Annotated in this window: 46 protein-coding genes and 3 pseudogenes (1 of these 49 running past the window's edge); 9 read left to right on the top strand and 40 right to left on the bottom strand. The window is 43.6% G+C overall.

The genetic code is table 11. The features are described 5' to 3' along the window. Positions 1-600 precede the first annotated feature (600 nt). From I4V84_RS10240 to pcrA, 6 genes are all read right to left on the bottom strand, one after another. Entirely contained in the window at positions 601-1,644 is a 1,044-nt protein-coding gene (locus tag I4V84_RS10240) for a virulence RhuM family protein (protein ID WP_148461150.1), read from the bottom strand. Positions 1,645-1,670: 26 nt separating this feature from the next. Further along, on the bottom strand, positions 1,671-3,464 hold the full coding sequence (locus I4V84_RS10235; protein ID WP_173774264.1) for a DUF262 domain-containing protein: 1,794 nt from the start codon (positions 3,462-3,464) through the stop codon (positions 1,671-1,673). A 14-nt stretch (positions 3,465-3,478) separates the two neighbouring features. Next, positions 3,479-4,249 (bottom strand): hypothetical protein, encoded by a 771-nt coding sequence (locus I4V84_RS10230; protein ID WP_148461148.1) that lies wholly within the window; start codon positions 4,247-4,249, stop codon positions 3,479-3,481. A 256-nt stretch (positions 4,250-4,505) separates the two neighbouring features. After that, positions 4,506-5,870, bottom strand: a complete 1,365-nt coding sequence (gene rlmD, locus I4V84_RS10225) for a 23S rRNA (uracil(1939)-C(5))-methyltransferase RlmD (protein ID WP_195991858.1) — start codon at positions 5,868-5,870, stop codon at positions 4,506-4,508. A 390-nt stretch (positions 5,871-6,260) separates the two neighbouring features. Further along, positions 6,261-6,491, bottom strand: a complete 231-nt coding sequence (locus I4V84_RS10220; protein ID WP_173716615.1) for a hypothetical protein — start codon at positions 6,489-6,491, stop codon at positions 6,261-6,263. 115 nt (positions 6,492-6,606) lie between these two features. Then, on the bottom strand, positions 6,607-8,838 hold the full coding sequence (gene pcrA / locus I4V84_RS10215; protein ID WP_195982570.1) for a DNA helicase PcrA: 2,232 nt from the start codon (positions 8,836-8,838) through the stop codon (positions 6,607-6,609). Between the two features lie 30 nt (positions 8,839-8,868). On the opposite strand from pcrA, the gene I4V84_RS20545 reads away from it, so the two are divergent. Together I4V84_RS20545 and I4V84_RS10210 are read left to right on the top strand one after the other, a co-directional pair. After that, a complete protein-coding gene (locus I4V84_RS20545) occupies positions 8,869-8,955 on the top strand; it encodes a DUF6783 domain-containing protein (protein ID WP_334286057.1) in 87 nt (28 codons plus the stop codon). A 276-nt stretch (positions 8,956-9,231) separates the two neighbouring features. Beyond that, on the top strand, positions 9,232-9,858 hold the full coding sequence (locus I4V84_RS10210; protein WP_118578215.1) for a DUF1836 domain-containing protein: 627 nt from the start codon (positions 9,232-9,234) through the stop codon (positions 9,856-9,858). 92 nt (positions 9,859-9,950) lie between these two features. Here I4V84_RS10210 and I4V84_RS10205 read toward each other — a convergent pair whose 3' ends face one another. After that, the gene (locus I4V84_RS10205) at positions 9,951-10,277 is read right to left on the bottom strand and encodes a YerC/YecD family TrpR-related protein (protein ID WP_118578214.1); all 327 of its coding nucleotides are present in this window, start codon (positions 10,275-10,277) and stop codon (positions 9,951-9,953) included. 245 nt (positions 10,278-10,522) lie between these two features. Here I4V84_RS10205 and I4V84_RS10200 point away from each other — a divergent pair, with 245 nt between their 5' ends. Together I4V84_RS10200 and I4V84_RS10195 are read left to right on the top strand one after the other, a co-directional pair. Continuing rightward, positions 10,523-11,200 carry a YesL family protein gene (locus I4V84_RS10200; protein WP_243284070.1) on the top strand — a complete coding sequence of 226 codons (678 nt, stop codon included), beginning with the start codon at positions 10,523-10,525 and terminating at the stop codon, positions 11,198-11,200. Then, positions 11,197-12,129: a TIGR01212 family radical SAM protein gene (locus I4V84_RS10195; RefSeq protein WP_207742919.1), complete on the top strand. Its 933-nt coding sequence runs from the start codon at positions 11,197-11,199 to the stop codon at positions 12,127-12,129. The genes I4V84_RS10200 and I4V84_RS10195 overlap by 4 nt, the downstream gene beginning before the upstream one ends. Here the strand turns inward: I4V84_RS10195 and I4V84_RS20540 are convergent. After that, positions 12,102-12,209 (bottom strand): annotated as a pseudogene (locus I4V84_RS20540) (DUF6783 domain-containing protein); the annotation flags it as partial. The gene I4V84_RS10195 and the pseudogene I4V84_RS20540 sit on opposite strands and share 28 nt — an antisense overlap. Between I4V84_RS20540 and I4V84_RS20535 the strand changes: the two are divergent. Together I4V84_RS20535 and I4V84_RS10190 are read left to right on the top strand one after the other, a co-directional pair. Continuing rightward, positions 12,159-12,368, top strand: a pseudogene (locus tag I4V84_RS20535) (DUF6783 domain-containing protein). The pseudogenes I4V84_RS20540 and I4V84_RS20535 sit on opposite strands and share 51 nt — an antisense overlap. 37 nt (positions 12,369-12,405) lie before the next feature. Then, positions 12,406-12,918, top strand: a complete 513-nt coding sequence (locus I4V84_RS10190) for a DUF4364 family protein (RefSeq protein WP_195991856.1) — start codon at positions 12,406-12,408, stop codon at positions 12,916-12,918. A gap of 127 nt (positions 12,919-13,045) precedes the next feature. Here I4V84_RS10190 and I4V84_RS10185 read toward each other — a convergent pair whose 3' ends face one another. The 12 genes from I4V84_RS10185 to infC form a co-directional block, all read right to left on the bottom strand. After that, positions 13,046-14,368 (bottom strand): replication-associated recombination protein A, encoded by a 1,323-nt coding sequence (locus tag I4V84_RS10185; protein WP_148461143.1) that lies wholly within the window; start codon positions 14,366-14,368, stop codon positions 13,046-13,048. Between the two features lie 148 nt (positions 14,369-14,516). Continuing rightward, positions 14,517-15,329 carry a polysaccharide deacetylase family protein gene (locus tag I4V84_RS10180; RefSeq protein ID WP_226815908.1) on the bottom strand — a complete coding sequence of 271 codons (813 nt, stop codon included), beginning with the start codon at positions 15,327-15,329 and terminating at the stop codon, positions 14,517-14,519. Positions 15,330-15,604: 275 nt separating this feature from the next. Continuing rightward, positions 15,605-16,222: a cytidylate kinase-like family protein gene (locus I4V84_RS10175; protein WP_148461142.1), complete on the bottom strand. Its 618-nt coding sequence runs from the start codon at positions 16,220-16,222 to the stop codon at positions 15,605-15,607. Positions 16,223-16,440: 218 nt separating this feature from the next. Further along, entirely contained in the window at positions 16,441-17,151 is a 711-nt protein-coding gene (locus I4V84_RS10170) for an ABC transporter ATP-binding protein (protein WP_118578210.1), read from the bottom strand. A 13-nt stretch (positions 17,152-17,164) separates the two neighbouring features. Further along, entirely contained in the window at positions 17,165-17,923 is a 759-nt protein-coding gene (locus I4V84_RS10165; protein ID WP_148461141.1) for an ABC transporter ATP-binding protein, read from the bottom strand. Positions 17,924-17,925: 2 nt separating this feature from the next. Further along, positions 17,926-18,999, bottom strand: a complete 1,074-nt coding sequence (locus I4V84_RS10160) for a branched-chain amino acid ABC transporter permease (RefSeq protein ID WP_118578244.1) — start codon at positions 18,997-18,999, stop codon at positions 17,926-17,928. Positions 19,000-19,009: 10 nt separating this feature from the next. After that, complete coding sequence (locus I4V84_RS10155) at positions 19,010-19,894, bottom strand: branched-chain amino acid ABC transporter permease (RefSeq protein ID WP_118578208.1); 885 nt, start codon at positions 19,892-19,894, stop codon at positions 19,010-19,012. 391 nt (positions 19,895-20,285) lie between these two features. Next, positions 20,286-21,446: an ABC transporter substrate-binding protein gene (locus tag I4V84_RS10150; RefSeq protein ID WP_118578207.1), complete on the bottom strand. Its 1,161-nt coding sequence runs from the start codon at positions 21,444-21,446 to the stop codon at positions 20,286-20,288. Between the two features lie 48 nt (positions 21,447-21,494). Next, positions 21,495-21,623, bottom strand: a complete 129-nt coding sequence (locus I4V84_RS20145; RefSeq protein ID WP_255610517.1) for a hypothetical protein — start codon at positions 21,621-21,623, stop codon at positions 21,495-21,497. Between the two features lie 351 nt (positions 21,624-21,974). Next, positions 21,975-22,331, bottom strand: coding sequence for a 50S ribosomal protein L20 (gene rplT, locus I4V84_RS10145; RefSeq protein WP_117850812.1), 357 nt, complete (start codon positions 22,329-22,331; stop codon positions 21,975-21,977). A 40-nt stretch (positions 22,332-22,371) separates the two neighbouring features. Then, the gene (gene rpmI / locus I4V84_RS10140) at positions 22,372-22,569 is read right to left on the bottom strand and encodes a 50S ribosomal protein L35 (protein ID WP_117850817.1); all 198 of its coding nucleotides are present in this window, start codon (positions 22,567-22,569) and stop codon (positions 22,372-22,374) included. An 88-nt stretch (positions 22,570-22,657) separates the two neighbouring features. Beyond that, positions 22,658-23,152: a translation initiation factor IF-3 gene (gene infC, locus I4V84_RS10135; RefSeq protein ID WP_118578206.1), complete on the bottom strand. Its 495-nt coding sequence runs from the start codon at positions 23,150-23,152 to the stop codon at positions 22,658-22,660. Positions 23,153-23,626: 474 nt separating this feature from the next. Between infC and I4V84_RS10130 the strand changes: the two genes are divergently transcribed. Further along, a complete protein-coding gene (locus I4V84_RS10130) occupies positions 23,627-23,947 on the top strand; it encodes a DUF1540 domain-containing protein (protein ID WP_173718142.1) in 321 nt (106 codons plus the stop codon). 137 nt (positions 23,948-24,084) lie between these two features. Here the strand turns inward: I4V84_RS10130 and ftsZ are convergent, their stop codons facing one another. The 4 genes from ftsZ to I4V84_RS10110 form a co-directional block, all read right to left on the bottom strand. Further along, positions 24,085-25,248: a cell division protein FtsZ gene (gene ftsZ / locus I4V84_RS10125; protein ID WP_330382736.1), complete on the bottom strand. Its 1,164-nt coding sequence runs from the start codon at positions 25,246-25,248 to the stop codon at positions 24,085-24,087. Between the two features lie 229 nt (positions 25,249-25,477). Further along, positions 25,478-26,584: a cell division protein FtsQ/DivIB gene (locus I4V84_RS10120; protein ID WP_243243585.1), complete on the bottom strand. Its 1,107-nt coding sequence runs from the start codon at positions 26,582-26,584 to the stop codon at positions 25,478-25,480. Positions 26,585-26,590: 6 nt separating this feature from the next. Then, a complete protein-coding gene (gene murA / locus I4V84_RS10115; protein WP_195991854.1) occupies positions 26,591-27,859 on the bottom strand; it encodes a UDP-N-acetylglucosamine 1-carboxyvinyltransferase in 1,269 nt (422 codons plus the stop codon). Positions 27,860-27,917: 58 nt separating this feature from the next. After that, complete coding sequence (locus I4V84_RS10110; RefSeq protein ID WP_195991852.1) at positions 27,918-29,000, bottom strand: putative peptidoglycan glycosyltransferase FtsW; 1,083 nt, start codon at positions 28,998-29,000, stop codon at positions 27,918-27,920. Between the two features lie 38 nt (positions 29,001-29,038). On the opposite strand from I4V84_RS10110, the gene I4V84_RS20530 reads away from it, so the two are divergent. After that, a complete protein-coding gene (locus I4V84_RS20530) occupies positions 29,039-29,329 on the top strand; it encodes a DUF6783 domain-containing protein (RefSeq protein ID WP_313719216.1) in 291 nt (96 codons plus the stop codon). Here the strand turns inward: I4V84_RS20530 and murD are convergent. The 3 genes and pseudogenes from murD to I4V84_RS20525 form a co-directional block, all read right to left on the bottom strand. Then, a complete protein-coding gene (gene murD / locus I4V84_RS10105) occupies positions 29,243-30,598 on the bottom strand; it encodes a UDP-N-acetylmuramoyl-L-alanine--D-glutamate ligase (RefSeq protein WP_195991850.1) in 1,356 nt (451 codons plus the stop codon). The two genes, I4V84_RS20530 and murD, sit on opposite strands and share 87 nt — an antisense overlap. A 63-nt stretch (positions 30,599-30,661) precedes the next feature. Further along, on the bottom strand, positions 30,662-31,618 hold the full coding sequence (gene mraY / locus I4V84_RS10100; protein WP_148461137.1) for a phospho-N-acetylmuramoyl-pentapeptide-transferase: 957 nt from the start codon (positions 31,616-31,618) through the stop codon (positions 30,662-30,664). 208 nt (positions 31,619-31,826) lie between these two features. Then, a pseudogene (locus I4V84_RS20525) lies at positions 31,827-32,006 on the bottom strand (DUF6783 domain-containing protein); the annotation flags it as partial. Here I4V84_RS20525 and I4V84_RS20520 point away from each other — a divergent pair. Further along, positions 31,944-32,129, top strand: coding sequence for a DUF6783 domain-containing protein (locus tag I4V84_RS20520; RefSeq protein WP_306467719.1), 186 nt, complete (start codon positions 31,944-31,946; stop codon positions 32,127-32,129). The pseudogene I4V84_RS20525 and the gene I4V84_RS20520 sit on opposite strands and share 63 nt — an antisense overlap. On the opposite strand, the gene I4V84_RS10095 is transcribed toward I4V84_RS20520, so the two are convergent. From I4V84_RS10095 to rlmN, 13 genes are all read right to left on the bottom strand, one after another. Then, positions 32,063-33,775, bottom strand: a complete 1,713-nt coding sequence (locus I4V84_RS10095) for a penicillin-binding transpeptidase domain-containing protein (protein ID WP_195991848.1) — start codon at positions 33,773-33,775, stop codon at positions 32,063-32,065. The genes I4V84_RS20520 and I4V84_RS10095 overlap by 67 nt on opposite strands. Before the next feature lie 129 nt (positions 33,776-33,904). Continuing rightward, a complete protein-coding gene (locus I4V84_RS10090) occupies positions 33,905-36,061 on the bottom strand; it encodes a penicillin-binding transpeptidase domain-containing protein (RefSeq protein WP_243284069.1) in 2,157 nt (718 codons plus the stop codon). 116 nt (positions 36,062-36,177) lie between these two features. After that, entirely contained in the window at positions 36,178-36,738 is a 561-nt protein-coding gene (locus tag I4V84_RS10085) for a septum formation initiator family protein (protein WP_118578198.1), read from the bottom strand. A gap of 14 nt (positions 36,739-36,752) precedes the next feature. Beyond that, a complete protein-coding gene (rsmH, locus tag I4V84_RS10080) occupies positions 36,753-37,688 on the bottom strand; it encodes a 16S rRNA (cytosine(1402)-N(4))-methyltransferase RsmH (protein ID WP_148461134.1) in 936 nt (311 codons plus the stop codon). A gap of 36 nt (positions 37,689-37,724) precedes the next feature. After that, entirely contained in the window at positions 37,725-38,156 is a 432-nt protein-coding gene (gene mraZ / locus I4V84_RS10075) for a division/cell wall cluster transcriptional repressor MraZ (protein WP_118578197.1), read from the bottom strand. A gap of 392 nt (positions 38,157-38,548) precedes the next feature. Then, positions 38,549-39,907 carry a prolipoprotein diacylglyceryl transferase gene (gene lgt / locus I4V84_RS10070; protein WP_195991845.1) on the bottom strand — a complete coding sequence of 453 codons (1,359 nt, stop codon included), beginning with the start codon at positions 39,905-39,907 and terminating at the stop codon, positions 38,549-38,551. A gap of 29 nt (positions 39,908-39,936) precedes the next feature. Then, the gene (gene ychF / locus I4V84_RS10065) at positions 39,937-41,034 is read right to left on the bottom strand and encodes a redox-regulated ATPase YchF (protein WP_021926448.1); all 1,098 of its coding nucleotides are present in this window, start codon (positions 41,032-41,034) and stop codon (positions 39,937-39,939) included. A gap of 247 nt (positions 41,035-41,281) precedes the next feature. After that, the gene (locus I4V84_RS10060) at positions 41,282-41,959 is read right to left on the bottom strand and encodes a thiamine diphosphokinase (RefSeq protein ID WP_118578195.1); all 678 of its coding nucleotides are present in this window, start codon (positions 41,957-41,959) and stop codon (positions 41,282-41,284) included. Positions 41,960-41,967: 8 nt separating this feature from the next. Then, on the bottom strand, positions 41,968-42,639 hold the full coding sequence (gene rpe / locus I4V84_RS10055) for a ribulose-phosphate 3-epimerase (RefSeq protein ID WP_118578194.1): 672 nt from the start codon (positions 42,637-42,639) through the stop codon (positions 41,968-41,970). 4 nt (positions 42,640-42,643) lie between these two features. Beyond that, positions 42,644-43,522: a ribosome small subunit-dependent GTPase A gene (gene rsgA, locus I4V84_RS10050; protein WP_118578193.1), complete on the bottom strand. Its 879-nt coding sequence runs from the start codon at positions 43,520-43,522 to the stop codon at positions 42,644-42,646. 3 nt (positions 43,523-43,525) lie between these two features. After that, on the bottom strand, positions 43,526-45,766 hold the full coding sequence (gene pknB / locus I4V84_RS10045; RefSeq protein ID WP_195991844.1) for a Stk1 family PASTA domain-containing Ser/Thr kinase: 2,241 nt from the start codon (positions 45,764-45,766) through the stop codon (positions 43,526-43,528). Then, complete coding sequence (locus I4V84_RS10040; protein ID WP_118578191.1) at positions 45,760-46,506, bottom strand: Stp1/IreP family PP2C-type Ser/Thr phosphatase; 747 nt, start codon at positions 46,504-46,506, stop codon at positions 45,760-45,762. The genes pknB and I4V84_RS10040 overlap by 7 nt, the downstream gene beginning before the upstream one ends. A gap of 61 nt (positions 46,507-46,567) precedes the next feature. Next, positions 46,568-46,642: the 3' portion of a 23S rRNA (adenine(2503)-C(2))-methyltransferase RlmN gene (rlmN, locus tag I4V84_RS10035; protein WP_187565060.1), read on the bottom strand. It continues 966 nt past the right edge of the window; 75 of the gene's 1,041 nt are visible here — the last part of the coding sequence; its start codon lies beyond the right edge, outside the window; the stop codon is at positions 46,568-46,570.

The following is a 46,642-nucleotide window of genomic DNA, read 5'->3' as shown; positions in this document are numbered from 1 at the left end:
AACGAAAGGGCAGTTAATGAAAAGTCTCAATACTGCTTTTTCGTTTGCACCACCTTCGATTCTTTCCTTAACGATTTAAACAATTCTCCACATATCTAATCCACTGTCTCAAATCGTGACATCTAATCCGGGGTTACAACCTGACACACATTTTGCAGCGGATATGTTTCCATATAAGAAAACCGAGCTTTTTCAAAAGTCTGGCTTCAAATCCAAACCTCCGAAAAAGCTCGGAATCTATGTTTTTTAATTTGTCTACGCCACGCCGGATGCGCTACGGAAGCAAAGCTTCCTACGCTTATCCGCGGCATTCGCCGCATACAGCCCATCGCATAATGGTGCCTTTGTGAGCAAGCTCCCACAGCACCTTATGCTCGGTCTTAACCATTGAAGTCTATGGGAACAAGTCGGTATAAGGCCTTTTCTACCTATACAATGCAAGGCAAGTTTACACTGCTGCCACCTGCCACTGTCTCGACCGTTGAGACAGTGAAGGCCGCTTAACTTCTACACAATCCATCCGTTCAAACCACGGATTTGCCATACACTCGCAGGGAGTTGAGTTGCCTGATTTCACCGTCTCGACCTGGTATCTGATCCTTATTTCTTTGCGCTTTCTTCCAACTCCAGCATATACCTATCAAAGTCGGACATGAATAAACTGTCCTGGATCACGCGATATTTTTCAAATTCTGTCTCAGCATGAAGCTTTGCAATTTCTGCGGACACCTTACCCGCATCCTGTAAAATGCCATAATCAAACATTTCAATGAAGCTGTTGAGCCTCTTTTCCCAGTCCTGCATCGTAAGCGGAATATGTCGTAAGGTCATGTTTTCCGCAAAATCCAGGTATGCCGTCACCATACGATTCAGCTGCTTCATTTCATCCTGACTCAGATAATTTTTAGCAACCGTGACATCGCTTTTCTTAATCTTTCCGTCAGGAGCATCTGCCCAGGTGGTTAATCCCATGTGCTCTTTTGTGTGATCCGCTCTTTCCACGATCATCTCCGCCGCCGTATGTCCATGAACGGCATAATGCATTTTATTCTGAACAGTCGCATAGAATCTTCTCGTTGTTGCAGCGTTTTTATCATAGTCAATGGCTGTCGCATACAGGTCAGTGATCTTCTGATAGAATTTTCTTTCGCTGGCACGGATCTCTCGGATGCGCTCTAGCTGCTCATCGAAATACTTTTCTGTCAGATACGTTCCGCGCTTCAGCCGCTCATCATCCATGACCCAGCCTTTGATGGTGTAGTCCTTTGCGATCTGGTTTACCCATTTTCGGAACTGTACCGCACGCTCGGAATTGACCTTGAAGCCTACGGCAATGATCATTTGAAGGCTATAGTGCTTGGTATCGCGTGTGACCTGGCGAGAACCTTCGGTTTGAACTATTCGGAAATTCCGAATAGTTGCGGCCTCTTCCAATTCACTATCCGCATATATTTTTTTAATATGTTCATTTATCGTTGGTGAACCAACATCATACAATGTGGCCATCATCTTCTGTGTCAGCCATATATTCTCATCCTCATAGCGCATCTCTATGCTGTCCTGTTGATCACCTACAGAGGCAACATAGGTCAGGTACTCTGCTGCGCTGGAACGGATGGTTATTTCATCTTTTTTCTTTGCCAAATAGAATGCCTCCCTTCTACATATCACTAGATCCAGCCATTCTTTTTAAATTTCTCAATTTGAGCTAATTCTTCCTCAGATGGTTCGCCCGCCTTACCCTCGCTGACCGGAGTGTTTAAATATTCGTTATTCCATCTGTTCATGATTTTGACAACCTCATCAGATACACGAATATCACGTTTCGTGATGGATTCCAGGTTCCAATCCATTACATCAGAGGTTCCCATTGCCTTAGTAATTACAATTTTGGAAGCTATGTACTCTTTTTTCTTCTTGCCAAAATATCCATTACCAGCGACAATGTTCAGCTTCTTTTCGAATGGGAGCTTATTGCCTATATGCTCAATTTTCTCTTTGATGGTTGCGTCTGGCTCATCCGGAAAATAATTCGTCTGCCACTTCTGTGGAAAGATATGCTCTATCTCCCACTTAGCCGGAAGCAAATCATCCTGATGTTCATACGCAAGCGTCTTCAGAAGCATACGCACTACATTACGATTCGGATTCTGGATATATGGCTCCAGCTGTGTCATATCGATAGTCTTAAATTCAAACGTAGGTATATCCGATGCTACAATTGCAGAATTCAGCTTCAGAATATCCGGCTTTACAGCATTGATTGTCGGTATCATCAAGTATTTTGTCATCAGCTCCATGAGCAGCTTATTCAAGAACCGAGCAAATCGTGTTTCAAAATTTTCTTCATTCCTGTAGCAAACATAGTAAATAACAACCGGGTATTTCCAGTACTCGTTCGGATATGAAGTCAGAATATCCAGTGTCTGCCTAATTTTAATATTCTTGGACCAGGCTTCATCTTCAAGTTCCTCTCCTTTGTTTACAACCTTCCACAGATTCAGGATAACAAAAAGAGTATCCAACAATTCAGGCTTATACAAGCGTTCAAACTTATTAGCCGCATAATACTTCCTGACACCAGGAGTAGTCGTCTTCGTATCCTTATCCAGTGCTCGATAATAAAACATATTGTAGTAGAACAGCTGCTGGATGCTTTCATTAGCATCTGTAGACTGCTCATCTAAATCTTTCCAGCGGTCGATAAATGCCTTCTTATCATCCGGCGCAAGCTGGTTGTAAATCTTTGCCTTAAAAATATCTGCGTCCGACAGAGGAAGACCTCTATCATTTAACGTTGAGAAAATAGTCAACGCAGTATCCTGGGTGTCTGCTGTGATAGGAAGCAGAATAGCCTGGTTCAAGAGCGCATAGATAAACTGATATACCATCAATGGATTCTCTGTGGAATGCTTATCAAACAACTCTTGAAAATGGCGATAATTCTTTGAATAGTTATCTTTCGCATCCTCATCCGCTTTTCCGGTTTCCAAGATTGATCGCAGAATTTCATTTCCTTCGTTATTCACAACACGTGAGGTCAAAAGGATATTTTTGAAATCCACCGTTCCAGTAAGTTTATTGGTTCTCCAGATAGTAGGCTCAATCTTTCCAATAAAGTTATTGGCCTCTGCCGTTCTCTCTGATGCAGGCGTAGCAACAAGCTTCGTATAAATTGCACGTAGCAGCAGAAACAAAGACGTAATACGCTGCTGTCCATCAATTATTTCCTGCTCACCATCTTCATTTTCGTAGGAAACCACACTTCCGAGGAAGTAGGAACTCTCTCTTTCTGTACCGCCACTTGTAGCAGTAAAATCCCATAAATCCTCAAAAAGTGTTTCTACCTGTTCATCCGTCCAAGCATATGGTCGCTGGTACTCAGGAATGACAAACGGTTTTGATTTTCCGCTACCCAGGAGCGCTTCCACGCTTTGTTTATTTACTTCTATCGTTGTTGGCATGTTTACGCCCTCCTCTAATTATCAAAGAAAGTATGTAAATCAATTATTTCGTAATCTTTTGAAAGCCGCACGGGATAACTCTTTCCAGCCTCTATAGTCTCATTTGGGAGAACTATTCTATACTCCTGTTCTTGCTCAAAAAATACATCTTTGCAGAATAAAACTCTAAATGCATAATCCGCATAAAAAGTATATCTTATTCCTCCGTCTACTTTTTCTGGAGATGCATCTTGCATCAAATATTTCATATACTCCATGTCCATAGCTATTTCACCATCGGTGGTTTCGTAACCTTTATCTATATGAAAATAATTGACTTTTTCAGCCTTAATCTCAGTACCGATACTTCTTTTAACATCTTCAATAAATTCCTCAGGATTCGGAATTACTGCAACAGCATCAGCATTAGGGAAGTGTTCCCTAATAGTCTGTTTTTTATCATCTGAAAGATTGATGATTGAAGCTCCAGTAATATCGACTTTGCAATCGTCTTCATAAACAGCAAACATACAAAAAACTGGCATTTTCTCTGCTGGTTCTATTCTCACCAAGCCATTTGCTTTTCCACATTTTGCAATTACCTCTTTGGTATCTGGATGCTGCATTATCATTTTTTGAGCAAACATTCTAGTACCAGCTTCAAGAATATCTCCTTGTCCTTTGATTTTCAGTTTATCTTCAATCCCCCAGAAAGTAATTGCATTTGAACAATATATATTTCCACTTACTAGACTTTCCAAATGTTCTCTCTTTCCAAATTTCAACAGGTATTTAATATCTGCCACTCATTCATTCCTCCTTGCCATCTAATCCACTGCCTACAAACACCCCAAATGGTCGAATTGCCGGATTGGTTGTCATCCGTTTTCATTTTCCCAAAATCATCCCCAAATGCCTGACATCTAATCCGAGGTTACAACCTGACACAGATTTCGCGGTAGATATGTTTCCATATAAAACAACCGAGCTTTTTCAGGAGTTAGGCTTCTATTCCCAACTTCCGAAAAAGCCCGGAAATACGCCGCTTTCTGGCACTTGATTTTATTTTCTTGACATCAAGACTACCGTCTCCACGTGCACCGTCTCGCAAAACTGATCCACGCTACAGCTGCGCTGAACCTCATAACCAGCTGCCAGAAATGCTGGTAAATCTCTTGCAAGACTTGTTGGTTTGCAGGAGATATAGACGATGTTTTCTACTCCATATGCCAGGATCTTCGGCAGCGCTTTGGGGTGGATTCCATCGCGAGGGGGATCCAGAATGATCATATCTGGTTTTTCAGTAAGATCGTCCAGGACTTTCAGGACGTCACCTGCGATGAAACGGCAATTGGTGAGACCATTTAAGGCGGCATTTACTTTTGCGGCTTCCACAGCTTCCTCAACAATTTCCACGCCGATAACCTCTTTCGCAACAGAAGCAAGAAGCTGGGCAATAGTTCCAGTACCGCTGTAGAGGTCAAATACTTCTTTGTCCTTGGTGTCACCAATGTAATCACGCACAATGGAGTACAATACTTCGGCTGCCAGTGAGTTTGGCTGGAAGAAGGAAAATGTACTAATCTTAAATCGCAGACCCAGCAACGTTTCATAGAAGTAATCCTGTCCATAAAGCAATCTGGTTTCATCGCTCTGCACCACATCAGACAGAGAATCATTGATAATGTGCATAATTCCCACGATTTTTCCCTCCAGCGGAAGAACCAGAAGCCTTGATATCAGCGGCGCATAGTCGTACTCTGCCTGGCTTGTGGTGATCACATGTACCAGAATTTCACCAGAGGTCACACCGCGGCGCAGAAGCAAGTGGCGCAGATAACCGGTATGCTGCATTTTCTTATAATGCACAGCCCCAAGCTCTGTAAAAAAATCCAGCACACAGGAAAGGATCGCCGTCATATCCGGATGCACCAGCTTGCAGTCAGAAGCCGTCAGTACGTCGTAAGTGCTGCCTTTCTTGTGCAAACCAAGAGAAAGAGGACCATCTTTATATTCATCTCCAAAGGAAAATTCCATCTTATTACGGTAACCAAATTCAATAGGACTTCCGTGGATTCCTTCCCAGTGAAGGTCTGTATCAATACCTACTGCCTCCTGGAGAAGTCCTTTCACCTGAGTTTCCTTCATTTTTAACTGTTCTTCGTAGGACATTGTCTGGTACATGCAGCCACCGCATGCTGGAAAAATCTTACATACAGGCTCTCTTACCTCAAGGGGAGAATTCTCCAGAATCTCCAAAAGCCTGCCTTCTGCCCTACCCGAACGCTTCTTATTGATTATAAAGCGAACCTTCTGACCTGGAATTCCATTTTTTACAATTACTTTTTCTCCATCTATATTCACATATCCCTTGTTGGGGAAATCAACTTTCTCGATAATTCCTTCGTAAATCTCTCCTTTTTTCATAAATCCTCCATAAAATAATTGTATATAGATCGTAACTATTCCGCAGCTGTCTTTTATATATAATACTGTCGCCAATAGATTACTGTTCACTGGTAACGTTCCGCGAGGTGTTTTTTTGTGAACAAAGTTCACAGAAAACCCGAAAATTGCGGCGCGAAATCATGTAAATGCATGATTTCTATGCATCGCGAAGCGTATTACTATAAAGATACAAAACAGTTACCTTAAATCAAAAATAAGGTATACGGGGGAGCATAACTGCTATATGCCCGTATACCTTTTCATTTAATATGCACTCACTTATAAAAAATCCCCGAAATTATCCACATCCAAACCAGATTTGTATTCCAAAAATTGTGGACGACCGTGGATATCCGCTAAACGCCTTACTTATTTCTCCTCATCCTCGAAATAATCGTCATAATCATCATCAAAGTCTTCCTCGAAGTCTTCAAGATAATCCGGTGCGAAGAAGCGATATACTGCAAATGCAATTCCTGCAACAGCAGCTACAGCGCCAATGATAGCCAGTACCCAGAGGACTGTATTCTTCTGCTTCTCATCTTCTTTTTTCTTAAGTAATGATAATAATTCCTCGAGCTTATCCATTTTAATGTTCATGTGATACCATCCTCTCTTTCAAAGTACTCATTAGGTTTATTTATTATACCACTTTTGCAATTATTTTACCATAGTTAATATATTAATTTTAAATTTTTCCAAACCCAATTTCCAATCAAATTTTCTTCAGCTTGGCAAAGCTTGCGAACATCTTCTTCACACCAACCTTATCAAACTCCACTGTAACCTCATAATCACGACCGCCTTCCACGATTTCTTTCACAATTCCAACGCCAAATTTAATATGGCGAACCGTATCTCCCACCTCATAATCCAGCGAATTGGCTTTTGTTACTTTAAATTCTCTTGGCTTGTAATTTCTGCCCTGGAGAATTTCTTTCATCTTGGAGTATTTCGCCGGTGTTGGGATTAGTTCCTCCACTTTCGGCTTCTTCTCCTGAATAGTGTGTCCCAGATCTACCAGTTCTCTTGGAATCTCTCTCACAAACCTGGAAACCCTGTTATACTGAGTCTCTCCACGGATCATCCTCTGCTGGGCGCAAGTCAAAGTAAGGTCTTTCATTGCACGGGTAATTCCCACGTAACAAAGTCTTCTCTCTTCTTCCATCTCCCCGTCATCGCCATAGCTGATGGTCATATGACTAGGGAAAATGCCGTCTTCCATTCCTACCATAAACACCTTCGGAAACTCCAGACCCTTGGCACTATGTAAAGTCATAAGGAGCACATAATCCTGATCCGGATCTACAGTATCAATATCTGCTACCAGAGCCACCTCTTCCAGAAAGCCAGAAAGCGTAGCCGGCTGATTCTGCTCCTCCATAGCCTCCTGATAAGCCACAGTCTTGGAAATCAACTCATCAATATTCTCAATTCTTGCTCTCGATTCTTCTGTATCCTCAGCTTCCAGCTCTGCCACATAACCTGTGGAATCAATTACCTCCTGCAGGATTTCCTCCACAGTCATCACATCTGCCTTGCTCTTCAGCATCTGTATAAAAGTTACAAAGCCATCGATCTTTGACAAGCTTCTTCCAATAGAAGGAACCTCTTCAGCCACGCGCAATGCCTCATACAGACTGATTCCCATATTGTCCGCATAATCCTGAACACGTCCAAGTGTCGTTGCACCGATTCCACGCTTCGGCACATTGATGATTCGCTGCACAGCAAGATCATCTCTGGCATTATTAATCGTTTTCAGATAACAGAGAAGATCCTTGATTTCCTTACGCGCATAGAAGTTAACGCCTCCTACCAGTTTATATGGAATATTGGCTGCAATAAATTTCTCCTCAAAAATACGGGACTGGGCATTGGTACGATAAAGAATGGCACAATCACGGTAGTTCCCAAGACCGTTTCTTTTTAACTTACCGATTTCTCCTGCCACATACTCTGCCTCCTCATAGGCATTCAAAAACTGGCGAAAATGCACCTTGCTGCCTTCTTCGTTCTCTGTCCACAGGGTTTTTGCCTTACGCTCAGTATTATTCGCGATCACCTGGTTCGCTGCATTCAGGATATTCTTGGTAGAGCGGTAGTTCTGCTCCAGACGGATTACCCTGGCATCTGGAAAAACATGCTCAAATCCAAGAATATTTCCAATATTAGCCCCACGGAATTTATAAATGGACTGGTCATCATCACCTACCACACAAAGATTCTGATACCGCTGGGCCAGAAGACTGATAAACTTAAACTGTGCAGTATTGGTATCCTGATACTCATCCACCATAATGTATTTAAACCGCTCCTGATAGTACTCCAGCACTGCACCGCATTTTTCAAAAAGCTCCACCGTCTTTACGATCAGATCATCAAAGTCCAGTGCATTATTCTTGCGAAGAGCAGCCTGGTATTCACGGTAAACAGAAGCCACTTTCTTCATATTGTAATCTCCGGCAGCTTTCATCTCCATATCATCTGGTGTAAGCAACTCATCCTTGGCATGGGAAATCTGGGCAAGAAGGGAACGCTCTTTATAAATCTTGGTGTCAATGTTCATCTTCCTGCACACATCTTTCATAAGAGACTTCTGGTCATCTGTATCATAGATTGTAAAATTCGTGTCATATCCCAGATTATCAATATGTCTCCGAAGGATTCTTACGCAGGCTGAGTGGAAAGTAGACACCCAGATACTCTCAGAACCAAAGCCCACCAGCTTATCCACACGCTCTCTCATCTCCTGAGCAGCCTTATTGGTAAAAGTAATAGCCAGAATATTCCACGGATTTACTCCCTTTTCATCCATCAGATAGGCAATCCTGTGTGTCAGCACTCTTGTCTTGCCGGAACCAGCTCCCGCCAGGATCAGGACTGGTCCCTCTGTCTGTGCTACCGCCTCGCGCTGAGGGGGATTTAATGTATCATATATGCTCATTTATGTTCTCCTTTTTTCGCTAAAGCATGTTTGAAAAAAGCTTTCTGCAGGATGTGCGCCACAATTTGTAGGAGTTTCCGCCCTGATGAGGGCGTCACAGCGGACTGCGACAACTGAATTCGGACGAAATATACCGTCAAATGGGGCATGCAGATTGCGGGAATGATTTTTCAAATAGTTAAATCTCATTATACATGAAATCCTTATCTCCCACAACCCCGAACGTGCAGAAAATCCAAACATAGATTCGGGTTTTTACTGTTTACCAGTAACATTCCGCGAGGTGTTTTTTGTAAACAAAGTTCTGGTTTTTTTCTGTTTTTCACAAGATCTGAAAAAAACAGTTTACAAGTAGTTTTAAAAACTATATAATAAGGAGCAGAGGTGATAAAAATGACAGCTGATGATAAATCCATATTAAAGAGCATTCTGGAGCACATTTCCGGAATGGATTATATAAAACCAGAAGATCTTCCAAACATCGACCTGTACATGGATCAGGTCACCACGTTTATGGAGGATCAGCTTGCGTCCACAAAGCGTCACGATGATGACAAGATCCTGACAAAGACCATGATCAATAACTACGCCAAGAATAACCTGCTCCCTTCCCCTGAGAAGAAGCGCTATTCCAAAGATCATCTGCTCATGCTGATCTTCATTTATTATTTTAAGAATATTCTGTCCATCACAGACATCCAGAAGCTTCTCGGTCCCATCACAGCGAAATACTTTAAAGGTGAGCCAGGCAAGGACATGACCTATGTATATAATGAAGTTTTTGGAATGGAGAACCGCAAGATTGACCAGTTGATCAAGAATCTTCTGAAGGATTACCGTTTCTCCAGCGCCACTTTCCAGGATGCAGATGAGGAAGATCAGGAATTTCTGAAGCGATTCAGTTTTATCTGTCTCATGAGCTTTGATGTCTACATTAAGAAGATGATCATTGAGAAAATGATCGATGACATTTCCCCATCTGAGCCCAGGGACAAACATAAGAAGAATAAAGACAAATAACAGTACAAAACCCGCGAAATTATCTCATAGCACAATTTCGCGGGTTTTCTTTCGTATATTTTATTCTATTTCGGATTCAGATCCTCTGACGCTTATTCGTCCTTCTGATCCAGAGAACGGTTCTGCTCTTTTTTCTCTTCCATTCTTTTAAATACCATATCATAACCGTCATTGCCATAATTCAGAGAACGGTTTACACGGCTGATCGTGGCTGTGGAAGCACCGGTCTTCTCAGAAATGTCAAGGTAAGTTCTCTTATCCATCAGCATTTTGGCCACTTCAAATCTCTGAGATAAAGAAAGAAGTTCGTTAATGGTACACACATCCTCAAAGAAAGTGTAGCACTCTTCCTTATCCTTCAGACAAAGTATGGCCTCAAAAAGATGGTCAACTGCCTCAGTTCTGATATTTTTACTCATTTCGCTACTCCTTTTTCTATATTTAATGTTTATTATTCTCTTTTCAATGATTACTATTTTAACACTCTGACGTGTGATAAGCAAGGACTTTCTATAAATATTTTTGTGAAGATTATATAGTTTTTATGTTCTTTTTTATTTTCAAATTGCTTTTTTTTCACAGATTCGTTATACTATGTGATAAGCTCATTAATGCTATATACAAAATAGAAAAGAGGAATTTTTGAATGGATCGTTTTTTCAACATGGATAACAAATTTTTCACCTTCATGAGCAGGGTGGCAGATCTTATCATTCTGAATCTGCTTTGCATTGTCTGCTGCATTCCGGTGGTGACCATTGGACCTTCCATTGCCGCCATGTTCTACGTCACTTTGAAAATGGTTCGTAATGAAGAGTCTTATATCGTCCGCGGATTTTTTAAATCCTTTAAACAGAATCTGAAACAGGGTATTGTGATCAATCTGATCATGCTTGCGGCTGCCCTTTTGCTGTACTTTGACATTAGCATCTGCCGCAGCACACCTGGCACCATCGGTAAGGTTCTTATGGTATTATTTATGATGATCCTGGTCGTTTACCTGATGATCTTCCTGTACATCTACCCGGTTCTTGCGAAATTTTACAATACCATCAAGAATACTTTTACCAACGCATTTTTGATGTCCATCCGCCATCTTCCATATACAGCACTTATGATCCTTGTCACTGCTGCCCCGGTTCTTGTATTTTTTATTCCAAGTGCCCAGGTACAGTCCATGGTCATCCTGCTGCTGGTGCTCATTGGATTTTCCGGAATTGCATACATCAATTCCCATTTCTTTGTGAAAATTTTTGACAAATATATTCCGGAAGAAACCTCTGAGCCGAATCCTGACAGTGTAGTAGACCACAGTCTTGATTCCGACAATAAGAATTTATGATCACCAGCTGGAATGGAAAGCCCTATCACTCCCTTGACTATATGCTAAAGGAGCGCTTCGGGGAAAAGGTTTATAAAGTCACCTTAAACGGCGGCATGAGCTGTCCCAACCGCGATGGTACAATAGGACACGGCGGCTGCATCTTCTGCAGCGAAGGTGGCAGCGGTGATTTTGCCGCCAGTGCAGCCCTCTCTATCCATGAACAGATAGACAGTCAGATTGCCATGCTTTCCGCCAAAAGACCTATTCACAAATACATCGCCTATTTTCAGGCTTACACCAATACTTATGCTCCTGTGCCTTATCTGGAAAAAATTTTTCAGGAAGCTATTTCCCATCCGGGAATTGTGGCACTTTCTATTGGTACAAGGCCGGATTGCCTGGAGGACGATGTAGTAGAACTTCTTTCCCGGCTAAACATGGTTAAACCAGTCTGGGTAGAACTGGGACTTCAAACCATTCATGAATCTACCGCAGCTTATATCCGGCGAGGTTACCCTCTGTCCTGCTTTGAAGACTCCCTTAAGAGACTCCGCGCAGCTGGTCTGGAAGTAGTAGTTCATACCATTCTCGGGCTTCCCGGCGAATCCAGGGAAGATATACTGGCTACTATGGATTATTTAAATACCCGGGATATTCAGGGAATCAAGCTTCAGCTGCTCCACGTTCTGAAAGGCACTGACCTTGCATATGATTATCTTGCCGGGAAATTTAAAGTGCTGGAACGCGCCGAATATATTGACCTTGTAGCAGACTGCCTGGAACATCTGGATCCATCCATTGTGATCCACCGGGTTACCGGCGATGGGCCGAAAGATCTGCTGATCGCCCCTCTATGGGCCAGCAGAAAAAGAGAAGTGCTGAATCTGCTCCACCACCGTTTGAAAGAGCGTCAGAGTTTTCAGGGCAAAGCATTAGAGCGTGTTTGAAAAAGGCTTTCTGCAAGATGTGCGTCACAATTTGTGGGAGATTTTGTCCGATTGAGGGAGGCGTAGCGGGCTACGCCGACTGAAAGAGGGCAAAATCTCCCGCAAAGTGGGGCGTGCAGATTGCGGGAATGATTTTTCAAACACGCTCCAGAGTCTGTTTGAAATATTATTCCCGCAATCTCCCGCAAAGTGTAATACGCATCTTGCAGAAAGCCTTTTTCAAACACGCTCGAATTTAGAACTTACGCAATATTTCACCAGAAGGGAGGCTGGAAAATGGCTACACCATTTACTGTTTACAAACTGATCATCCTATACATGCTTCGGAATTCTTCATCCCCCATCACTAATTCAGAAATTTCAGAATTTATTCTGGACCGTGAGTACACGAATTATTTCCATTTGCAACAGGCCCTTTCCGAGCTTGAGGAAACAGAACTGATTGAGAAGCGTACCATTTCCAATACTTCCTACTATTATCTTACTGAAGATGGAAAAAACACACTCACCTATTTCGAGAATGATATTTCCCAGGACATCCGTACTGAAGTGCTCCAGTACCTGGCAGCCAGAGGTGCCTCCACAAAGAATCAGGTGAAAGCTCCAGCCGATTATTACATTAATAATCAGGGAGAATATGTGGTTCACCTTCAGCTTTTGCAGAAGGGTGCTTCTGTGATTGATCTTTCGCTTGCAGCGCCATCTCTTTCCGCTGCCAAGGCCATTTGCAGGCAGTGGCCCAAGAAATATGAAGAAATTTATGCAAAAATAATGGAGGGGCTTTTATAAAGCTCCTCCACTTTTTATTTCAGATTTTGTAATTGTTCAGTACCTTCACAGCTGCACGCTTGGCAAAATAGCACTTGCTGATAATTACTCAATATTTATTCCAACGCGTGTTTGAAAAATCATTCCTTCAATCTGCATGCTCTTTTATAAACTTCATGTGTTCCTTCAGTTTCTTCTCATATCCCATATCTGACAGCTCATAGAATTTCTCTCCCTGGATCTCATCTGGCAGATACTGCTGCTTTACATAATGATTTGGATAATCGTGGGCATACTTATAGCCGATTCCATGTCCCAGCTTCTCATGCCCTCCATAATGGGCATCCTGAAGATGAGCCGGAACAGTCGTCCTGGTACGCTTCACACTGTCCATTGCTGCAAAAATAGCATTCACCGCTGCATTACTCTTAGGTGCACATGCCATATATGCGGCAGCCTGGGAAAGAATGATCTGGGATTCCGGCATTCCCACCCGCTCAACTGCCTGGGCTGCTGCGGTTGCCACTACCAGGGCCTGGGGATCTGCATTTCCAATATCTTCAGAAGCAAGGATCATCATACGTCTTGCAATAAATTTCACATCTTCACCTGCATACAGCATCTTCGCCAGATAATAAACTGCAGCATCCGGATCGGAGCCGCGCATACTCTTGATAAATGCAGAAATAATATCATAATGGTTATCTCCATCCTTATCATAGCGCACCACACGCTTCTGGATACACTCAGAAGCCACATCCAGAGTAATATGAATCTTGCCGTCTGAAGCTCTTGGCGTAGTAAGAATGCCAAGCTCTATGGCATTCAGAGCGCTTCTGGCATCTCCTCCTGCCATATCTGCCAGAAACTCCAGGGCATCTTCATCCAGAACCGCATTATAGCTTCCCATGCCCTTTTCCTTATCGTTCACTGCCCGCAGGAGCAGTTCTTTAATCTCCGGAATCTCCAGTGCCTTCAACTCAAACACAATAGAACGTGAAAGGAGAGCACCGTTTACCTCAAAATAGGGATTCTCTGTGGTGGCTCCAATAAGGATGATGGTTCCGTCCTCCACAAAAGGCAAAAGATAATCCTGCTGTCCTTTATTAAAGCGATGAATCTCATCAATAAATAAAATCGTCTTTCGCCCATACATTCCAAGGGCATTCTGAGCCTGTTTTACCACTTCTTCCATATCTTTCTTGCCTGCTACGGTGGCATTGATCTGGGTAAAGTCTGCGCTTGTAGTATTGGCAATGACTTTAGCCAAGGTGGTCTTTCCGGTTCCTGGAGGACCGTAAAAAATAACGGAAGTCAGCTTATCTGCCTTGATGGCTCTGTAAAGTAATTTATCTTTTCCCACAATGTGCTGCTGTCCCACTACTTCCTCCAGTTTCGTAGGGCGAAGACGGGAGGCCAGTGGGGATTCATTCTCCATTGTCCTGGATTTCGCATATTCAAATAAATCCATGTATTTCTCTCCAATTCAAAAGTAATTTTCCGTACATTTGTTCTAATTATAATCTATATTTCTCATTTAGGCAAGTTTATAAAGCTATTTTTTAACTGTTCGCGGAACGTTAGCGTTACCGTTACCAGTGAACATCTTTAACGATCTTTTACGGCAATATCAGCTCCTCTACAGTCACGAATTCATATTCTTCTGCCATCAGAAGATCCACAATCTGAAGCGCTGCATCTACTGAGCTTTGGTAAGCATCATGCATCAAGATCACTGCCCCGTCTGACACTTCCGACCGCACAATTTTCATAATCGAATCTACATTTTTACTCTTCCAGTCCAAAGTATCCACATCCCAGAGTACAGGAAACATCTCCACATAAAAATCCAGATTTTTTCGCCACTCCCCATAGGGCGGTCTTAACCATGCCGGGTACACACCTGTGATTTCAAAGATTTTCTGGTTGGTTGTCTCAATTTCTTCTTTTGCTGCCTCCTTTGAAATCTTATCCAGCTGTACATGATTGTATGTATGATTCCCGATCAGATGACCTTCCTCCTGTATTTGCTTCACCAAGGCCTCTTTTCCCTCAATATTCTTCCCCATGAGAAAAAAAGTAGCATGAACCCCTCTCTCCTTCAGCCCTTTCAGAAGCAGCGGCGTATATTTACTGTTAGGACCGTCATCAAAAGTCAGAGCTGCTTTTTTCTTTTCCGTCACATTCTTTTCCAAAGTATCTTCCAGCTTCTTTTCTGACCTTCTATTCCTAGCCCCTATCACTTTGTCACTGACAGTTTTTTCCTCTCTTTTTCCGTTCCCCTTCTGCGCACCTTCCTGTTCCCGCCCGGCACAGGTATATTCCTGCACTTCTTTTGCATTCTCCCGGATTCTCACAGTTTCCAGCCTTGCCAGCAGCACCGCCAACGCTATAACTTCTACCCACATCACCAGATGTCTTTTTTCCTTCATATCCCGCCGCCTGACATCTGTCTTTCCTGATAATATATGTTTATGAAATGTAAAAAAGAATCCTGCTTGCAGGATTCTCCGCCTGCGGCGGGTCGCCTCGAGCGACAACTACCTTTCCGCCGCAGTGCGATCCTGCCCGGTAGGGCTTTTAATGTAACAGGAAATCCAAACGGAATTTCCTGTTACATTAAAAAGCACTGGCAATCTCTTTCAAAATCACCAGTGCTCTTCCTTTTGTTTTCACATCATATGCTGCTATGTGACACAGCCTGTTATTATTTCAGCAGCTTCAGCTGATTTTCAATTTCTTCGATGCATTTCTCATATCCAAGCTTGCTGCTATCCAGACACAGGTCATACTGAGTGGCATCCTTCCATTCCTCACCTGTGAATCTGCGGTAATACTCATCCTTACGTTTGTCATCCTTCTGAAGGAATTTTTCGATCTCTTTCTGGCTCATGCTCAGCTTCTCAGCAGCCTTTTCCATTCGGAAATTCCAATCAGCGTGAATAAATACACGAAGCACATTTGGATAATCCTTCAAAATATAGTTGGAGCATCTTCCGATGATCACGCAGGACTCCTTCCCTGCCAGTTCACGGATGATCTTTGCCTGATAATTAAACAGGTTCTCATCAGAGGTGAAGTCCTTACTCTGAGGCGAGATCAGCTCACCGCTGTAAATTCCATTCTTCCCGAAAAGCGGTTTTTTTGCGCTGGAATACTCATCTACTCTTCCAAAAAGAGTTTCGTGAATTCCGCTGTCCTCAGATGCCATGCGGATAATATCCTTGTCGTAATATCCAATCCCTAATTTCTTCGCAAGCATTTCACCAACGGTACGTCCACCGCTTCCGTACTGTCTTGCAATTGTAATTACGAAATTGTCCATTTCTCTCCTCCTTATTACACTGGCCAGCTTCCTGAAGCGTTGTTTTTTCCATTCTTTCCGACAACAATAAAAATCACCTGACCAGATTATTTTCCCAAAGACCTTACTGTTCACGACCTGTCCAGTAACCGCTTCGTGATGCACCAGATTCCCGAAAGTTCTGTGAACTTTGTTCACAAAACGGACATGTCGCCTATCAGCTGTCAGATCTACAAATTTTATTCACCCAGGTAAGCCTTCTGTACCGCTTCATCGTTCAGCAGGTCGCTTGCATTTCCACTCATTGTGATCTTACCAGTCTCAAGAACGTATGCACGATCTGCGATAGAGAGGGCTTTCTTCGCATTCTGCTCTACAAGAAGTACCGTGGTACCACTTTCACTTACCACACGGATAATATCGAAGATCTCATTTACAAAGATTGGGGAAAGTCCCATGGATGGCTCATCCATTACGATCAGTCTGGGTTTACTCATAAGGGCACGCCCCATGGCAAGCATCTGCTGCTCACCACCAGAAAGTGTGCCGGCACGCTGTCCTTTACGCTCTTCCAGTCGCGGAAACCTTTTATAGACTCCTGCAAGGCTTTCCTGGATCTCAGCTTTATCTTTTCTCGTATAAGCACCCATGATCAGGTTCTCATATACACTTAAATCTGAAAAAACACGACGTCCCTCCGGAACATGCGCAATTCCCATTTCAACAATCTTATGGGCCGGAACCCTGGTAATATCTTTTCCTTCAAAAACAACGGAACCTTCTTTTGCTGAAAGAAGACCTGTAAGTGTCTGCAGTGTAGTGGTTTTTCCTGCACCATTGGCACCGATCAAAGCAATGACCTCGCCCTGGTTTACCTCAAAGGAGATTCCTTTTAATGCCTGGATTACACCATAATATACGTGTAAATCTTTTACTTCCAACATTGCCATTTCTTTTTCCTCCTTATTCGCCCAGATATGCAGTAACAACAGCAGGATCTTTCAGAACCTTTGCTGTCTCACCCTGACAGAGAACCTGTCCGAAGTTTAATACAGTCAGTTCCTCACAGATACCGCCAACCAGCTTCATATCGTGCTCAATCAGAAGGATCGTCATATTAAAATGATCTCTTACAAACCGAATGGTATCCATCAGCTCCTGTGTCTCATTTGGGTTCATACCGGCGGCCGGCTCATCCAGAAGGAGAAGCTTGGGATCTGTGGCAAGCGCTCTGGCAATTTCCAGCTTACGCTGTTTACCATAAGGAAGGTTTCCCGCAAGAAGACCAGCCTCCTGATCCAGATTAAACACCTTCAGGATCTCCATAGCACGCTCGTTCATCTCTTTTTCTACTTTAAAATACTTGGGAAGTCTTAAGATTCCGGTTAAAGTAGAATATTTATAATGATTATGCAGACCAGCCTTTACATTGTCCAGTACGGTCATATCTTTAAAGAGTCGAATATTCTGGAATGTTCGTGCGATTCCTGCTTTATTAATATCGATAATACTTTTTCCGGTGATATCCTGACCATCCAGCTTGATAATTCCCTCTGTTGGCTTATAAACACCTGTAAGAAGATTAAATACGGTTGTTTTTCCGGCACCGTTTGGTCCGATCAGGCCGTAAAGCTCGCCTTTTTCGATTTTCAGTTGAAAATTATCTACAGCATGAAGGCCGCCAAACTGTATGGAAAGATTATTTACCTCTAACATTGCCATAATTAAGCTGCCTCCTTTTCTTTCACGTGACCTTTGATTTTTTCAATAATACGGCTTCTGAAATCTCTAGCTGCAGGAGCCCAGTTGAAAAGCATCATTGTGATCATTACGATTGCATAAATCAGCATACGGTAGGTGGAGAATCCACGAAGCAGCTCGGGAAGTGCATAAAGCACAATCGTTGCCAGAATACTTCCGCGAAGATTTCCCATACCACCAAGAATTACATATACCAGAATGGTGATGGACATGTTGTAGTCAAAAATAGAAACCTTCAGCATGGAAAGGTTGTGGGCATAAAGTACACCTGCTACACCGGCAATTGCAGCGGAAATAGTAAATGCAAGCAGCTTATTCTTTGTTACGTTGATACCGATGGACTCAGCTGCAATACGGTTATCACGGGTAGATGTAATGGCACGTCCGCTTCTGGAGTTTACCAGATTCTGGATAATAAACAGAACGACCAGAACCAGAATCACACCGATCAGGAAGAAATAATCCTTAATATCTTTATATAAGGTTGCAGTACCGGAAACACCGAGAGCACCCTTGATGATCTGTTTTCCGCCTGGATCCAGCTTCAGGTTGGCTGCGCTTGTTGCAACGTGAAGCCCTTTATCATCCACACCAACATACAGAATATTGATCAGGTTCTTAATAATCTCACCAAATGCCAGGGTTACGATTGCCAGATAGTCTCCCCGAAGTCTCAGTACCGGGATACCGATCAGTACACCGAAGACAGCAGCCACGGCAGCACCTACCAGCAATGCAAGAATCAATCTTGGAACAGACGGAAGCACATCACTGGTAACATGGGAAAACAGAGCACTGGAATAGGCTCCAACGCACATAAATCCTGCGTGTCCAAGACTCAGCTCTCCGGAATAACCGACTACCAGATTCAGGGAAAGAGATGCGATAATGTACACACAGATGGGTACCAGAAGGCCGGTAAGCAGTCTGGACAGGTTTCCTGTGGAGGAAAGAATCTGTACCACAACGAAGATTGCGATTACCATGCCATATGTAATAAAGTTGTTTTTTGTTGTTTTGTTCATATTTTTTTTCATATCGGCCACCTCATACTTTCTCCTGGATGTTCTTGCCGAACAGACCAGATGGTTTTACAAGCAGCACGATGATCAAAACTGCAAATACAATTGCATCTGCAACCTGAGAGGAAATATAGGCCTTACTGAAAATCTCAATAACACCAAGGAGAATTCCTCCAACCATTGCTCCTGGGATAGAACCGATTCCACCGAATACTGCCGCTACGAAAGCCTTGATACCAGGCATTGCGCCTGTATAAGGAGTCAGTGTAGGATATGCGGAGCAAAGGAGAAGTCCTGCAATTGCAGCAAGTCCGGAACCGATTGCAAAGGTAAGGGAAATGGTTGCATTTACGTTGACACCCATCAGCTGTGCGGCGTCACGGTCCTCGGAAACAGCCTGCATGGCACGCCCCGGTTTTGTTTTCTTTACAAAAAGCTGAAGACCAACCATGATCACAATACAGGCAAGGATTGTTACGATCGTAACACCTTTAATCGTAAGCTGTCCGCCAAACAGCTCCAGAGACGGAACATTGATAACCGGAACAAAGCTCTTTGCATCTGCGCCAAAAATTAAAAGCGCCAGGTTCTGAAGCAGATAGCTGACACCGATTGCAGTGATCAGAACTGCCAGATTCGATGAAGCCTTACGAAGAGGTCTGTATGCAACTGCCTCAATGACAACACCGGCAACAGTACAGATCACAACAGAAAGAATGATTGCCAGGATTGGTGACATACTGGCTTTGGTAACTGCGGTAAGAATTACAAATGCTCCAACCATGATAACATCACCATGTGCAAAGTTCAGCATTTTTGCAATACCATATACCATTGTATAGCCGAGAGCGATGATCGCATAGATACTGCCCAGGCTGATACCATCTTTTAAATAGGATATAAAACTCATAATGCACCTCTTAACTGGATTTATTACTGTAGATAGTAACTGATTTTTCTTTTTCACGAGCGTGTTTGAAAATTCATTCCCGGCTTTTCCCACTGTAAAGCTTCCTGTCACTTTCTGACACGAAAAAGCGGAAGTAAATTTTCAGACACGCTCCAGTTATTTACTATGAATGTCCCGGACGGCAGCTGACTTTCCTATATCATGATGTCGCCGACAGGCCACCTGTCCGTTTGTTGTATCAGACTGAAACAACAATCATTTCTGTAATTGCAAAGAAGGAGACGGACCCACAGGTAACCGTCTCCCCCTTGCTAACGGCCATCCCCTGCGCAATCAGGGAAATGGTTAAAGCCTCTGCCGTATGACCGGCACAATGGCTCTATTCTTATAATTACTCCATAGAAGCGTAAACGCCATCTTTGATCACATAAGCCTTAGGTGCTTTATCGCACTCACCGTCTTCTGTCCATTTAGCTTCTCCTGTAAGACCATCAAGAGTAATATTCAGCATTGAAGCAGACATTGCTGCACTGATGTCTTCATTTGACATATCTGGTGTGATGCCAGCATCATTTGCTGCTGCCTGCATAGCGTAAAGTACATCATATGTATCTGCAGCAAACTGATTTGGTGTCTCACCATTGTTTGCATCGCCATATGCTTTAACAAATTTTACAGTTGCCTCATCATCGCCTGTAGCAGAGAATGGTGTCAGAAGCATAACGCCTTCTGCAAGAGATTTATCAAAGTTCTCAACATTCAGGATTCCATCCATACCATCAACACCAAAAATCTTCATGTCAAGACCAAGGTCATGAGCCTGCTGAAGGATCAGAGCGTTGTCAGAATAGTAGTTCGGAAGGAACAGGAGCTCAGCGCCACTGTCTTTGATCTTTCCAAGCTGTACGGAAAAGTCTGTGTTGTTATCTGTTGTGTATGCTTCATCAGCTACAACCTCAAGGCCGTAATCAGCGCAGGCTGCAACGAATGCATCATGTACACCTGAGTTGTAATCAGCCATGGAATCGTAGAGGGTAGCTACCTTCGTAGCAAGACCTTTCTCAGAAATATACTCAGCAGATTTCGTTCCCTGCATTGGGTCTGTAAAGCACATACGGAACTCATTGTCACCAGCGGTAATGCTGTCTACTGCTGTAGCAGACGGTGTGAAGAGGAATGTACTATCAGCTGCCTCTGCACCTACTGCGATACAAGCACCGGAGGTAACAGTACCGCAAAGCATCTGCATTCCTTTGTCAAGAAGGTCATTGTAAGCGTTAACTGCTTTCTCCGGATCTCCCTGATCGTCACCAGCGTCAAGGATTTCTACCTGATATCCATTGAATCCGCCGTTTGCATTGATCTCATCTGCTGCGATCTTAGCTGCATTATATACACCATTACCATACTGTGCATAATCTCCTGTCATAGGTCCGATGACACCAATCTTGAAGGTTTCCTCGCTCTCTGCAAATACAGATACAGGTGTTACTGTGGATACTGCCATTGCTGCGGCTGCAGTAATGCTGAGTACTTTTTTCAGATTTCTCATAATAAATCTCCTCCTTAATTTATGTAAGAGCGTCTGTCATCTCGCCTCTCATGGTGCCCAAGGCATATCCGAAAAACATGGCATGCAGATTGCAGGAATGATTTTGGGAACAGGTTCTGCAACACTGAGATAGTATAAAAGCCCACTGGTGGTTTCCCAGCCGGCTTTGGCTTCCATAACTTCTTCTCTTTACTACTTTAATGTTATGATTATAGCATTCTGTTTTTTTGATTGCAATAGAAAATTTTATAGTTTTTTTAGAATTGCAAAAGAAATTTCCGTTACAATGACCAATTTTTTCTGTTTATGTTGTTTCTGTGACGTACAAACGTACGTTGTAGGACATACTTTCATGCTGATTTCATATTTTGTATTATGCTCGTATTGGAATGTGTTTAAAAAATCAATTCGGACAAAATTAACCACAAGGTGAGACCTTCAGATTGCAGGAATGATTTTTTTGCAGACTCCGGGATAAAAAAAGGAGATGGTCACCCATCTCCCATTCAAATATCCTATTTATTTCAATTAAGCAATTGCTTTCTTAGCAATCTCAGCAAGTGCTGCGAATCCCTGAGCATCATTTACAGCCATCTCAGCAAGCATCTTTCTGTTAATGTCGATGTTTGCAACTTTAAGGCCGTGCATCATTTTGCTGTAGGATAATCCGTTCATTCTTGCAGCAGCGTTGATACGTGCGATCCAGAGCTGTCTGAACTGACGTTTCTTCTGCTTTCTTCCAGCGTAGGAGCTGGTAAGTGCACGCATAACAGACTGTTTTGCTACTCTATACTGTTTGGAACGAGCTCCTCTGTAGCCCTTTGCCAGTTTTAATACACGATTATGTTTCTTCTTTGCGTTTAATCCGCCTTTAATTCTTGCCATTTCTTATTTTCCTCCTGTTCGTCTTCTTCTATGCTATATCTTATAAATACGGTAATGCTTTCTTCATGCTCTTAACATTAGTAGAATCAACAACAGTAGCTTTTCTGAGATTTCTCTTTCTCTTCTGAGATTTCTTTGTTAAGATATGGCTCTTGTAAGCTTTATTTCTTACTAATTTTCCTGTTCCTGTTTTTTTGAAGCGCTTTGCTGCTGCTCTACAAGTTTTAATTTTTGGCATTGTAATTTCCTCCTTAATATCGTATCTATTTAATGTCCCTCATCCAGCCTGACACCCTCAGGGTGTCTCTCCAAATGAATGCAACATCCTAGTGTTTCTGTGCTAAAAACATTGTCATGCTTCTGCCTTCTACCTTAGGTGCCTTCTCAACTACAGCAATGTCCTTCAGCATATCGGCAAAATCATCCAGAACGTGCTTGCTGCTTGACATGTGTGCCATCTCTCTTCCGCGGAAACGAAGAGTAACCTTCACTCTGTCGCCCTTGGTAAGGAATTTGCGCGCTGCCCCAGCCTTTGTATTCAGGTCATTGGTATCAATATTTGGTGAAAGACGCACTTCTTTGACATCGATGGTCTTCTGCTTTTTCTTGGCTTCTTTCTCTTTTCTGGCAAGTTCGTAGCGATATTTACCATAATCAATGATCTTACATACCGGCGGCTTTGCCTGTGGGGCAATCTTTACTAAATCAAGCTCTGCCTCCTGAGCTTTGGCCATTGCTTCTCTTGCGGACATAATTCCAAGCTGCTCTCCGTCCGGTCCGATTAAGCGTACCTCTTTGTCTCTGATTTGTTCGTTAATCATTAAATTGCTAATTGTCGTGCACCTCCATACCTGATAGATGATCTGTTCTGATCCAGTTTTTAACTTCTGGACTCTCATTCCCCTTCGCAGGAAGAAATTCCTGCCTGATACCTGACACCGCAAATATAAAAAAAGTGCGGACAGAATCCACACTTCTCCTATTACACCCGCGAACTAAGTCACGCGCTGCTGTGCAATATGAACCCGAGCCGCATCTAAGTATGCGCTGAGGTGAGAGTGAACTCTGCTTTCTTTTCATCACGTACTGTCGTATGATATCATGCCTTATTGTGAAAGTCAAGATGTTTTTTTATTTTTTCTAATAATTTTTTTCTTATAAATTTGTGCATATTTTTTGCAGGCACAGGAAAAACTAAGACTGCTGCAGCGGTTTAGTGCCCTCATGAAATACGGTCTGCTGAACAACTGCAAATGTTTGCAAAATCAAGCATACAAAATCAGGAGGTAAAAAACATGACAATTTTAAAATGTTCCGCAACAACCTGTGCTTACAATGAAGATATGCTTTGTTCCAGAGGGGAAATCAACGTCATGGGTGACAGTGCAAAAAGTTCTGAAGAAACATCCTGCGGAAGCTTCCGGGAAAAGAGCCAGGGTGCCATGAACAGTGCCAAAAACAGCTGTGGATGTGAGACCATCCAGATTGACTGCAAAGCCCACAACTGTACCTATAACGAAAACTGTAAATGTACTGCAGCTGCTATTGATGTAGCCGGAAGCGGTGCAAAAGTATGTTCCGAAACAAAATGCGATACCTTTGAATGCCAGTGCTAGAGCGTGTTTGGAACAGGCTCTAGAACGTGTCTGAAAAAGGCTTTCTGCAAAAATTTTTCAAACAGATTCCAGAAAATAACCGCAAATTTAAAAACAGCCCCCGCACAAATGTGCGAGGGCCTTTTAATTTCCATTCATTATCTGTTTCTTAAGAAATCCGGGATCTGGATATCTTTCTTCTGAACCGTGCTGGATGGTGTCTTCGCTGTGAATGGTGTAGCATTCATAGTCGGCATGCTGAAAGACGGCATGTTCAGATTCACACCAGCAGACGCTGTAGTGGAAGCAGGTCTCTTATTGGCAAATACAGAGTTGCTTGCCTTATTTCCAAATGGATTGGATGCCTGTGCATTATCAGAAAGGCCTGTAGCAATAACAGTGATTCTCGCATAATCAGCAACAGAGTCATCATACATAGCACCAAAGATGATATTTGCATCTTCACCTGTAAGCTCCTGTACATAGCTTGCAGCATCATTTGCGTCCATAAGGGAAATATCACCGGAAATGTTGATGATAACGTGTGTAGCACCCTTGATGGTAGTCTCAAGAAGCGGAGAGGATACAGCCTGCTGTACAGCCTCCATAGCCTTGTCATCGCCTCTTGCCTCACCGATACCAATGTGTGCAATACCTTTATCTGTCATAACAGTCTGAACATCAGCAAAGTCAAGGTTGATAAGAGCCGGCAGATTAATCAGATCTGTGATGCCCTGAACTGCCTGCTGCAGAACCTCGTCTGCTTTACGAAGTGCTTCCGGCATAGTTGTGCGGCGATCTACAATCTCCAGTAATTTGTCATTCGGAATTACAATTAATGTATCAACAGCTTTCTTCAGGTTCTCAATACCTGCAAGTGCGTTGTTCATACGTGTCTTAGCTTCAAAACGGAAAGGTTTGGTCACAACACCTACAGTGAGGATCCCCATTTCCTTAGCTGCTGCTGCGATAACCGGTGCAGCACCTGTACCAGTTCCACCGCCCATACCGCAGGTAACAAATACCATGTCAGCACCTTCGATGATCTGTTTTACTTCCTCAATGCTCTCTTCTGCTGCTTTCTGTCCAACCTCAGGCTGTGCTCCTGCACCAAGACCTTTGGTAATTTTCTCACCGATTTGAAGTACAGTTGGAGCTTTACACAGAGTCAGAGCCTGCTTATCTGTATTCACTCCTACAAACTCTACCCCGCCGATGGCTTCTTCAACCATTCTGTTAACTGCGTTATTTCCGGCGCCGCCTACTCCGATTACAATAATCTTAGCAGAGGATTCCGCCTCATTTGACATTATCTCTAACAATGTACTTCCTCCTTTATTTCTACCTTATATCCTTTATCTTTAATTTCAGCAAATATATATACCAAGCTGCATATAGCTATATCATATATTTTTTTTGTGAATTTATCAACCACTAATTTTGTTTTTTTATACTTTTTTCGCGAAATACGCGATATTTTCCTCAGAGTGTGTTTGAAAAAGACTTTCTGCAAAATGTGCATCACCTTTACAGGAGATTTTCAGACACTCTCTAATATTCTTCATCGTACCCGTCATAACCGCTGTCATTATAGTCTTCGCTGTAGTCCTCACTGTAATCTTCAAGCTCCTCTTCGCTTCCATCTTCACTGGTTTCATTGGGATTGGGGCCTACGTAATTTCCATCTTTATCCAGCTGTCCATAACCAGTATAGCTTCCATCTTCCATATATCCGCCAAGCCAGCTGCCATTTGCAGCAATGCTCTCCTCAGTAGGTCTGGAGCCTACATAGTTTCCGTTCTGGTCATATTCCCCTTCACCGGTATAGTCACCCTCCAGGTCATATCCTCCATGCCAGTTAGCCACTGCATTCTCGTAAGCAGCCGCAGTATCCACATCCTCAATCACGCCATCCTCGCCCAGATCCTGCTCGAAGGTAATCGTCTTGGAATTGTCATTTACATTTTCCAGATGAAGGATTCCCTTTTTGCCGGAAAGCTTGGGCAAAATTGCGCTGACACGTGTCATCTTGTCCTCAAGATACTCGTCCTTTCCCAGCATCACCCGGATATCTCCATAAGTCAAGGTAATCTGATAACTAGTGTCAAATTCAATATGATCCGGTATGGCATCGTTCTTCTGGAAAATAGTTGACAGCGCCACCGCAGTGGTAAGCACCGAGCTTCCCTTAATTGGAAGCTTCTCCCCTTCGATCACATGACTTACTTCAATGCCGTCAAAAAAAGGCACCAGTTCATCCCTTGTATGGGAACTTTCAATAAAAATACCGTTTCTGTCAAAATAAATATAGCTGTCCAGATAAGGAATGCAGCCTACCGCCTTCTTTTCCCGGACACTGATGCAGATACTGTTATGAGAAAGCCTGGTAATATAAAAGCCTTCCACAAAAGGCACACCCTCTACGTCCACCCTGGAATGGAGCAAAACTGCAAGAACGGAATTATCCGTAAAAGCCCCCTGCAAAGCCATCTCCTTCACCTGTTCATCCGTGTAACGGGAGGTTCCCATTACCTCCACCTTTGTCACATGAAAATAGGAAAAGAAAAAGACAAGTCCTGCCAGCAGAACTGCCCCCAGGGTACCCAGAATCGCTTTCTTATGTTTTCTATAGATCAACTTCATTTTCAGTGATTTCATATATTGTTATTCCTGTATCCTTTTTACTGCTGCTCCCAGCGCATTAAGATCCTGGCAAATATGCTCATACCCCCGCTGTACAAAAGAATATCCTTCCAGTACGGTAACTCCCTTAGCCCCAAGTGCTGCCAGGATCAGGGACGCACCGCCTCTTAATTCCTGCGCCTGCACAGCTGCTCCATGTAAAGTCTTTACACCGCAGATTACAGCCTCATTTCCCTGTACGCGGATCCTGGCTCCCATTTTCCGCAACTGGTCAGCTGCTTTATAACGGTCTTCAAAAACCATTTCACGAATGCAGCTTTCCCCCTCTATGGTGGAAAGAACTGCCATTACGGGAGACTGCAGATCTGTTGGAAATCCTGGATAAACACTCGTTTCCAGCAGTTTAACAGGGCTTTGAACATTTTTTCCATTGACTAATAGTTTACCACTGTTACCTTTATATTGTCCACCCATTTTCCTATATACTTCCAGAAAGGCCTTCAGTTCTCCTTCCGGAGGGTTTTCAAGAACGATCTGGCTTCTTGTTATAGCTGCCGCACAGATATAGGTTCCTGACACAATGCGGTCTGGCGGCACCTGAATGCACCCGGCACTCAGGCTTTTAACTCCCTGGATTCTTATTTCAGAAGTTCCATCCCCCTGTATTTTTGCTCCCATGGAACGCATATACCTGCAAAGCCACTGTATTTCCGGCTCACAGGCACAATTTTCCAATACAGTCTCTCCCTCTGCAAGCACGGCTCCTAAAATGCCTTGCTGGGTAGCTCCCACACTTCTTTTTGAAAAAGAGACCAATGCCCCTTGCAGATGAGGTGCTTCTGCCATCAAAACTCCCTGTTCCTCTGTGACCACTGCGCCAAGCTTCCGAAGCACGAAAAGATGCATATCAATAGGTCTTTTCCCGATCACGCATCCACCTGGATAACCAAGGCTTCCTTTCCCATTTCTTGCGAGAAGCGCTCCAAGAAGAATCACGGAAGACCTCATCCTCCCTGTAAATTCAAAAGGGACTGACCATTTACCGGCATTTTCGCAGTCCATATACAGATCATGGTCTTCCCACCAGGTCACTGCCCCAAGCTTCTGAAGAATTTCCTCCATACAAAAAACATCCGCGATCCGCGGACAGCCTTTGAGCACACTGACTCCCCGATGTAAAAGAGACGCCGCCATCATAGGAAGCGCTGCATTTTTTGAGCCCTGTATCCGAATACTTCCCTTCAGCTGGTGTCCTCCCTCAATGTAAATCCGGTCATTCAAGCCATTCACTCCTAAAGGGCCTCTTACCTTTTATTGTATGCGAATATTTCTGACTGGTGATAAAATTTCATTTTCTGCTTACGCTCAAAGCCAGCCCCATCTCGCCCAGAAGAAACACCACTGAGGTTCCGCCATAGCTGATAAAGGGAAGCGTGATTCCTGTATTTGGAATGGTGTTTGTCACCACCGCAATATTCAGGATCACCTGAATGGCCATATGGCTCATAATGCCAACGCATAAAAGTGTTCCCTGCAGTTCCCGGCAGTGAAGGGCAATCACCATCAGTCTCCACATAAGAAGCCCAAATATGCCAATGAGAAAAAAAGCTCCGGTCAGTCCCAGTTCTTCGCAGATAATGGAAAAGATCATATCATTCTGGGCTTCCGGCACAAATCCCAGTTTCTGCAGGCTGCTGCCAAATCCTCTTCCGAAAAGCCCGCCGCTTCCAATAGCATAAAGTCCCTGAATGGTCTGAAAACCCTTTTCATACTTCTCCGGATTCCGCCATATGGCAAGCCTTTCCAGACGGTAGCTCTCTGCTGCCAGAAACACTGCGATCACTGCTGCACCAGTCACTCCCATTCCAATAAATCTGGCATATCCCGGATCTGATATAAAAATCAGGATTACACCGATTCCAAGGATTATGATTGCCGTACTTAGGTTATTGGAGCCTACCAGTCCTACAATTGGAAGAAGTGTCAGCATTGTCCTGCACATAAACCAGAAGCCAGCTGTAGTCCTTTTGCTTCCCTGGATCTGCCAGGTGAGAAAAAGGATCACTGCTGCTTTTGCAAATTCCGAAGGCTGAAAAGACAACGGTCCAAAATTCAGCCACCTTCTGGAGCCATTGATTTCCTGTCCTACAAATAAAACTGCTGTAGAAAGTCCCATAGATAAGAGATAAGCAGCCGGTGCCAGCCGAACAAAGAATCTGTAATCTGTCTCTGCTACTATGTACATGGTCATAAGGCCCAGAGCTGTTGCAAAAAGCTGCTTTTTAAAATAATAGGCAGAGTCGCCGAAACGTACTCTGCCATTATATTCACTGATGGAAAACAGCATGACCAGTCCGAATACTGCCAGAAGCAGCACAAGGATCAGTAAGACCGTGTCTGTTTTCGTTTCTTTCTTTCGCTCCCGGATCATAGAGATCTGCTCCTGACGTCCCATGCCTTGGTTAAAGCATATGCCAGATCCGGGTATTCTATGAAATAAATCATAAGTTTCTGTACCTGCCGCCAATCACATTCTATGGCTACGACAACCGAGTTCGAGTGAAATATACTGCAAAACGGAACGTGCAGATTACAGGAATGATTTTTCAAACAAGCTCCAGAGCATGCCTCCAAAAGGCTTTCTTCAAGATGTACGCTGCAATTTGCGGTATATTACAGTGCTCTCACATACTCCTTAAACATCTGGCCTCTCTGCTCATAATTGTCAAACTGACCCCAGCTTGCGCATGCAGGAGATAAAAGGACCGCGTCCCCGGCGTTTGCCTTATCCGCACACACCTGCACAGCTTCTTTCAGATCCTCACAGAGAATAACATCATGAAAGCCATTCTTCTCAGCCGCAGCCTTAATTTTCTCTTTCGTCTGACCAATAAGTACCAGATACCTTACTTTGCCGTCAAATGCCTGGATCCACTCATCATAGCTGGATTCCTTATCATATCCGCCGCCGATCAGAAGAGTCGGACGGTTCATTGCCTGGATTCCCTTAATAGCCGCATCCGGGTTGGTTCCCTTTGAATCGTTATAATATGCCACACCGTTTTTCTCAGTTACATACTCAATTCTGTGCTCCACGGCTGTAAACTCACAGATACTCCTACGGATGCTATCCATATCAACACCTGCGTAGTAAGCCATGGCCACTGCTGCCATTACATTCTCAAAATTGTGTGTACCAAGAAGCTTCAGCTCTCCTGTTCTCACAACCGGAATCGCCTCTTTCTCTGTACGAAGAATAATCTGGTCTCCTCTCAGGAAAATACCCTGTTCAAGTTCTCTTGCACTGGAAAAATATACAGCCTTTGGCACAATGCTTTTGCCAAATTCACGAAGGATTTCATCCTCATAATTCAGCACACATACATCCTCCGGACCCTGGTTGCTTGTGATCAGCTCTTTCACGCGGATATACTCAGCCATTGTATGATGACGGTTCAGATGATCCTCTGTGATATTCAAAATGGCGCTTACCCTTGGAGCAAATTTCCAGATAGTCTCAAGCTGGAAGCTGCTGATCTCTGCAACTGTGACCGTCTCATCTGTCATCTCCAGTGACTTGGAAGTATACGGAGTTCCAATATTTCCAACAACAAATACAGATGGGCGTGCATCTGACATGATTTTCCCAAGAAGGGCTGTTGTTGTAGTTTTTCCGTTTGTTCCGGTAATTGCAAGAACTTCACCCTTTCCAGTCTGATAAGCCAGTTCAACCTCGCCCCACACAGGAAGTCCCTGATCATAAAAACCTTTTACAATTGGAAGATCTGTGGGAACTCCAGGACTTAATACCACAAGATCCAGGCTTTCCTGAACTTCCTTCGGCAGCTCTCCTGCATAGATGGGAAGTTCATAATTTCCACTGATTTTATGTAATACGCTTTCTTTATCCAGATCTGCTTTTCCATCGTAGAGAACCGGGCAGGCACCAACTGCATTCAGAAGATCAGCTGCGCCGATACCGCTTTTTCCGGCTCCGAAAACCAGAACTTTTTTTCCTTTTAATTCCATGATTTATTTCCTCCTTAATGCCTTGCAATGGATGCCCCGGAATTCTCCCTTTTCAGGCAGCTCTTACAGGGCTAAAAGTCCGATCAGGCACATAATTGCAGTCACAATAGTAAACACTGCAACTACTCTGGCTTCTGACCATCCGCAAAGCTCAAAATGATGATGGATAGGCGCCATTTTGAAAATACGTTTGCCATGTGTTGCTTTGAAATAGGTTACCTGGATCATAACGGACAATACCTCAACCAGATAGATCAGTCCCACGATCAGTATAAACAGAGGCATCTGCAGCATATAAGCCACACCTGCCACAAATCCACCAAGCGCCAGAGATCCTGTATCTCCCATGAACACACTTGCCGGGTATACATTGTAAAGTAAAAATCCCATCAGTCCGCCGATAACAGCACAGGTGACAGGCTCGATACCTGACTGGGTTCCAATGGATACAACCGTGAAAAATACGGCTACGATCAGGGTAACGCTGGTAGCAAGACCATCTACACCGTCAGTAAAGTTTACGCCATTTACCGTTCCGATCACTGCAAAGAACAGCACCGGTACAGCCAGCCAGCCAAGATTCAGATAATGTCCCCCCCAGAATGGAATACGCATGGTCAGAGACACATCTGTATACCGCAGCAGGTAGAAAGTAAAAATACCTGTTACCACTACCTGAAGCAGAAATTTCTGCCATGGAAGAAGTCCGTCAGATCTTCTAAGGACTACCTTCAGATAATCATCCAGAAAACCGATCAGTCCGAATCCCAGAGTCAGGAACAGAACCGGGATAATCTTGGGATAATCTTTTACATAAAACAATGAAGTAATAATCGTGGATATCAGAAAGATCACGCCGCCCATAGTCGGGGTTCCGGCCTTTTTCAGATGCGACTGTACGCCCTCTGTTCTCTCTGTCTGTCCCATTTTCAGCTTACGCAGAAAAGGAATAATAACAGGTCCTAATACTGCACTGATTGCGAAGGAAATCAGTACCGGGATCACAATATGAAATTCCATCCTCACACCTCTTTAATTCTTTCGTTTTTTTCGTTCCAGAGTCTGTTTAAAAAAGCATTCCGCAATCTTCCTCAAATTGTGACACACATCTTGCAGAAACCATTTTCAAACACGCTCTAAACTTTTTAAAGCATCTTATAGTATAAAGCTTTTCCCCTTATTTATCAACCCATAGCTTGGTTTTTGCAAGATAATATCCCCACATTGTTTACTGCTTACTTCGTGACCGGTAACATACTTCTCCTTGCTCACAGCCTGACCGATCACCGAAGCTTATCTTTCTTTTTTCTGATTTAGAGCGTGTTTGAAAAAGGCTTTCTGCAAGATGTGCGTCACAATTTGTGGGAGATTTTGCCCGGATGAGGGCGCCGTAGCGGGCTACGGCAACCGAATTCGGGTGAAATCTCCCGCAAAGTGGGGCGTGCAGATTGCGGGAATGATTTTTCAAACACGCTCTAGCACCGCCTCAAAAATATTCTTTATCACAGGTGCCGCAATGGTTCCTCCGTAATACACGCCCTGCGGGTCATGTATAATGCAAAGCCCCAGGATCTGTGGATCTTCCGCAGGCATAAAACCAAGAAAGGAAGAAATATACCGGTTGGCACTTCTTGGCAAAGTCTGGGAAGTAGCCGTCTTGCCCCCCACTGTGCATCCCTCGATCCGGGCATTTCTTCCGGAACCTTCTGACACTACTTTCTCCAGAATTCCTCTTACTGTCTCTGATGTTTTTTCCGAAATAATCCCCGTTTCCACCGGATATTCCAGCTTTCTTCCGCTGGTGCCATCTGAGCTCAGAACGGATACCCCAAAATGAGGTGTGATCCGCCTCCCCCCATTGATCAGAGAACTGACTGTGGTCGCCAGCTGAATTGGCGTAATCTGAAAAGACTGGCCAAAAGCAACTGTTGCCAGCTCCACATTCCCCATATTTTCCATTTTATGCATGATCGTTCCAGCCTCTCCCGGCAGATCTACACCTGTCTTCTTCAAAAGTCCAAACTCCTTGAAATAATGATAATAGTTTTCCACCCCAAGTCTCAGACCCACTTCAATAAAAACCGGATTGCAGGAATTCTGGGCACCTTCCACAAAGCTCTGGGAACCGTGTCCTGTTCTCCTTGCACAGTGAATCCGCCTGTCATCCACCAGCTTATACCCCGGACAGAAAAATCTGTCATTTACGGAAACCACGCCAGCCTCCAGACCTGCAGACATGGTAATGATCTTAAAGGTAGAACCGGGCTCATATGTATCGTTCAGGCAGGGATTTCTCCACATCTGGTTCAGAAGATCCTGTTTTTCCTGTTCATTCAGTCCTGAAGTGTCCACGTCCGTATTCAATATAAAAGGATCGTTCAGATCAAATTCCGGCACATTAACACATACATAAATTTCTCCGTTCTGCGGATTCATAAGAAGTATGGAAACACGCGCAGCCTGTTTTTCTTCCATTACTTTCAGGGCCGCCTGCTGAGCATACTGCTGCAGATCCACATCCAGACTGATTTTCAGGTTTTCCCCTGCCACCGGATCTTCCCTGCTTTCTCCGATCTGGTCGATTTCCACGCCTCTGGCATCTGTTGTGGTCAGGATTTTTCCCGCCTGTCCCTTTAAAATTTCCTCATATTTCACTTCCAGGCCAATTATCCCCTGATTGTCACCGCCTGTAAATCCCAGAACCTTGGAAGCCAGAGATCCGTAAGGATAATACCGCTTATAATCCTCATCCACTTTCACACCATCCAGTTCATACCCACGTATCACATCTCCCACAGATTTTTCCACATTTGTCTTAATTCGTTCAATTGAAGATATTTTTTCAACTTTTTTACGCACTGTGTCAGTATCTATTTCCAACTCTTTTGACAAGACCTCAATAACCTTCTGTGGGTCCTTAATCTGACTGTGAATAACGGAAATAGTACATACAGTTTTATTATCTGCCAGAATCCTCCCTTTTGCATCCAGTATCTGTCCTCTTGCAGCCTTAATGACTCGTTCTCTTTCATGAAGTTCTTCTGCTTTCTGGTAATAGTAATCCGACCGAATCCCCATCAGGTAAACAAGCCTTCCCACAAGTCCCAGAAGCATAAGTGCACATACAAGAAAAACCATCCATATTTTTTTCCTGTGAAAGGTCATAGTTTTTTTCATAAAAAAATCCCCATCTGAAATCATCATAACTAATATATGATAATTTCAGATGGAGGTATGTGTTGTATTATGGTGAACAGTCTGTTTTTTTATTTCCTGCCAATACTATGCCACCTATGGACAGTATTTCTAATCCAGTCCGGCTTCCTCGTTAGTCAGGCCTTCACTCTCCATATTGTTATCCTCAATGGGATCCGTGTTATCTTCCGGAGGTCCCGGAACATTGGTATCAGAAACAGCCTCCGGCAGAGTTTCCCTGGCTGAACCAGTGTAGGAATCGCTGATTCCATCAAGGTTAGCAGATTTTATATACTCTCCGTTTGCATTGATCTGATAACTTCCGTCACTATTCAGCAGGTAACCATTTTCGTCAATCCGATTGCCATCCCAGTCAATGAGGTTGCCCTCTTCATCCACCAGATTTCCATTTTCATCAATCTGACTGTCAGATATAGTATTTACATGACCATTAAATTTCTCCCAAAGCTCTGTCTCCGGAACAGTTCCGTCTGTAGACTGATCGGGCTGAATATTCATGTATGGCAGAAGCTCGGAAAGAATTGCCTGTGCCACATACTGTGGATAAATACTGCTGGCCTGATCCTCTACATTTGGCTCGTCAATTACCACATAGATCAGAACCTGCGGGTCATCAACCGGGGCAAATCCGATAAAGGAAACCACGTATTTACCATTTCCACGGGGGAATTTCTCCGCAGTTCCTGTTTTACCGCCTGAGCTGTAACCCTGTACCTTTGACGTCATACTGGTACCCTGCTCTACACTGGCCTGCATATAGCTTCTGATATCAGCGGAAATGCTGGAAGAAATAGTCTGCTTCTGAAGAAGCGGGCTGATTGTCTTCACAGTTGCACCGCTGGCGTCTTTGACTTTTGTCACAAGATGTGGCTGATAATAGTAGCCGCCATTGATAACCGAACACATTGCATTGATTTCCTGGATCATAGTACAGCTGAATCCCTGACCAAATGCAGAACACGCAAGCTCTGTCTCATGCATGGTATCAACAGTATGCATAATACCATATCCCTCATTTGGAAGATCGATTCCTGTCCGGCTTCCGAAATTGAAAGTACTCTGTGCTTTCAGAAAATTTTCAACTCCCATCTTTGCACCAATCTGCATCATGGCATCGTTACAGGAATTTGCGATTACTTCCGCAAGGGTTTCCATTCCGTGTCCGTAAATATTTGCACATTTGATGGTGGTCATATTTCCTGGCACACCAAAATTCTGGTAACCATCACAATAGAAGGTATCACTGGTGGATATTTTTCCCTGTTCCAGAGCAGCTGCCATAACAATGGGCTTCACAACAGAACCAGGTTCGTAAATGTCGGTTACACAAAAGTTATTCCACATGGCGCTTAGAGCATCCATGGTCTCACTGTCATTCATAGCAGCAATCTCATCTGCTGAATATAAGGAAGACAGATTACGTGGATCATTAAGATCATATCGGTCGCCCCCATCCATGGCAAGGATTTCACCACTTGAAGGGTCTTCCACGATCACTCCTATATTTTTGGCGCCAGTAGATTCCTTAAAGGCATTTACCCATTTTTCCACAATCTGCTGTGTTCCAAGATCAAGGCTAAGCTCCAGACTGTTTCCGTCAGAAGCTTCGATAATGGTTTGCTCCACATTAGAATCATCACTGAAATATCCGTACTGTCGGCCATCAATTCCTGTCAGGCTGCTATTGTAGTAGCCCTCAATTCCATAGTCCGCAGTATCTCGGGAAAAAGTAAATCCCAACGTATCACAGGCCAGCTCATTATATGGATAGACTCTCAGGTAATCTTCTTCAAACCATACACCCTGGATATTGTTTTTCTCCTGAATTTCTTCCCTGGTCATTTCCGTATCATCTGGTATGCTGCAGTAATCCTCGAATGCTTTCTTATCATCCATGGAGACCTGCTTTTTCACGATCTGATACTGACTCTCCCTGGTCTTATCAGAAGTAAGCCTGGTACGGAGTTCTCCTTCATCAAGGCCAAATATGGTAACCAGAGCATTCACCGTAGGATCCAGATAATCCTCATCTGAATTTACAGCTTTACAGTCCAGTACAACATTATACACCTTGTTGCTCGTTGCCAGAATGTTGCCATTTCGATCATAGATTGTCCCTCGTTTCGCTGGCATTGTGCGATTCTGGTATTTTTGCTGAGCCTGACTCAGCACCTGTTTCTTATACTTGTCACCACTTTGAAAATTAATATAAGTGATAACTCCCAATAAAACGATTAAAGCTCCCAATACGCAAAAGAGCAGTATTGACAGCTTTTTTTTCATACTGTGATTTATTTTTTTTATAGGTTTTCTTTTTGTTTTTCTTCTCAGAGTAGTCAATCAAACACCTGCCTTCATTCCCATTACTTCCCGGTCACGTCCTGATACTGTCTTACGTAGCTGCCGCCTTCAGTCGCATAGGTTTCTGTCTGCTGGTTGCTTGGATATTTCATGCCCAGACGTCCGATGGCGATTTTCCGGATTCTTTCAAGGTCAACACTTGAAGTCACCTGGCTCTCATATGCATCGTTGTCTTCTTTCAGCTCGGCCAGTTGGGATTCAAGAGTGGCCAGCTGGCTTCTTTTACTGGTGCATTCTGTTTTCAGTTTCAGATAATTAATACTGCAAAACACAATAAGGATACCAAGTGCAGCCAGAAATATGGCAAAATTACGGTTCATATTATTGGCTTTCGCACGGTTTCTCCTGGCTGCCTTACTAAGCGGCTTGTTCCCCCGGACCTGCTGCTCTGGTGTGGTCAGCTCTGGTTTTGCCTTATTTTTACGAACAGAATGCTCTGGCTGACGGTACTCTCTCCGCTCAGGAACTTCCTGGACTTTTCGGACAGTGTTGCCATCAACATACACATTTTGTGGACGTCTTTTACCTGACACAGTATTCGTATGTCTGCCTGTCTCCGCCATTTTTTACCCTTCTTTTAAACTTTTTTTTCAAAAATTCTAAGCTTAGCACTCTTAGAACGCGGGTTTTCTTCCATTTCTTCATCACTTGGAAGAATTGGCTTCCTTGTGATAACTCTCCCCTTGGATTTCTTTCCGCACACACATACCGGAAAATCCGGTGGACAGGTACACGGGTTCTCATTTTTTCGAAAAATTGTTTTTACAATTCTGTCTTCCAGTGAATGGAACGTAATAATGCAAAGCCTTCCGCCATCATCCAGAAGATCGATCATCCCATCAAGTGAATCACGAAGAACATCCAGTTCCTTATTCAGCTCAATTCTGATTGCCTGGAACGTACGCTTAGCCGGATGACCTCCTGCTGCCTGTATCTTCATAGGTATGGATTCCCGGATGATCTGTGTAAGCTGACCCGTTGTCATAATGGGGCTCTGCTGTCTTGCTGCTACTATATGTTTCGCGATATTTTTCGCAAATTTATCTTCACCGTAATCGCGGATAATGCGATACAGTTCTCTTTCTTCATAACCGTTAACAATGTCACTGGCAGTCTGTGTCTGTCTCTGATCCATGCGCATGTCAAGAGGTGCATCTACCCGATAGGTAAATCCACGTTCCTCATTGTCCAGCTGATAGGAGGATACTCCCAAATCCAGAACAATACCATCAACCTTGTGAATTCCCCTTGCGGCAAGCTCCTGTACCATGTAACAATAATTGCTGCGAATGATTGTCACCTGGTCAAAGGCGGCAAGCCGTTCACTCGCAGCAATTATCGCATCCTGGTCTTGATCTATACCAATAAATCTCCCCTTGGCAGAAAGTTTCCTGCATACCTCAATGGCATGTCCTGCGCCGCCCAAAGTGCCATCCACATAGATTCCATCCGGCTTAATATTCAGCCCGCCAACGGTCTCGTCCAGTAATACAGATTTGTGTTTAAATTCCATTTCCGTCTCCTGTTGGATTTCTCGCTTATTTTATGCTCAGATGACGATTCCCATGTTCTCCATGTCGGCAGCAATGCTGTCCATATCGTCATAATTGCAATTCTCGCTCCATTTCTCCTTGCTCCAGACTTCTACTCTGCTTAAGTTTCCAGCCAGAATAACATCTTTCTCCAGACCAGCGAACTCACGTAACGTCTGTGGTACGAGAATTCTCCCCTGCTTGTCCAGTTCACATGTTGTTGCACCTGCAACAAAGAAGCGCGAAAAGGCTCTAGCGTCTTTATTTGTAAGTGGTAATGCACGGAGTTTCTCTTCAAAGGCTTCCCATTCATCCATAGGATAAATATAAAGACAACCATCAAGTCCTCTGGTAAGAACAAATTCCTCACCTAAAGGTTCCCGAAATTTCGCCGGGATGATCAAACGCCCCTTCGCGTCGATTGTGTGATTGTACTCGCCCATGAACATAAAAACTCACCTACTCTCGTGAAATACGAGTCTCCCCCTCGTATCTCATGACGGGAAACAAATGGAAGTTCTGCCACTTCGTCCCCATTTGTCACCACTTTTCTCCACTTCCTACCACTTATGAACCCATTCTAACCCATTTGCCCCTAAATTACAAGTGGGAAATTATGAAATCTATTACATAATTCTGTTACAAAGTCCTTACAAACAGCGAAAATGCAGTCAAAAAATTTTTATATACAAATAAATCCTGCCCTGCAGGACTTTTTATATCACCGGAAATTCCAGCGGAATTTCCGGTTACACACAAAAAAACGCCACTTCAGTGGGATTCGCCCCCACCAAAATGACGTTTTGTTCAGACCAGATTCAGATATCTGACAATCATATGATCAATCTTCCTGCTCATGGGCAGGTTTTTTCGCAAATCTGCGCGGCTGGCTATACAACCATTCATCTTCTTCTGAAGCTGTCGGATTCTTCGCAGCAACAGTTTCTTCTTCAGAAATCCTGGCATTTTCTTCCACATGATTTTCTGTACCGGAAGCTTCTGGAAAGGCTTCCTCCTCAGAAATTTCTTCTGTATCTTTCTCTGAGTCCTCCTCATAGAAATCCTCAGCAACTGAATTTTCCTCTTCCACGATTTTCTCTGTGTTCTCTTCATCCCGAGAATTTTCTTCCGGATGCTCTTCTTCCACAGACGAAGTTTCTTCTGATTCTTCGGAATCATGTTCATAAGCAGATGCTGTTCCGTTATAGACTTCCCGAACACCTGCGGCATCTCCATCTGCAAAAGCTCTCTCCAGTCTGAGCCGGTCTCTGTACTCTTCTGCTTCAGCTTCTCTGGCTGCTCTTTCCTGCGCTTCATAGTCCTGTTCTCTCCTGCGTCTGCGCCTTGCCGCCCTCTTTTTCGCCATGGTTTCTTCCACAACTGCGATCATAGCACAGATTACAAACATTGCTGCTGAGATCAGCTGGGAAATTCCAACAGAAGTTCCCGGAATCATAAGCTTGTCTGTTCGAAGAAGTTCTATGCAAAATCGTCCGAGACCATATCCTGCCAGATATTTCAGAAATACTTCTCCGTGGAAATGTTTTTTGCGCTTCCACACAAGCATCAGGAGAAACAAAAGCAGACACCAAAGACTCTCGTATAAGAAAACCGGATGTACTTGAATATAAGAAGTTCCACCTATTGTCTCCAGGTTTTCCCTCATTGCAGATGTCACTTCGCTGGAACGCACAGCAGATAAAGGGAGCTGCATTGCAAATATGCTGTTGGTATACTCACCGAAAGATTCCCTGTTAAAGAAATCCCCCCACCTTCCTATTATCTGCGCAATAACGATTCCCATGCTGGCAGTATCTGCCATCTGCATAAAAGATTTTCTGCGCACGCCGCAGTAAATGGCTGCTCCCAGCATTCCTCCAAACAGACCGCCGTAGAATGTAAGTCCGCCATTTCTCACATTAAAGATCTCAATAATATTGCCCTTATAAAGATTCCAGGAACATAAAACATAAAGCATTCTGGATCCGACCACACCCAGAAGCAGGGACATGATCATCATTTCCAGATAATCGTCTTTATTCTCGCCGCAGCGCTTCGCTTCCAGAATCACAAATCCCATTCCCAGAAGCATTCCCAGAGCTATTACAAGGCCAAAAAATGTAATCTCAAATCCAAATATTTGAATGGATTTCCCCACATAACCCAGGTTTATTCCTAGATTCGGAAACTGAATTGACATTTATGCTATCCCTCTGTTTCTATTACTTATCAGACATTGAAACGGAATAAGATCACATCGCCATCCTGTACTACGTAATCCTTACCTTCCATTCTTACAAGACCTTTTTCTCTTGCGCCTGCATAGGAGCCACAGTCAAGAAGATCCTGATAGTTTACCACCTCAGCCTTAATGAATCCACGCTCAAAATCAGAATGAATCTTACCTGCTGCCTGCGGAGCCTTGGTTCCAATCTTGATGGTCCATGCTCTGGTCTCATCTTCTCCGGAGGTCAGGAAGCTCATAAGTCCAAGGAGATGATAACTTGCCTTAACCAGCTTCTCAAGTCCTGATTCCTTGAGTCCAAGATCCTCCAGGAACATTTTTCTCTCATCCTCATCCAGTTCGGAAATCTCTTCCTCGATCTGTGCACAGATTACGAAAATCTCACTGTTCTGCTCTGCAGCATATTTTCTTACAGCCTGTACATGCGCATTGTCAGCACCATCATTTGCAAGATCGTCTTCTGCAACATTTGCAGCGTAAATAACCGGTTTCTGAGTGAGCAGATTGTATGTTCCCATCCATGCTTCCTCATCCTCATTCTCCAGTTCCATAGTGATGGCCATTTTGCCGTCTTCCAACCATTTCTTGATCTTCTGAAGGAAATCAAGCTCTTTTGCAGCTTCTTTGTCCATACGGGCAGTCTTGGTAACCTTTGCAATTCTTCTCTCCAGGATCTCAAGATCAGAGAAAATGAGCTCCAGGTTGATAGTCTCAATATCACGGATCGGGTCGATGCTTCCATCTACGTGAATTACATTGGTATCCTCAAAACAGCGTACTACATGAACGATTGCATCAACTTCACGGATGTTTGCAAGGAACTGGTTTCCAAGACCTTCTCCCTTAGAAGCGCCCTTTACAAGTCCTGCAATGTCAACAAATTCTATAACGGCCGGTGTCACTTTCTTGGAATGATAAAAATCACCAAGCAGTGCAAGTCTTTCATCCGGCACAGTAACAACTCCCACATTCGGGTCAATGGTACAGAAGGGATAGTTCGCAGATTCTGCACCAGCCTTTGTCAGGGAATTAAAAAGTGTACTTTTTCCTACATTTGGAAGTCCAACGATACCTAATTTCATTTTATCCTATTTCTCCTTATTTTTAGGGGCGTTTGACATTTCTTTACGCCATTCTTTTGCTATTATACCACAAACAATAAAAATATGATATATTTCCGGCCCCATATTGTCTTCTCTATACATCTTTTTATTTTAGCATACCCAACTCTTTCCATCAAGACAAAAGCTCTGGACAATCTGATAAATTTGAAAAAACACCTCATATTTCCAATTGAATATGAAGTGTTTCTCTTTTGTAATACATCATTTATTTCAAATCTCTGGACATGATCATAAGAAGACTGCCTTTTTCGTAGAGTACCTTGGCCTTTTCTTCCTGGATCTCGTTGCTAACGGTGCGGCCGCAGTTATCTGTAGTAAGGCGGTAATGATCCAATGGGTATTTAAACCCCTTCAAAGTAAGACCTTCAACCGTTTCACCGGCTGCGAAAAAAGAAATATATTTTCCGAACTGACTGTCTTTTCGAATAATATAGCCATTTTCCACAAGACAGATGTAATTCTGAGCATCTGCCAGGATCACATTGACACCCTTTTGTCTGCCATATTCCAAAAGTCCCATGTTTCCAATAAAATGATCCAGTCTTCCACCAGTTGCGCCAAGAATAAGAATATTCTTTGCCCCTCTTCTTATTGCCAGATTTAAAGTAGACTGGGTATCTGTATCATCCTTTTCAGGATTCAGTCTGACAATTTCTGTATGGTCAAGACTCTCCAGATATGCCTTTCCAGCACCTGATAAACTGTCAAAATCACCGTCCACAATATCCGGGACAAGACCTGTTTCCAGAAAGAAATCCAGTCCTCTGTCAGCCGCCAGCAAAAGCAGCTTCTTTCCTTTTCGCTCTTCTTCTATTTTTCTTATAAAATCGAGGGCAAAATCTTTCTGGATCATGCCCCCGCTTACGATTACTGTATCTATCATTCTATCTCTCACTCAATCCTGTCACCAATCTCTTCGATCTGTTTCTGAATATGGCGGACATTCTGGGCAATATCACCGCCGAATACCCAGGATCCGGCAACAAAGATATTGGCACCAGCTTTCATAACAGTCTCTATGGTACCTTCATTGATTCCACCGTCAACCTCAATATCCACATTCAGATTCTCTTTGTCGATCAGTTCTCTCAGTTCCTGAATCTTCTCTGTACACTCGTCCATATATTTCTGTCCGCCAAAGCCAGGCTGAACAGTCATTACCAAAACCATATCCACATCCTCAAGCATATGGCTGATATCATTTACCGGAGTTGCAGGCTTGATGGAAACACCAACTTTCACTCCTGCATCCTTGATACGCTCTATAGTACGTTCCAGATCCTCACATGCCTCAGCATGAACGGTGATGGAATCCGCACCACAATTTACAAAATCCTGAATGTATCTTTCCGGCTCTGTCACCATAAGATGAACATCAAAAAACATCTTGGATTCTTTACGGATGGATTTGATCACCGGCATACCAAAGGAAATGCTCGGTACAAAATCTCCATCCATAACATCAATATGGAGCCATTCAACTCCTTCGTTTTCAAGAATTTTAATCTGTTCGCCCAGACGGTTAAAATCCGCTGATAAAATGGAAGGGCATAGCTGATACATAGTTTTAGTATCTCCTTTTCTCTTTTAATTCCTCATATAAAGCCAGATAGTTGTCATACCGCTGCTGACTAATTTTACCTTCAGACAGAGCTTTCTTCACTGCACAGCCCGGTTCATGAATGTGCATACACCCCTGAAACCGGCATTGCGGCTCATACATTACAAATTCCGGGAAGTAATCCCGAAGCTCCTCTTCCTTCATATCGGTAAGATACAAAGAAGAAAATCCCGGAGTATCCACCAGGAAAGTATTCTTCTCCACCGGGATTACCTGGGAATGTCTGGTGGTATGCTTGCCGCGCTTCAGTTTTTTGCTGATCTCACCAGTCTCCATCTGCACTTCACCCTGCATACAGTTGGTAATGGAAGATTTCCCCACACCGGAAGGTCCTGCAACTACTGTTGTTTTTCCCTTCAGTATCTCATGGATCTCGTCCATTCCCTCTCCCTCATAGGTACTGGAAAGCACTACACGATATCCACATCCAGTGTAGATTTCGTAAAGCTTTTCCATTTCTTCCTTCTCTCCCACATCTTTCTTATTGAAGCAGATAACTGCAGGAATTTCCTGCTGCTTCATCATAATCAGAAAGCGGTCCAGAAGAAGAAAGTTAGGCTTTGGATTCTCCATGGCAAAAATCAAAAATGCCTGATCTACGTTGGCAACAGCAGGACGGATAAGTGAATTGCGGCGGGGAAGAATGGAAGTTACACTGCCTTCCTTCTCCTCCTCATTCAAAACGGTAATCTCCACATTATCACCTACCAGAGGCTTGAAATTATCCTTTCGAAAAATTCCTTTTGCTTTACATTCGTAAACATTGCCGTCTTCCGCATAGATATAATAGAAGCCTGCAATTCCTTTAATGATCTTTCCCTGCATGGATTACTCAACCTTCTCAAAAGTAAGAGGATAATGGCCAAGTTCCTGATAGCTTCCATCAGATTGCTGCTCAGACAGATATAAAGTACCCTCAGCAACTCCTGGTGCACCTGTAATATCCAGCTGATATGGGAAAGTAAGCTGCTGTCCTTCTACCACAGAGCTTGCTTTTGGAGCGCCGCCTACATTCTGAACAAGCTCCAGTCTGATCAGACCTCCATTATATCCGGTAGGCGTATTCAGTTTCTGTGTACATTTCCATACTTCGCCATTTGCTGCTGCAGTAGTATCAGAGGAACTCTGATCCTCAGTATTCTGTGAAGAAGTATCCTGACTTCCACTGCTTACAGTAAGAGTGATCGTATCGTTATCCGGATCTGCATATACCGGGTTGTCATCTGTATATCCTATAGGATCCTGAGAGATAACAGTTCCCTCTGCAACGTCTGTGCTCATCTGCATTTCCACATTAATATTAATGAATTTGCCAAGCTTGGCAATTGCATCATTCTTCTCCATTCCGGTTACATCTGGCACCTGTACACTGTCACCATAATTAATACCACGGCTGATAGTAAGAGTAACTGTATCGCCTGCCTTGACAGTAGTTCCTGCCGCTGGCTCAGTATCAAGGACACATCCAATGTCTACCATAGAAGACTGACTTTCATCCGGGTAAATCTTATTGATCTGAACCGTTAAGCCCTGGCTTTCCAGAGTTTCCTGCGCCAAAGCGCCATTCTGACCGAACATATCTGTAAGGGTAACGGACTCAGAACCTTTACTTAAATAATAGTTAACAGTTGAATTTTTAGCTACCTTTGTTCCCTGTACAGGATCCTGTGAAGAAATCTTGCCTTTTTCCTGTGTGGAAGCCTCTTCACCTTTGTAGGTCATTCCGATATTTACAGAAGCGCAAAGTTCCTGTGCCTCAGCCTCTGTCTTACCGATAAGATCAGGTACTGGTACCATACCATCATCTTCGTCAGCAGCCTGGGTAACCTGTGCCTGCTGATTCTGCTGATCCAAAGAAGAATCCTTGCTGTCTCCGATCAGACCTGCTGCCTTTCCCACAACAAGAATTACCGCGATCAGAACTGCGGCACCTATGATCAGAGCAATAATACTTCCAGCTACACTGACGCCTCTTTTCTGCTTTTTGATACGTCTTTCTCTCTCTTCCCGCTCTCTGCTTCGTTCACGATCCCGGTTCTTTCTGGAGCCTTTCGAGCTCTCTTCCTTATTATCATACTCGAAATCGTCATCATCATCGTAGTTTGTCTCATTCAGTTCTTTTTCCAGAGTTTCTATATCCGGCTTAAGAGTCTGCTTCGGAGTATGCTTGATCTCTCCAAGCTCTTCATCAGAAATTACAACCGTCTTAGCATCTGTATCTACAGATGTAAGCTTCACAAAATCTCCCTGCGGGTCAATAAGAGAATGCTTCAGATCCTCGATCACGTCCTCCATCTTATTATATCTGCGGTCCACACTCTTCTGGGTGCATTTCATAATGATCTGTTCCAGACTGTACGGCAGATCCGGGGAATAAACACTTGGCGGTACCATCTCTTCCTGAAGATGTTTGATTGCAATGGCAACTGTAGTATCTCCGTCAAAAGGAACACGTCCTGTTACCATCTCATATAAGGTGATACCAAGTGAGTAGATATCACTCTTCTCATCGCTGTAGCCACCTCGTACCTGCTCCGGTGAGCTGTAATGTACAGACCCCATAACATTAGAGCTGATGGTATTGGAAGAAGCAGCTCTTGCAATTCCAAAGTCTGTTACCTTTACTTTGCCGTCTGTGGAAATAATAATATTCTGAGGCTTCACATCACGATGTACAATGCCGTGGCTGTGTGCTGCCTCAAGTCCCATAGATACCTGAATGGCAATACTGGTAGCTTCCTTTACCGAAAGCTTGCCTTTCTTGGAAATATACTCCTTAAGAGTGATTCCCTCGATCAGCTCCATTACGATATAATAAACACCCTCATCATCGCCTACATCAAATACATTTACTATGTTTGGATGGGTAAGACCTGCTGCTGCCTGCGCTTCACTTCTGAATTTCTTTACAAAAGTTGCATCTTCCCTGAATTCCGGCTTCAGAACCTTAACTGCCACAAAACGGTTTAGTTTATGGTCCATTGCCTTATATACGTCCGCCATTCCGCCGGTACCGATTTTACTTACAATTTCATAGCGTTCTGCTATAATCATACCTGTCTTTAACATGTTTCCACCTCATTCGTGAATGGTTCTATCAATATGATTGCAATGTTATCCTTGCCGCCGTTGTTGTTGGCTTCCTGGATAAGAGTATTTCCCTTCCAGGTGATATCCTCATCAGAATTCAATATGATTTCTTCCATTTTTTTGTCTTCCACCATATTGCTGAGACCATCGGAACACATCAGGATCGTACTTCCCGGTTCCAGACGCATATCAAAGAAATCCACGTCTACAGTTTTTTCTGCTCCCAGAGCTCTGGTGATAATGTTTTTATCCGGATGATTTCTTGCCTCCTCAGCAGTGATTTCACCCATTCTTACCATTTCCTGAACCAGTGAATGATCCCTGGTAATCTGCCTCAGCTGTTTATCCACCACATATAGTCTGCTGTCTCCCACATTGGCAACATAAGCATACTGACCTACAATGGTGGCTACTACCATGGTAGTTCCCATTCCACGAAGCTTCTCATCCTTCTGCGCCTGTTCTATAATTTCTGTATTCGCAGTCTCAATGGCATGGCGGATTACCTTTACAGGATTATAATCCGTATCCTCCCTGATTTCATCTACCAGTATCCTGACCGCGTGAGAGGAGGCATAATCACCTGCATTGTGCCCTCCCATTCCATCAGCAACAGCAAAGAGGTTCGGGAGATTTCCAACTGTGTCCTGGGAAGCGAACACATAATCCTGGTTCATCTTCCGCTTCATTCCTATATTCGTAGCTGAATATACCCTCATGTCACTTCTCGCTTTCTGTCCTTTTCGTACTGTTGTTCAACATAGCAACATCAGTTTTTCGTTACTGCGGATCGTAACTTTTTTCCATATAACTTTTTCGTAATTGTCCACAAGCACCGTCTATGTCACTGCCCAT

Source organism: Ruminococcus sp. 1001713B170207_170306_F1 (genome assembly GCF_015668065.1).
GTDB lineage: Bacteria > Bacillota > Clostridia > Lachnospirales > Lachnospiraceae > Blautia_A > Blautia_A faecis.
This window is presented reverse-complemented; position numbering and strand designations above follow the sequence as displayed.

Excerpts from the sequence above, each read along its gene's own strand:
- I4V84_RS10235 (WP_173774264.1), bottom strand. The coding sequence starts at position 3,464 with ATGCCAACAACGATAGAAGTAAATAAACAAAGCGTGGAAGCGCTCCTG.
- rlmD (WP_195991858.1), bottom strand. The coding sequence starts at position 5,870 with ATGAAAAAAGGAGAGATTTACGAAGGAATTATCGAGAAAGTTGATTTC.
- I4V84_RS10220 (WP_173716615.1), bottom strand. The coding sequence starts at position 6,491 with ATGAACATTAAAATGGATAAGCTCGAGGAATTATTATCATTACTTAAG.
- pcrA (WP_195982570.1), bottom strand. The coding sequence starts at position 8,838 with ATGAGCATATATGATACATTAAATCCCCCTCAGCGCGAGGCGGTAGCA.
- I4V84_RS10210 (WP_118578215.1), top strand. The coding sequence starts at position 9,232 with ATGACAGCTGATGATAAATCCATATTAAAGAGCATTCTGGAGCACATT.
- I4V84_RS10205 (WP_118578214.1), bottom strand. The coding sequence starts at position 10,277 with ATGAGTAAAAATATCAGAACTGAGGCAGTTGACCATCTTTTTGAGGCC.
- I4V84_RS10200 (WP_243284070.1), top strand. The coding sequence starts at position 10,523 with ATGGATAACAAATTTTTCACCTTCATGAGCAGGGTGGCAGATCTTATC.
- I4V84_RS10195 (WP_207742919.1), top strand. The coding sequence starts at position 11,197 with ATGATCACCAGCTGGAATGGAAAGCCCTATCACTCCCTTGACTATATG.
- I4V84_RS10190 (WP_195991856.1), top strand. The coding sequence starts at position 12,406 with ATGGCTACACCATTTACTGTTTACAAACTGATCATCCTATACATGCTT.
- I4V84_RS10185 (WP_148461143.1), bottom strand. The coding sequence starts at position 14,368 with ATGGATTTATTTGAATATGCGAAATCCAGGACAATGGAGAATGAATCC.
- I4V84_RS10180 (WP_226815908.1), bottom strand. The coding sequence starts at position 15,329 with ATGAAGGAAAAAAGACATCTGGTGATGTGGGTAGAAGTTATAGCGTTG.
- I4V84_RS10175 (WP_148461142.1), bottom strand. The coding sequence starts at position 16,222 with ATGGACAATTTCGTAATTACAATTGCAAGACAGTACGGAAGCGGTGGA.
- I4V84_RS10170 (WP_118578210.1), bottom strand. The coding sequence starts at position 17,151 with ATGGCAATGTTGGAAGTAAAAGATTTACACGTATATTATGGTGTAATC.
- I4V84_RS10165 (WP_148461141.1), bottom strand. The coding sequence starts at position 17,923 with ATGGCAATGTTAGAGGTAAATAATCTTTCCATACAGTTTGGCGGCCTT.
- I4V84_RS10160 (WP_118578244.1), bottom strand. The coding sequence starts at position 18,999 with ATGAAAAAAAATATGAACAAAACAACAAAAAACAACTTTATTACATAT.
- I4V84_RS10155 (WP_118578208.1), bottom strand. The coding sequence starts at position 19,894 with ATGAGTTTTATATCCTATTTAAAAGATGGTATCAGCCTGGGCAGTATC.
- I4V84_RS10150 (WP_118578207.1), bottom strand. The coding sequence starts at position 21,446 with ATGAGAAATCTGAAAAAAGTACTCAGCATTACTGCAGCCGCAGCAATG.
- I4V84_RS20145 (WP_255610517.1), bottom strand. The coding sequence starts at position 21,623 with ATGGAAGCCAAAGCCGGCTGGGAAACCACCAGTGGGCTTTTATACTAT.
- rplT (WP_117850812.1), bottom strand. The coding sequence starts at position 22,331 with ATGGCAAGAATTAAAGGCGGATTAAACGCAAAGAAGAAACATAATCGT.
- rpmI (WP_117850817.1), bottom strand. The coding sequence starts at position 22,569 with ATGCCAAAAATTAAAACTTGTAGAGCAGCAGCAAAGCGCTTCAAAAAA.
- infC (WP_118578206.1), bottom strand. The coding sequence starts at position 23,152 with ATGATTAACGAACAAATCAGAGACAAAGAGGTACGCTTAATCGGACCG.
- I4V84_RS10130 (WP_173718142.1), top strand. The coding sequence starts at position 23,627 with ATGACAATTTTAAAATGTTCCGCAACAACCTGTGCTTACAATGAAGAT.
- I4V84_RS10120 (WP_243243585.1), bottom strand. The coding sequence starts at position 26,584 with ATGAAATCACTGAAAATGAAGTTGATCTATAGAAAACATAAGAAAGCG.
- I4V84_RS10110 (WP_195991852.1), bottom strand. The coding sequence starts at position 29,000 with ATGATCCGGGAGCGAAAGAAAGAAACGAAAACAGACACGGTCTTACTG.
- murD (WP_195991850.1), bottom strand. The coding sequence starts at position 30,598 with ATGGAATTAAAAGGAAAAAAAGTTCTGGTTTTCGGAGCCGGAAAAAGC.
- mraY (WP_148461137.1), bottom strand. The coding sequence starts at position 31,618 with ATGGAATTTCATATTGTGATCCCGGTACTGATTTCCTTCGCAATCAGT.
- I4V84_RS20520 (WP_306467719.1), top strand. The coding sequence starts at position 31,944 with ATGTGCGTCACAATTTGTGGGAGATTTTGCCCGGATGAGGGCGCCGTA.
- I4V84_RS10095 (WP_195991848.1), bottom strand. The coding sequence starts at position 33,775 with ATGAAAAAAACTATGACCTTTCACAGGAAAAAAATATGGATGGTTTTT.
- I4V84_RS10085 (WP_118578198.1), bottom strand. The coding sequence starts at position 36,738 with ATGGCGGAGACAGGCAGACATACGAATACTGTGTCAGGTAAAAGACGT.
- rsmH (WP_148461134.1), bottom strand. The coding sequence starts at position 37,688 with ATGGAATTTAAACACAAATCTGTATTACTGGACGAGACCGTTGGCGGG.
- mraZ (WP_118578197.1), bottom strand. The coding sequence starts at position 38,156 with ATGTTCATGGGCGAGTACAATCACACAATCGACGCGAAGGGGCGTTTG.
- lgt (WP_195991845.1), bottom strand. The coding sequence starts at position 39,907 with ATGTCAATTCAGTTTCCGAATCTAGGAATAAACCTGGGTTATGTGGGG.
- ychF (WP_021926448.1), bottom strand. The coding sequence starts at position 41,034 with ATGAAATTAGGTATCGTTGGACTTCCAAATGTAGGAAAAAGTACACTT.
- I4V84_RS10060 (WP_118578195.1), bottom strand. The coding sequence starts at position 41,959 with ATGATAGATACAGTAATCGTAAGCGGGGGCATGATCCAGAAAGATTTT.
- rpe (WP_118578194.1), bottom strand. The coding sequence starts at position 42,639 with ATGTATCAGCTATGCCCTTCCATTTTATCAGCGGATTTTAACCGTCTG.
- rsgA (WP_118578193.1), bottom strand. The coding sequence starts at position 43,522 with ATGCAGGGAAAGATCATTAAAGGAATTGCAGGCTTCTATTATATCTAT.
- pknB (WP_195991844.1), bottom strand. The coding sequence starts at position 45,766 with ATGTTAAAGACAGGTATGATTATAGCAGAACGCTATGAAATTGTAAGT.
- I4V84_RS10040 (WP_118578191.1), bottom strand. The coding sequence starts at position 46,506 with ATGAGGGTATATTCAGCTACGAATATAGGAATGAAGCGGAAGATGAAC.